Consider the following 57,671-nt stretch of genomic DNA (forward strand, 5'->3'; position numbering starts at 1 on the left):
ATCCGGCGCAGCCCAAGGCTACAGCCCGCCGCTCGAACCGGACCAGCAATCACGCATCGTCTGGACCGACCACGTGAACAGAACCATGAGCAAGTTCCCGGCCAGTCCGGCCAACAACCGGCAACGGGCTCTGGTGCTGGCAATGCCCCCGGACGAGGCCGTTCCCAGAATCGAGTTACCCTGGCTCACCCCGGAACTAGCCCACCTTTATGCCGGTGCCGGCCCCCGCACGCTCAGCCGGGACATCAACAAACTGGCCAGCGCCGGGCTAATCATCAAGGAAGGTCGAAAATGTCGGCTCAACCATTCCGTCATGTGGTCCTTTATCGCCCCGGCGGCATCCCCCGAACATTAGACAGGGTTCACCGGTGGTCGTGATCCCCGAACCGGCCCCGACACTGACTCACACCACCCCGATCATTAGACAGGGTTCACCGGTGGTCGTGATGGATAGGACTGGCCGAACCGGGGCATAACCTACCTATTGCCACGCTCGGCGGAGGGAGCGAATTACCCGTCACCCGCTGGTGGTAAAAGTGCTCGCCCGGGCCCCCAGGTCGGCTACTTGGCGGCGCAGCAGTTCGGCGGACATGCCGTCAAGCTGCCAGTCGATTCGAACACAATGCTCTGGTCCGGCCAGATCTTCGTTGCTTAGCTGGAGGGCATTGACATAGACGAGCACATCGACCTCGCTGAACACAGCCGCAGAACTCTGGGTTGGGACCAACTCGACAATGGTGCCTCGAAATACCGTACGGATCAGCGCGGCCGTGCGCTCGGCTCCGCTCGGCGTGGGAGCAGCGACGGTCACAACGCGGTCCGTGCTCAACTCGGCGATCTTTCGCAGGGTTCCTGATGAGGCGGTGAAGTTGAGCTCAAGGATCCTGCCCTGGTCGCCAATGGCTTCCAGCACCTCGGCAAAGTGGAACAACGGCGTGACGATCAGATCAAATGATGTCGCCACATCTCGCTCAGCAAGCTCATCGATCAGAACCGGGGTGGTCTGAATCCCGGTTGCATTGGCGATCAACTCGGCCATCCGGGCCAGGTCGGTGGTGTTGCATTCGACAAAGGCAATCTCGGGATCAAGGGTGTCGTTGAACGACTGGTCAATCAGGTCAACCAGGTCGTCTCGAGAAAAACCGATGGCCTGGGCCCGCCGAATCAGGTCTTTGACCTCTTGTTGGAGTCCGGTGCTGAGGACCGGCCAACTGCTTGATCCGGTGACATAGGTTCCCCGCCTCGGTTCAGACCGAACGACTCCCTCTGCGGCCAGCCGCTGGAGCTCCCGGTTAACAGTGTTCGCGTTGCTGCCGAACTCAGATGCGATCTGGCGGCAGGAGGGCAGGCGCTCACCAGCCTTCCAAGCCCCACTGAAGATGCGATGGAGGATCTCGCGGCGGATGTCTTCGCCGTTGATACCCGATCGCCCTGGAGTGCTCACGCCGGCGGCCACCAGACGGCACCACGGTCGGCGCAGGCCCCTCTTTGTCTGTTGCTCCCGGCTCGGACCATGAGCCGATGATAGGAGGTTGGCACCGCGTTCGAAATGTGAAGAGCACACCGCCGCGTTGGGAAAAATCCTCCGCGGCTCCAGGCACTTGCCGCACCGACCCAAAAACTGTATTGTGAGCGCGATCCACCTGTCACTAACAGAGATACAGAAGGAGATCGCAATGACCAAGAAACTCCTCCAGATGCTCGCAGCGCTCACCGTGTTCACGCTGTTCGCCGCTTCGTGCGGCAACAACGACGACTCATCCAGCGATCCGGCCCCGACCGCCGCGGAAGAGTCCACGCCGGCTGACGACTCATCCAGCGATCCGGCCCCACCCGCCGAGGAAAAGTCCACGCCGGCTGAGGAGGATGGCGATGGCCTGCGGGTTGCCCTCATCCTGCCGGGATCGGCAAACGACAAGGGCTTCAACCAACTCGCATTCGAAGCGCTCCCCATCCTGGAATCGCGATTCGGGGCTGAAACGGCATACACCGAGATGATGCCGGTGAACGAGTTCGTCAAAGCCTTCGAAGACTTCGCGTCCGAAGGCTACGACATAGTGATCGGCCAGGGTTTCGAGTTCGGTGAGATTGCCGAGGAGGTGGCCCCCGAGTTCCCCGACACCATTTTTCTCGTCACCAATCACCCTGATCTGTCAGGACCGAATATGCAAGGACTCCAACCGGCTTCGCAGGACGCGGCCTTCCTCGCCGGGATCGTGGCCGGGATGACCACTGAGAACAAGAAGATTGGTGGGATCGCCGGCTTTGCATTCCCGATCATCGTGGCGCAAATGGAGGCGTTTGCCGCCGGTGCCAAGTCGATCGATCCCGAGATCGAGGCCACCCTCACGTATATCGGAACCTTCGACGACGTGGAAGCAGGTAAGGAAACAGCCCGAGCGATGATCTCCAGCGGTGTAGATGTCGTCTACCACATCGCCGATGCCGCCGGCCTCGGTGTGATCCAAGCCGCCCGGGAGGAAGGCGTGCTCGCGGTAGGTTGGGGAGGCGATCAGACCGAGGTTGCCCCCGACACCCTGGTCACATCGCAGATCGTCGATCAGACCCTGCTGGTCGTCGAAGCGGTGCAAGCGGTGTATGACGGCAGCTTCGACGGGCAACAGCGCTTCTTCAGCCTGACCTCTCCTGTCCTCGGTATCGCCCCGGTGCGAGCTGTCGACAACGCGGCTGAGATCGAAGCCAAGGTCGCAGAGGTCGAGGCCGGGATTCTGGACGGCAGCGTCGAGGTTCCCCTAATCCTCGAACCCCAGTAGCAGATCCCTCCAAAAAGCGTGCAGACGGGATCCGAAACGCTGCCTGCGTCCGGATCCTGCCTGCTCGCGCTTCGCGGCATCTGGAAACGTTATGACTCCACTGTTGCACTGAAGAACGCTTCGCTGGAAGTGGGGCGAAGCGAGATTCATGCGCTACTGGGAGAGAACGGAGCAGGCAAGACCACGTTGATGAACGTCCTCAACGGCATCACCCAGCCCGATTCGGGCTCGGTGGCATGGGAAGGGCAGGAGGTGACCATCGACTCGCCGAGGGCGGCATCGAACCTGGGGATGGGCATGGTCCATCAACATGACCGTCTTGTGCCTGCGCTGACCGTATGGGAGAACTTCGCCCTGGCCCTCGGCACCTCGTTTTTGGTCTCCAAAGAGGAAACCGCCGCAAGGCTGTTCGAGCTCACGGCGCGATATGGCGGTGTGATCGACCCCGAGGCAGTTGTCAGAGATCTGTCAGTGGGCGAGCGCCAATGGGTGAGCCTGCTCCGGGCCCTCGCCGGTGACATCACCCTGCTGGTGTTGGACGAACCTACGGCTACTCTGACCCCCTTCGAGCGGGATCGGCTCTTCGCCGCGCTCCAGCAGTACCGGGCCGCGGGGTTGAGCGTGATCTTCATCACCCACAAGCTCGACGAAGTCTTCGCGCTCTGTGACCGGGTCACGGTCATGCGGGATGGCCAAATGGTGGCCACCGTGGATGTGGCGGCAACCTCTCACGAAGAGCTGGTGAAGCTGATGGTTGGACGCGAGGTGGAATCCGGGTTCCAGCGTGAACACTGCGGGACCGGCCCGACCCTTCTCCGGGTCGATGCGCTATCGGTGAAAAGCGACCGGCAGGCCATTGCCGATATAAGCCTGAACGTGGACGGTGGCGAGATCGTCGGCCTCGCTGGAGTTGACGGAAACGGGCAACGCGAGCTGATCGAAGTGGTGTGCGGGATTCGTGAGGCGGACGCGGGAACGGTTTGGTTCGGCGATGACCACCCGGGCTGGCACCGCGGCCGATCCAAAACGGTGGCGCGCATCCCCGAGGATCGCCACCGCCACGGCCTGGCCCTCGGACTTGCGCTGTGGGTGAACATCCACTTGGGGCGCATGCACCACCGCGGGCTGGTCAGAGGCCCCTTTTTGAACCGCCGCGGTGCTCGCACCGCCGCGCAGGCATTGCTGAGCGATTTCGATGTACGCACCAGCGGACCCGACCAACCCTCGGGCGAGCTCTCGGGAGGAAACCAGCAAAAGGCCGTTCTGGCCCGCGAGCTGTACGATAAACCGGACTTGGTCGTCGCCATGAACCCGTGCCGGGGTTTGGACATCGGGGCCGCCCGTTTCGTCCTCGATCAACTTGTCTCAGTCCGCTCCCAGGGCGGTGGAGTGCTTTTTGTCTCCTATGACCTCGATGAGATTCTCTCCATCTCCGACCGCGTGCTGGTAATGGCATCGGGCCGGATCACCGGAGAGATTACCCCCAGGCCCGACGTGTTCGAAGAGATCGGGCTGTTGATGGGCGGGGTTGACATCAGCCAGGAGGCTCTGTGAAAACCAGGCAGAGCTCGCTGGGAATGGTCCTGTTGGGCAGCGAGACCTTGGTGGTCATCGCGGTTATGGTCCTCGGGTTGCTGCTGTCGCTGGCTTTTCTAGCGGCCACCGGTGCCGATCTGGGTGAAGCCATACCGGCGTTGCTGAATGGTGCTTTCGGCGATGCTCGGGCTTTCGAGGAGACGCTGAGCCAGACCATCCCGATCATGTTCGTCGGCTTGGGCATCGCGATCGGCCTGAGAGCTGGCCTGTTCAACATCGGAGGCGAAGGCCAGCTCTATGTCGCCGCGCTGACCGCCGCCGTCGTGTCCCAAGCCCTGCCGGTGGACATCTCGTTCTTGGCAATCGCCATGATCCTGGTTATCGGCATCGCCGCGGGCGGCTTATGGGGGGCGGTCGCCGGCTGGATGCGGGCCTACCTGAACATGGACGAGGTGATCACCACCATCCTGCTCAACGGGATCGGCTACCTGCTGGCGAGCTGGGCCGTGCATGGACCCCTGCGCGACCGGGACGGCGGCGGGTATCCCTGGTCGGAGAAGATCGGCGAGGCATTCCGGCTGCCCATCCTCGACTTCGGACCCATCACCGTGCCGGCGGGATTCCTCGCCGGCCTCGTCACCGCGGGGATCGTCTGGATGTTCTTGGACAAGACGCTGATGGGCGTCGAGCTTTCAACGCTGGGCGACAACCGGGACGCGGCTGCCTACGCGGGCGCGCCGATTCGGACCCTGGTAATCGTCGCAATGTTCTGTGCCGGCGCTCTCGCCGGCATCGGCGGTGTGGTCGAGCTGTCCGGCACGCAAGAGCGCATAAGCGACTTTTTCTCCCCCGGATACGGGTTCACAGCCATCGCGGTTGCGCTTGTCGGCAACGCCCGGGCTGGCGGCGTGGTGCTGGCGGCGCTGTTCTTCGGAGCGCTGACTGCGGGCGCGGCATCCATGGAGCGCTTGGCCCAGGTGCCCTCCGCCACCAGCTTGGTGGCCCAGGCAATCATCGTGGCGCTACTGGTTCTGGCCCGCTCCGAGCGGCTGGGACGCTGGATTCGAGCTCGACGGCAGCTCGGCGAAGTCCTCGATCAGGGCGAAAATCTCGATCAGGGCGAAAATCTCGATCAAACGGTCGCCTGACATGGATACCCTCGTCGACCTGTTCATCTCCACCGCTTTCATCGCCAGCGCGATGCGGCTTGCGGTTCCCCTCATTCTGGCCGCAACCGGAGAAGTCATCTCAGAACGGGCTGGAATCCTCAACATCGGCCTCGAGGGCATGATGCTCATGGGCGCATTCACCGCGGTGCTGGCCGCGGACTTCACCGGAAATCCATGGATCGGGGCGCTGGGCGGGGCGCTGGGCGGGGTCGCACTGGCCTCGATCCACGGGGTCATCGTCATCAATTGGGGAGGCAACCAGGTGGTAAGCGGTCTAGCGCTCAACCTGGGAGCGCTCGGCCTGACAACCTACCTGTCCCGCAAGATCCTCGGTACCGAGCAGGCCGAGGTGGCCCACTTCGAGCCGATCCACATCCCGGGGCTTTCCGATATCCCGTTCCTCGGCCCGGTCCTGTTCGCCCAGTCACCGTTTTTCTATTTCGCGCTGGCTGCCGCCGGAGTGCTGAGCCTGGTTTTGTTCCGCTCGCGTCCCGGCCTGGCGTGGAGAGCGGCCGGCGAGGATCCCGACGCTCTCGACAGCGTGGGCACATCAATTCCGCTAACTCGGTGGACCGCCTTGCTGGTATGCGGGGCGATGGCCGGCCTCGGCGGCGCCTCCATCTCGCTCGCGCAGCTCTTCACGTTCATCGAGAACATGACCGGGGGTCGGGGCTTCATCGCCCTGGCCCTGGTGATCGTCACCCGGTGGCGACCAACATGGGCGGTGGGCATTGCCGTCTTCTTCGCCACCGCCGACGCGCTGGCCTTGCGGATCCAGGCGCTCGATGTGGCATCGATACCGTATCAGATCTCGCTTATGCTGCCGCTCGTGCTCACCCTGGTGGTCTATGGGTTCGCCGCCCGAGCTGGGAGACCCCCGGCTGCTCTCGGTCGCCCGTGGATCAAGTCCTGATCGGCCCCGCTGTGCTAACCGTCTCATCGAAGAGCCACCGCCTGCACAACCCGGTTGAACCACATATGTTCGATGGGGTACCGCTGCCACCCCGAGAGAATGCGGCTCGGGTCGAGGTCGTTCTCGACGCGTTGCGGGCCGGCGGCCTGGCCGGCGAGCGCGAGCCGACCGCCCTTGACCCGATGCTGCTCGCCCGGGTCCACACCCCTCGATACCTGGAGTTCCTCGAGACCGCCCACGCCCGATGGCGGACCATGACCGGCAACGACCGCACCGGGGAGGCCCGGCCGTTTGTGCGCCCCATGCCGGGAGCGGACTTCACCGTGCCCGAACCCATCTTTGCCCAGATGGGCCGCTACTCAAACGACACCGATCCGATCCTGGCTGGAACTTGGGAGGCGGCCAACGCCGCAGCAGCCTGCGCGGCAACCGCCGCAGGCACGGTTCTCTCCGGCGAGGCTGGGGCCGCCTATGCCCTCATCCGGCCACCGGGCCATCACGCCGGTCCCGAGAACTTCGGCGGCTACTGCTACTTGAACAACGCCGCCATAGCCGCGGAGCTTGTGGCCCGCGAGGGGGCCCGAGCCGCAGTCCTCGATGTGGATGCCCATGCCGGCAACGGCACCCAAGCGGTGTTCTGGCACCGCTGCGACATCCTCACGGTGTCGCTGCACGTCGATCCCGCGGTCGAATACCCTTACTTCCAGGGCCACGCCCATGAGCGGGGCGGTGGCGACGGTGAGGGCTTCAACCTCAACCTGCCCATGGATCCGGGGACGGAGTGGGCCCGGTACGAGCCCGTACTCCACAACGCCTGCCGTCGGGTGGTCGATTTCGGCCCCGACGTGACCATCGTCGCCCTCGGCGTTGACACCGCCACCGAAGACGGAGTGCTCAACTTGGCGGGAGACGACTATCGCCGACTCGGTGCCCGTTTGGCCGAGATCGGCCGGCCTGCCGTGCTTATCCAGGAAGGCGGCTACGACCTCTCCGTACTGGGACAGAACGTCGCCGCGGTGATCGAAGGCTTCGAGCAGACCGTCTAGCAGTCGGGCGGCCGAGTTCCAAAGGCGAGCCGATGCTCTAGGCCATCATTAGCAAGAGTCCATCAAAAGCGAGAGGTTCCCGAGGCCAGCTTGGGCAACGAGGTTTCGGGAGAGTTCGCGAGAGCGGGCTATCACTTCTGCGGCTTCGATGTGCTCCACCGCGCCATCGCGAACCGATCGCCGGCCGGCCACCCAGACGTCTTTAACATCCATGGGGCTCGCGCAATAGGCCACCTTCTGATAGGGGTCGTGAACGCTGGCCAGAGCGGCCGACTCGCCATCGAAGACAACAATGTCGGCCTGCTTGCCCGGTTGGAGCGAGCCGATGTCACCGTCCAGATCGAGGGCGGCAGCCCCCTCAATGGTGGCCATGGCGAACGCGTCACGAGCGCTCAGAGCGGTGGCCTGCAAACGGTTGACCCTTTGCAGGAGAATCGCCGACTTGATGCTCTCCAGGTAGTTCTGGCTGTCGTTGCTGGCCGCGCCGTCAACCCCGATCCCAATGGCAATGCCCGAACGCCGCAGTTCCGGAACCGGGCAGACACCCGATGCCAGGATCATGTTGGATACCGGATTGTGGGCGACCCCAACCTCGTTGCGGGCCAGTATGTCACGGTCGGCCGCGTCGACCCACACGCAGTGGGCCGCCAGAGTCGGGGACTCGAACGCGCCAACCCGCTCGCAGTGGGCGATGGGAGTGACACCGTGGATATTGCGGGTCTCTGTTACCTCCTCCCGCACTTCTTGAAGGTGGATGTGAATCCCGAAGCCACCGGTTGCCGCCAGTTCGGTGCTCTGGGTGAAGAGGGCGTCGCTTTGCGCCCCGAGCGCGGCGACCCCAACCCGGAATCGACAGAGCCGGCTTGCGTGGGCCGCCTCGCGGAGTGCTTCGTGCTCAGCCATAGCCATCTCCGTTGACGCGGGGCCAAGGTCACCAGCGCCGAAGGACACTATGCCCCGCAAGCCGATCTCGTCGAGAGCCCGAACGACCCCGGGGGTGACCGGACCGCTGACCGGCGCGCACACAAACATGTCGTTGACCGTCGTGACCCCGCTGCGGATCATCTGGATTCCCGAGAGCAGCGTTCCCACGTGGGCCATCTCCTGGGTCAAGACGGGATTGATGGCGTGAACTACCGCTTTGATCCATTCCCACAGCGTGAACTGCTCGCCGATTCCCGCCACCAGCGCCTCAGAGAAGTGACCGTGGGTGTTCACGAACCCAGGAGTGACGATATCCAGCGGCCCCCCGGTCACGGCATCGTCAGGAAACTGCACCCTCAAATCTTCCCAATGACCGACGGTGTCGATCACCGAGCCAACGATCCGCACCGCACCGCCCGCTATCTCGGGCGGATCACCCGATGTGAGCACGTGACCTCCCCGGACGAGAGTGCCCGGAGCCTCTGAATCCCTCACCGATCCCCTCCATTGCCGCGGGGGTTGCTCCCCCGGCTGCGAACCCTCTGGGCTTTGGCCGCAGACATGGAGTTGCGAGTCGGCCCGGAATGTTTGCAGGTACCTATGACATAGAATAGTGTCACTTTGAAACTAACAGGTGACATGACCGCGGTAAACGGGAGGCGCGCAATGGGAGACGAGCTACTCGATCTGGCAGTGGTGAATGGAACCGTGGTGCTCGGCCACGGGCAGTATCGCCTGGCCATCGGGGTAAAGGATGGCAAGGTCGCGGTTCTGGCCCCTGAGGAGTTCCTGGCTCCGGCAAGGGAGAGGATCGACGCTCGAGGGCACCACATTCTCCCGGGTATCGTCGACAGCGAGGCTCACCCCGGCTGCTACGTCCCGTTCGAGTACGACATGGACACCGAGTCGCGAGCCGCCGCCTGCGCCGGTGTGACCACATGGGGCATTCAAGCACCGACCACCCGCCTGGGTACCGAGCCGTTCCACGAGGTTGTGTCGGCAGCCGACGTTGTCTCGTTCAACCAGTCCTTTCCCAGCGGGCGTGACGTGATCAACCGCGTCAGCCATGTGGATGCCTACCTCACCTACATGCTGGAAACCGACGAGCAGGCCCACGAGATCCCCCAGTACGCCGAGGAGCACGGTGTCACCTCCTACAAGCTCTACCTCCAGACCCGGGGGATGAAGGGCATGGCCGACCACATCGACACCAACTGGCCGAGTCGCCGCGCCGGCCTCGGCACCGGCATCGACGATGGCACCGTCTTTCTGGTAATGGAAAACGTCGCCTATCTGGGTGATCCCGGCATGGTTCACATTCATCCGGAAAACTGGGAAATCGGCCGGATATTCGAGGATCGCCTCCGGGCGGCGGGTCGAACCGACTTCGGGGCGTGGACCGACCGGAGCCCCGACTTCCTGGAGGCGCAGCACATCCGGGCCTACTCGTATCTCGCCTCGCAAACGCCAGGAAAAGTCCGCCTCTACCTCCAGCACTGCACCACCAAACTCTCATTCGACGAGGTGGTCAAGGCCCGTGCTGAGGGAGTCGAAGTATTCGCCCAAACCGGCCCGGCTTGGCTGTGGGCGGAACCCGAGTACGGCTGGCGCATCAACGTCCCGCTCAGAAGGCGCGACAACATAGAGGCTCTATGGGTTGCGCTGGCCGAGGGCATCGTGGACGTTGTCGGCTCCGACCACGTGGTGGGGTGGGAACCATCATCTTATGAGGAGATGTACAACCCCAACATCTGGGATTGCCGTACCGGGTTCAGCCGGGTCGAGCTGTTCCTGCCCGTTCTGCTCTCCGAAGGTGTGAACCAGGGACGCATCCCCCTTGAACGGGTGGTTCAGGTGGCATGCGAGAACCCGGCCCGAACGGCGGGGCTCTGGGGCACGAAGGGCTCGCTGTTCCCGGGCTTCGATGCCGACATGGTCATCGTCGAAGTAGGACGCGACGTGGTGGTCGGCAAGGAGCACATCAATACCCGGTCGGGCTGGTCGATCATGGAGGGCCACGAGTTCACCGGTTGGCCGGTCAAAACGATCCTGCGCGGGCAGGTCACCGCGGAGTGGGCCGACGACTCGCCGGGGATGCGGCCGGTGGGCGAGCCCCGGGGCCGGTACCTGCCCCGAACCCCGGGGGCCAAGAGCCCCAACCCCGAAATCACCAGCATGGCCCGCATCGCCAAGGGAAACCGCTGGCTGCGCGAAGACTGGACTCGCCCCGGCTTCTGCCCGGAAACGCTCAAGTACACCGGACCCCGGCAGGTATAGCCCATGACGATGCCCTGGGACGATGTGATCTCCGACTCGGATCGGGAGATTTTCGAGACCGCCGGGTGGGGAAGGCGAGCCGGGTTCGGTGCCCGCCCTGCTCTTTTGGTGATCGATGTCAACTACAACTTCTGCGGGGACAGGGAAGAGCCCGTTCTGGAATCGATCAAGAAATGGCGCTACGCCTGCGGACCTCAGGCCTGGCGTACTGGAATCCCCGCCATCCAGCGCGTGCTCGCCGCCGGGCGGTCCAAGCGACTACCGGTGATCTACACCACCAACCCCCGCCGAGACGACGGCTTCGACCTGGGCATCTGGACTCTCAAGAGCTTCCGAGCCGACGACGCAGTTGATATCTCCGGGCACAAGGGCAATCAGATCGTGGAGGAGGTCAGACCCGCCGCCGGCGACTTGTTCATCGAGAAGTGCAAGCCGTCCGCATTCTTCGGTACGACGCTCATGAGCCATCTGAACAACCTCAAGGCCGATTCGCTGATTGTGATGGGAACCACCACCAGCGGCTGTGTCAGAGCAACCGCGGTCGATGCGCTGTCCTACGACATCCTGGTGACGATTCCCCACGAGACCACCTTCGACCGCTCCGAGCTGTCCCACAAAGTGGCGCTGCTCGACCTGCACATGAAGTACGTCGATGTAACCGGCACCGATGAGGTGGTCGAATACCTGGAAGGGCTGGAACCCGGCATTTTCGACGAGGTTTGGCCGCCTGCGGCCAAGAAAGCAAGGGAGACCAGGGAGACAGGATGACAAACTTCACCATCCGCGGCTGGCGCACTCAGGTAACCGAGGAGGTCGTTTCCGAGGGGATCGTCGCCGACGTTCCCCTGCGTAAAGTCACCGTTGCCGCGGTGATTCAGAATCCGTTCTTGGGCGACTACGTAGAGGATCTTTCCGAGGCGGTGGAGTGGTCGGTGGGATTCGGGGCCGAGATCAGCCGTCGAGCCATCGAAGCGCTCGCAGAGCCGGTTCAGGCTTACGGCAAGGGCGGGATCGCGGGGGTAAACGGAGCCCAGGAGCATGTGATCGCATTTGTGACCACACCGTTCGGCAATGAGCTGCGCAAGGCCTCGGGCGGCGGGGCTGCCTGGATCTCCTCTGCGTCTATCGTGGGGGCCGCGGGCACCCCGCTCACCCTTCCCCTCGCTCACAAGGACGCCCTCTATGTCCGGGACAACTACGATGCCGTCACGCTGTACCCCGGCGACGCTCCCCGCCCCAACGAGATCGTTGTTGCTATCGCCGTAGCCAACCGGGGGCGGCTCAACAGCCGACTCGGTGGCATCTCCGCCGGCGAGGTAATCGGCAAGGACGGATTGCGCTAGCAACCATCATGGGCACCGCGAAGAAGAAGGATCGGTTCGCCGACTCGGCGGCAAAGATCAAGCCCCCCTTCGAGATCGATCCGACAATGCTCTTCTACTCTCCTCAGGAGAACGTCGACGCGTTCGAGCACCCGCGCATTGCGCCCTACCTCCGGTGGATCGCGCAGAAATGGCAACCGCCGACCGATGGACCCCGCCTGGCCCTCATCATCCCCTGCACCAAATCGAAGCCGTATCCCACCAGCCGGGAACACCGGAGCATCAACCGTGCGCTGCTTCGAGCGGGGTGGGTTCCCGACGGTACGGGAAAACCCCCTGAAGCGCTGTACAGCACGCTCGATTCCGGCGACGACCCCCGGTTGCTGGACTCGGGGGCCATGTTCCGAAACGGTATAGCTCTGGACCGTATCGTGATCTCCGAACCGCTGGCACTGGTTCCCTACACCCACGTCTACACCTGGCAGAACGGTCCCAGCCCGGCCTCGGCATATGACGACCCCGGTTTGTTCGAATCACGGGGCACCTCGGTCTCACCCTGGCGTGACGACCACACCGCCACCCAGAACGCCTCGGGAAAATGGACTTGGGGCCCCGCCGAGCGCGAGGCCTACGTCCAGGCCCACAACACCCTCGTCGGTTTCATCCATGAAACCCTGGCCCGCGTCTCCCACCACTACACCGCCATCGGAGCCTGGACCTCGCCCGGCCTCACCCACCGGAGCTTCCTGATCAACTCGGCCCAGCGAAGGGCAGAAGGGCTGCCGATGAGCCGCAGGGGGGCATCCGGTCCCGTGACCTTGCGCGGTGTCTGCGACCTCGCTCCGGGAATCGTGGACATCATGCCCACGGTGGGACAGCTTGAGCAAGCCCGATCCGACCTGGCCATCCGGCTCGAGCACGAGGGCCGCAAGCACTCGGCGGGCACGGTGAGGGCGGTGTACGCACGAGGCGACGGCCACGACACCCCCCTGGGCCTGCCCGAGTTGCTCGACCACCTGACGGCTTGGCTCGATAAGCAATCCAGGCTCGATAAGCAGTCCAAGCTCGATAAGCAATCCACGAGCGTCGGATGAACGGCGGTGAGCAGGCGGGGCCGCCCGTTACCGCCATCATCAACATCGGAACGCTGCTGACCGGAGACGTGGTGGATCCGTATGGTACAGCCACCTCGATGCTCATCGAGAACGGCGTCATCACCAGGTTGGGCGATACTACGGCCACCGACGGCGAGCAGGTGATCGACGCAGGCGGCGCTACGGTGGGCCCCGGCCTGATCGACTCCCACTGCCATGTCGTACTGGGCGACTACACCCCACGCCAGCGAGCAATCGGCTTTCTCGAGTCGTACGTCCACGGGGGCATCACCTCATGCATCTCACCCGGCGAGATCCACCTCCCCGGGCGCCCGCATGATGCCGAGGGAGTCAAGGCGCTCGCGGTGCTCGCCCACCGATCGTGGTCCGGCTACCGACCCAACGGGATGAAGGTGAGCGGCGGGGCGATCATCCTCGAACCGGTCCTCACCGCGGCCGACCTCCAGGAGGTGGCATCTCAAGGAGTGGGGCTGGCGAAATTCGGGTTCGGCCTCTACGAAGACCCCGCTGATGGACTTCCTCAAGTGCGCGACGCCCAGGCCGCCGGCATCAAGGTCATGGCTCACAGCGGGGGGGCATCGATCCCCGGCTCGAAACCGATCTCGGCCGAGCACCTGATGCTGCTCAAACCCGACGTGTGCGGTCATGTGAACGGCGGCCCCACATCCCTCGACGACACCAAGCTGGACCGCCTCGTGCGCGAGACCGACCTTACCCTCCAGCTCGTGCAGGCCGGCAACCTCCGCTCCTCCCTCCGGGTAGTCGAAGCCGTGCGCGACATCGGCGGCGAGCGGCGGGTGATTATAGGCTCCGACACCCCCACGGGAACCGGTGTGATGCCTCTCGGGGTGATCAAGACGATGGCCGAGCTGTCATCCCTGGGCGATGTGGATCCCGGAGTAGTCTGGGCGTGGGCTTCGGGATCGGTCGCAGATGTCTACAACCTGAGCGCGGGCAAGATCCAGGTCGGCCGCCCGGCGGACATCGTGATCGCCGACGCTCCATGGGGCTCTCATGGCCAGGGAGCTGTCGGCGCGCTGGCCCGGGGGGACATTCCCGGGATCAGCGCTGTTTTGATCGATGGGGAAATCCGTGCTCTCACCAGCCGCAACACCCCGGCGACATCCACACCGGCAGTGGTCGTTCCCCCCATCAATGATCCATGCGGATCAGAGCACGTTTGCTGATCACGCCAACCTGAAACGGGAGTGAGGATGACAAGCATCATCGAGGAAGTGCTGGTTCCGGCTTCGCAGGGCCGGGGCATCAGGGTGGGTAGGGGGCAATTACTCGACATCATCGATGTCGAGGGGCACCAGGTCGGAGACCTCGTCGCTTTCCTGGAAGCCGATCCGACCGAATACCTCTCGCCAACCCACACCGTGTCATGCAATGCATCGGTGAAGCTCAAGACCGGTTCGCAGGTCTTCTCCAACCGTCGGAACCCGATCTTCACCATCGTGAGGGACGATGTGGAGAAACACGACATCATCGTCCCCTGCTGCGATTACCAGCGGTATTTTCGCGACTACGGCTTGACCGATCACCGCCATTGCCTCGGCAACCTCGAGCAGGCTCGGGGTTTGCTGGGCGTGGAGTACGAACTCCACGGTGAGCAGGCTTGGAACGTCTTCATGCACAATCGGGTGATCGAGAACGGCGCGGTCGTGACCGACCCCGCGGCCCACGGGGCCGGTGCCACCATAAGCCTGGAGGCCCATTTTGATCTCGTCGTGCTGCTGTCAGCCTGTCCCCAGGATCTGACGCCCTGCAACAATTTCGACTGCACACCCATGCTCATGCGCGTGAGAGACCAGTGACCGGGTCCGGGCAACCTCATCGCCGTCCTGAGCGGGCGTAGCCAGTGACCGGTTACGGGCTAAAGCATGCGACGGCCGGCACGGCGCGGATGCTGGCTGCCTCGAAGCTGGTAGAGGCGTTCGGCCATGTGTCAGCACGACTCCCCGGCGGGGGTTTCCTCATCACATCGACGAAACCGACGCTGGAAGCCACCGCCGATTCTGTTGTCACCGTGGATGCTGACGGCACAGTCGTCGAGGACCCCTCGGGGGCAGCGCCACTTGAGATCCCCATGCACGCCGGGATCTACCGGTCACGGCCCGATGTGGCAGCCATATGCCGGGGCCACGGGCCAGCCATGGTCGCTTGGGGCGTGGCCGCCGAGGATGTGCCCCTGCTGCACGGCCTCGGTGCCATCGCCGGAGCCGTGGTCCCCGTGCATCCCGATCTCAACCTCATCACCACCCAGGAATCCGGAGATCGCCTGGCGCTGACCCTGGGGCACCACCATTGTGCTCTTCTCCTGTCCAATGGCGGTCTCGCAGTTGGTGCAGACCTGCTTGAAGCCGCCACCCGGCTGTGGTTTCTCGAGGAGCGGGCCAAAGTGGCGCTCGCGGCCCGAAGAACTGAGCCCGCGGCCGGGAACTGGGACCAGAGGATGACCTACACCGATGTCGAGCTGATTCGGGCCAAAGCCTGGTTCAAGGCCCGGTTCGGCCCCGCCGATCCGATCTTTGATCCCGAGTAGCCGCCATGGTCCTAGAACGCCCCCAGCCTGGTCCAACCATGGATCCCGACGAAGTGGAGTCCTGCAAGGACGGATTCTTCCAGCATCTCGCTCAGACTGTCCCCGGACGCAAGGAACTGGTTGTCACCGAAGCCCGCGGCTGCACGATCAAAAGCGCTGACGGTCGGTTGTTCCTCGATTTCATATCGGGCATCGCGGTTGCAAACGTGGGCCACAGCCATCCGAAGGTCGTCCAGGCCGTGCAGGACCAGATGGCTCGATACGCGCACGTCAACGTATACGGCCGATTCGCGCTCCCCCCTCAGGTCGAGATCGCCAGCCGCTTGACCCGAGTAGCCCCGGGAGGTCTGAACACGGCCTATCTGACATCAACGGGAACCGAGGCCATCGAGGGATCGCTCAAGCTGGCCCGCAAGTACACCGGCAGGAAGGGGTTCGTCGCGTTTGAGCGGGGTTTCCACGGGCGTACCCTCGGCTCGCTGTCGATTAGCTGGAAGGCGCAGTACCGTGAGCCGTTCGAACCCCTGCTCGAGAATGTGGATTTCGTACCGTTCGGTGATCTCGATGCCGCTGGCGAGGTGGTCAACCACGACACCGCCGCCGTCATCGTGGAGCCCATCCAGGGAGAGGGCGGGGTTCGCGTACCGAACGACGACTTCTTGCCCGGGCTCCGCCAGATCTGCACCGATCGAGGGGCCCTTCTCATCGCCGACGAGGTGCAGGGGGCAATGGGCCGGGCCGGTAAATGGTTTTCATTCGAGCTGTGGGACATTGTCCCCGACATCGTGGTTCTGGCCAAAGCACTGGGCGGCGGCCTGCCCCTCGGCGCGTTCTTGGCGACTGGCGAGATCTTCAGCACATTCCTGGATCCTCCCCTATCTCACCTGACCACTTTCGGGGGAAACCCCGTCTCCTGCGCCGCAGCAGTTGCCGCGTTCGACATCATCGAGGGTGAGGATCTGCTCGCCGCATCCGAGGAGAAGGGTGCCGAGTTGAAACGACGCCTGGAAACCACGATGGCCCAGTTCCCCGAGTACATCAGCGATGTTCGCGGCCAAGGCCTCTGGCTGGCCATCGACCTCCCCCCGGATCTCACCATGCCGATCGTCAAGGAGATGGAACGCCGGGGAGTGATTGTCGGATCAATGCTCAACTCGGATGGTACGGTGCGAATCGCACCGCCGCTGGTCGTCGCTGAAGCCGAGCTGGATGTGTTCATCGGTGTCCTTCGGGCCTCGCTACTCGCCGTCCGATCAGGCAAGCTCTGAGCACAGGTACCGAACGCCGGGCAAACCTATCCACCGAGAACTGTACCCCCAGGTGATCTAGTCTCGCTCGATGGCCGAATCCTCCTCGAACCCGTACCGGTTGCCCCGAACGGTGGTGCCTAAGTGGTACGAGCTGCGGATGGAACCCGATCTGGATGAGTTCTCGTTCGCCGGATCGGTGGGGGTGGACATCGAGGTGCTGGTGCCGGTGGCTGAGATCGTCCTCAACGCCGCCGATCTGGAGATCACCGGGGGCAACCTGGACGGAGTGGCCCTGGGGGGCATCGATTACGACACCGAGCACGAACGAGTGGTGCTGCGGCTGGCCGAGCCTGCCTCGCCGGGAGCGGCCCGTCTGAACCTGCGGTTCGCCGGCACGCTCAACGATCAGCTCCGAGGCTTCTACCGCTCCACCTTCACCGATACCGACGGCAATCAGCGGGTGATAGCCACCACCCAGTTCGAATCCACCAACGCCCGCCGGGCGTTCCCCTGCTGGGACGAGCCCGACCTGAAGGCGGTGTTCGAGGTAACCCTGGTGGTACCCGATGGCCTGATGGCGATTTCCTCGGGGGCAGAGATCGCATCCCAACCCACCGGTGACGACCGCCGGGAGGTGTCGTTCGCCCCCACCATGGCCATGTCCACCTACCTGCTGGCGTTCGTGGTCGGCCCGCTGGAGGCCACCGACCCGGTCGATGTCAACGGCACGCCGCTGCGCGTCGTCCACCCCACCGGCAAGGGCCACCTCACCGAATTCGCCCTGGATGCCGGGTCGTTCACCCTCGACTTCTTCGAGCGCTACTTCGCCATCGACTACCCCGGCGACAAACTCGATCTGGTGGCCATCCCCGACTTCGCCTTCGGGGCCATGGAGAACATGGGATGCGTCACCTTCCGGGAGGTCCTGCTGCTGGTGGATCCCAACACCTCCACCCAGCAGGAGCGGCAGACCGCGGCCGACGTGATCGCCCACGAGCTGGCCCACATGTGGTTCGGCAACCTGGTCACCATGAGGTGGTGGAACGGCATCTGGCTGAAGGAGGCCTTTGCCACCTTCTGCGAGCTGCTGGCGGTGGATGCCTACCGTCCCGATTGGAAACGGTGGCTGTCGTTCGGGCTGTCGCGGGCCGCGGCCTTCGACGTGGATGCCCTGGCCGCCACCAGGACCATCGAGTACCCGGTGGTGTCACCCGCCGACGCCGAGGGCATGTACGACCTGCTCACCTACGAGAAGGGAGCAGCAGTGGTGCGGATGCTGGAGCAGTACCTGGGTGCCGATGCCTTTCGCGACGGGGTCCGCCAATACCTGCGGCGTCACTCCTACGCCAACACCGAAACCCACGATCTTTGGGATGCCCTGGCGGAGGCTACCGGCGAACCCGTCCGCCCCGTCATGGACTCATGGATATTCCAGGGCGGCCACCCGGTGGTGACGGTGACCCCGGATGAACACGGTGCGATCACCGACACCCCTAAAGGCCACGCCGACCGTGAGCAGGTAGCCGCAAGCGACCACGGCGCGATCACCCTGAGCCAGAGGCGGTTCCGGTACGACGGCCAACCCGACGAAACCCGCTGGCAGGTGCCGGTGGTGGCCACGGTGGGCTCCACCAGGGCCGCGCACACCAGGAAACTTCAAGATCACGATGCCACGCGAGGCACAGCCCAAACGATGAGTCCCCCCGCCGCGCCCGCCAGGAAACTTCAAGATCACGATGCCACGCGAGGCACAGCCCAAACGATGAGTCCCCCCGCCGAGCACACCGAGAAGCTGGTGTTGGAGGATCAGGCCCGGATCGAGATCGGCAGCGGGTGGGTGATGGTCAACCCCGATGCCGACGGGTTCTACCGGGTGGCCTACGATGACGCTCTGCTGAACCGGCTGCTGGACAGCGGCCCCGAGCTTGCCCCGCTCCAGCGGTACGTGCTGGCCGACGACCAGTGGGCGCTGACGGTGGCCGGGCACCTGGATGTGACCGGCTACCTGGGGTTCGCCGAGCGCATCGCCGCGACCGAGGATGATCTGGCGGTGTGGCGGAAGCTGGCCTCAACGCTGACCACTCTGGACCACCTGGTGCCGGCCAGCGGACGCACCGGCCTTCAGGTCCGGGTCAGGGATATGGTCGAACCGGCCTGGAGCCGGCTGGGGTGGGCGCCGGTGGGCACCGAGGACGACCGCACCCGGGAACTGAGAGGGGTACTGGTCCGCATCATGGCCCTGGAAGGCAACGACACTGGGGTGACCGAACGGTGCCGAAAGCTGATGGCGGCCGAGAACATCGACCCCGCACTGGCCGCCATCCCCGAACAAGCACCTTCGCCCAGGCTACCGCTGATGGCGGCCGAGAACATCGACCCCGCACTGGCCGCGGCCGCGGTGGCAGTGGTGGCCGCCACCGGCGACCGAACCGACTACGAGGAGCTCCGCAAGCGTTTCCGGAACGCCCCCACCCCGCAGCTCGAACTGCGCTACCTGACAGCACTCACTGCCTTCGGTGACCCGGTGCTCATGGACCGTACCCTGGCCGCCACCCTCGACGGCACCGTGCGCAGCCAGGACGCCGGCTTCGTGATACGGGGCTGCCTGGAGAACCGGGAGCTCGGCCCGCAGGCCTGGGCGTTCACCACCGAGCACTGGGACGAGATCAACCGGCGGCTCCCCTCGGCCATCATCCCCCGGATGCTGGGCGGCATCTGCGCCCTGTCCACCCCCGGGATGGCTCAGTCGGTACGGTCGTTCCTCGACGACCACCCCGTACCCCAGGGATCGATGATCGTCGCCCAGCACCTCGAACGCCTGCACATAAACGTGGGGCTGAGAAACCGGGTGGAACAAGAACTCGGCTAGCCTTCAGCTCTTGGTTGCCCATGTTGCGCCGTCCCCGCTGAGAAACCGGGTGGAACAAGAACTCGGCTAGCCAGCCGGAACCCACCTGTTCACGGGCCCATCGGTTAGCCCAGTCAGGCCGGGGAAACAGGAGCTCGGCTGGCTAACCGGAACCCACCGCCGCCCGGATGGACTCCCGGAGGGACTTCATGGTGGCGAAAACCGCAGTGGGTTCGTAGCCGCAGTGGGCCATGCAGTTCGCACACCGGGGATCCCGACCCCGGCCGTAGCTGTCCCAATCGGTGGTCTCGATCAGCTCCCGGTAAGTGCCGGTATAGCCGTCGGACATCAGGTAGCAGGGGCGCTGCCAGCCGAACACCGAGTAGCTGGGGATGCCCCAGGCGGTGCATTCGTAATCCACCCTGCCCTCCAGAAAGTCCAGGAACAGGGGGGTGTGGTTCAGCCGCCACTTCTTGCGCCTACCGCCGGAGAAGGCATCCCGGAAGAGTTGCCTGGTCTGCTCCACCGGTAGGAAGTTCTCCTGGTCGGGAGCCTTCTCGTAGGCGTAGCCCGGTGAGATCATCATGGAGTCCACTTCGAGGTCGTCGTTCAGAAAATCCAGCACGCTGCGCACGTCGTCGGGGCTATCGGTGCTGAAGAAGGTGCTGTTGGTGGTAACCCGGAACCCATTCTTCTTGGCCTCGGCGATGGCTTCCACGATCTCATCGAACACCCCGTCGCGGGCCACGGCCAGGTCATGGCGTTCCCGGAGCCCGTCCACATGAACCACGAACGAGAAATAGGGCGACGGTTTGAACAGGTGCATCTTGCGCCTCAGCAGAACCGCGTTGGTACACAGGTAAACGAACCGCTTGCGCTTGATGAGCTCGGTGACCATCTCGCCGATCTGGGGATGCAGCAGCGGCTCGCCCCCGGCGATGGACACCATCGGGGCCCCGCACTCCTCCATGGCCCCGACCGCCTCGTCCACGCTGACCCGCCGGCGCAGCACCTCTGTGGGGTACTGGATCTTGCCGCAGCCGGGACACTCCAGGTTGCAGGCGAACAGAGGCTCCAGTTCCACGATCAGCGGGAACTTCTGGCGGCGGCGCAGCTTGTTCTTGAATACGTAGGCCCCAACCCTCACCGCCTGGCGAACCGGTATGGGCATATCAGCAAACCTCCCTTATCAGCACCGGCATCAGCCGGCGAATGGTTCTCAGTGCTCTCATCACTCTCGCCGGGACCGCCGGCGACCGTAGTTCATGCCTCGGGGTGTCCGTCACCACCCTAACCACCGTCGCGGGGCCACGATGGTTCTCCAGCAGCCAGGCCGACTCCATGTCTACCACCACCGCCCCCCGATCAGCCAGCTCCCGCCGTTGCCGGCCGGTAGCCACCGTGGGCACGCTGATCACCGGGCCGGCATGGACCGCAAACCCGGCATTTCGCAGGCGGCCGGCCACCAGCGCCGCTCCGGGCAAGGGGATCGGGGAGACATCGAAGGCCGACACCTGGGTGGCCACCACCACCTCACCGGGCTGGATGCCGCCGACCACGGCCCCACCCATTCCCACGACCGCCACCGGCCCCAACGGCCCCACCGGCGGTGCGGCCCGGCGGCTGCGCTCCGGCCCCATGCCGGTGCATATCACAGTGGCATCCCCCCCGGGTCGGGCTCGGCGGATGCCGGCCCGGGCCGCCCTGGCCTCCATTCGCAACGGGCAAAGCACCACCAGGCTCACCTACCGTTTCCTACGGCTCGCAGCCAGCGGCCCAGGGCCATCACCGGGAACACCAGGCGATACAGGTGGTACCTGATGTAGAAATCCCCCGGAAAACCGGTGCCGGTGTACCAGGGCTCGTCCCAGCTCCCGTCGTCGCGCTGGTTGCCCACCAGCCAAGCCACCCCGCGCCGGGCGGCCTCGCCCGAAGCCCGACCCCCCGCAACCAACGCCAGCAACGCCCAGGCGGTTTGCGAGGGGGTGGACATCCCCCGTCCCCGCCAGGCCGGGTCGTCGTAGGAGCGCAGATCCTCCCCCCACCCCCCGTCGCGATTCTGCACCGACTCCAGCCAGCGGCAAGCCGCCACCACCCGATCATCGTCGGTCGGCACTCCGGCGCTGACCAGCGCAGGAACCGCGGCCCCGGTGCCGTAGAGATGATTGGCCCCCCATCGCCCGAACCACGACCCATCGGGTTCCTGGGCCGCGCTCAACCAGGCCACCCCGCGGGCCACCACCTGATGATCCACTGCGGAACCGAACCCGTCGGCATCCAACTCGCACAGCATCTCGATCACATGAGCGGTCACGTCGGCCGACGGCGGATCGGTCACCTCCCCGAAGTCGCAGAAGGGAAGCTCGGCCACCAGCCGGGAGCAGTTGTCGGCATCGAACGCGGCCCAGCCCCCGTCGGAGCACTGCATACCGTTGGTCCAGGTCACCGCCCGGTCCAGGGCATCTTGAACCCGCCCGGAATCGGGAACGCGAATGCGGCGCAGGGCCAGGGCCACCTCGGCGGTGTCGTCCAGGTCGGGATAGTTGTCGTTCTCGAACTCGAAGGCCCACCCGCCCGGGGGCAGATTCGGGCGGCGCTCGGCCCAGTCCCCGACCACCCGGACCTCCTCGTCCAGCAGCCAGCGGGCACCGGCCACCAACTGGGGGTCGGCGGGGTCCACACCGGCGTCGGCCAGAGCCACCAGCGCCAGGCAGGTGTCCCACACCGGCGACTGGCAGCATTCCAGCCGGCGCATGTCGCCCTCGACGATGGTCCAGGTGTCGAACCCGGCCAGACCCCGAGCCAGGATCGGATGGTTGAGGGGATAGCCCCGCAGGTGCAGCGCCAGCAGTGAGTACACCCACGGTGGCTGGATGCCCCCCCAGCAGCCGTCGGCCTCCTGGCGGCTGATGATCCAGCGCTCGGCCCGGCGCAGGGCCCGCTCCCTCAGCCACCGGGAGGGGCGACGCTCGTAGAGATGCAGAGCCCGGTCCAGACGCTGGAATCGCCGGGCCCAGGTTCCGGCTGGCGCGGGTTCCCTCTCCGGGGGAACAACCCCGGTGTTGATCTCGTCCAGGTCCAGACCCATGGGACGCACCGGGCGATGGGCCCCCACCACGGTCAGGGCGACCACGGTCTGGCGGGCCCAGCAGGCGAAGTCATAGATGTTCAAAGGCAGCCGCTTGGGCAAGAGAATCACCTCGGGGGGAAGGGCGGGCAGGTCTTCCCACCGCCAGAGCCCGAACAACGCCATCCACAGCCGGGTGAACACTCGGCTGCACTCCACTCCCCCCTCGTCACGGATGTAGGCGGCCGCCTTGGCCATGTGATCGGCATCGGCGGGGTCGCCGGCGTAACGCAGGGCCCAGTAGGCCTCAACGGTTACCGAAAGATCGGGGGGACCCTCGTAGTACGTGGCCCAGGTACCGTCGGCCCGCTGGCAGTGGCGGATCCAGTTGGCCGTTTGGCGAGTGACCTCGGGGTCGGCAATGCCCAAGAACTCTCGCAGGAACAGGTCCTCGGCCTCTATGGACACGTTGGTCTCCAGCTCGGCCTTCCACCATCCCTCGATGTCCTGATGGCTCAAGAGCCGGTCCCGCGCCCGACCCAGACACCGCTGAACCTCCATCAGAAAATCCTTGCCCATGAGCTGAACCTCCATCAGAAATCCCTGCCCATGATGAAATCGGCCACCAGCCGCAGCTCCTCGGCCGCTCCGGCCACCACCACCCCACGATCCTCCAGCAAATCAATGGCCCCCACCGCCAGGTTGTGGTGGGTTCGGGCCAGCGCCTCGGTGCCCTCCCGGCCGCCGCCCGACTCCACCAGGGCCCGGGCGGCATCCACATCGCCGGCATCCAGATGGGGACGGGCGTAGAGGGCGGCCAGATCGGCGGCCGCGGGGGTACCGCTGTTGAGGGCGATCACCACCGGCACCGATCGTTTGCGCTCCCGCAGGTCCGACCCGGAGGGCTTGCCGGTGCGCTCGGGATCGCCCCAGATACCCAGCAGGTCGTCCACCGCCTGGAACGCCACCCCCAGGTTCATCCCGTAGCCGGCCAGGCCCTCGACAACGGTGTCATCGGCCCCGGCCAGCACCGCCCCCACCGATGAGGCGTAAGCCAGCAGCGCACCGGTCTTGCCCCGTTCCATGGCCAGGCACTGCTCGAGGGTGGTGCAGGATCGCTGCTCGGTGGCCATGTCCAGGCTCTGACCGGTAATCATGGCAGAAACCGCCCCGGTCAGAGCCTTGGACGCTCTGACCCTCTCGGGGGTGGGATCGGCCAGCAGAACCTCGAACGCCAGCGCGTGCAGAGCGTCGCCCACCAGGACACCGACCCCGTTACCGAACTTGGCCCACACCGTGGCCCGGTGCCGGCGCTCGGTATCGCCGTCGATGATGTCGTCATGGATCAGCGAGAAATCATGGATCAGCTCGATGGCCACCGCTCCCGGCACCCCGGTCTCAGCAGGAGCCCCCACTGCTTCGGCCGACAGGATGGCCAGGGCCGGGCGAATCCCCTTGCCCCTGCCCTCGAAGTGGTACCGGGCCGGCTCGCCCAGCTCATCGCCCAGCCCCGCCAGGACATCGGCAATAGCCGGATCAACCATCTCCCTGACCCGCCTCAGGATGCCCTGAACCGGCGACTCCCGGCTCATGCCGTCACCCCCACACCCGAATCCAAAGCCTCCCACAACTCGCAAAACAACCGGCTCACGCCGTCACCCCCAGACCCGAATCCAAAGCCTCCCACGACCCCCGGCTCACGCCGTCACCTTCTGGATCTTTACCGGCGAGGTTGCCGGGGGCACGCGGCGGTAGTGCTCCAGCGCCAGGCGGGCGGCCCGGTGGCCGGAGCGAACCGCTCCCTCCATGGTGGCCGGCCAGCCAGTATCGGTCCACGCCCCGGCCAGGAACAGCCCACTCATGGCGGTGGTGGGGCCGGGCCGCAGCCGGCGGGTGCCGGGTCGGCCGGCAAAGGTGGCCCGATGCTCCCGGGTCACCACCGCGTCCACCACCTCGGCCTCAGCCGCCCGGGGGAAGAGGTCGCAAAGGGCCAAGCGGTAGCGCTCGATCATCTCGTCCGGCCGGTCGCCGATCTCGTCGAACGCCGCCGATTGCGACACCGCCACCACCTGCTCACCGCGAGTCCCGGTAGGTGCAACCCTCTCACCCCGACCGCGAGTCCCGGGAGGTGCATCGGAGCCCTCACCACGATCATCCCGACCGAGAGCATCGGAGCCGTCACCGCCCCAGATGGCTGCCTCGGTGCGGTCGAACACGAACTGGATCGGGGAGTCCAGAGCGGCGGCGAGGGGGATGTCCATGACCGGGCGGTCGAACACGAAATGCACGTTGACAATGGGTGACACACCCAAACCGGCCAAACCGGCCTGGCCGGGCACGGTACCGGGGGGCAAAAGGCCGTCCACCGCATCGTGGGGTACGGCCAGGATCACCGCATCGTGGTCAACCCGCTGCCCGCCCACCGTCACCGAGGGACCCTCGCTCACTGCCTCAACCCGGGCCCCGAGTTGGATGCTCCCGCCCCGGGCGGTGATCACCCGGGTGGCGGCATCGCCGTGGAGGGCGGCCAGGGGCACCCGGGTCCAGCCCAGATCGGCGGCATCGGCGGCATCCAGAAGACCGGTGCGGAACACCTTGACCGCCAGGCTCAGCGAAGCGTCATCGGCTCTCAGGTTCACGGTGGGCAAGCAGATCAGGTCCCACAACCCGCCAACGGCTTGATCGGACTCGCCCCGGGATCGGAGCCATTCCCCGAAGCTCAAACCGTCGGTGTCGGGGTGGTCGGGATCCAGCCGGCGCAGGGCCAGCGCGGTGCGAACCGCCCGCAGCCGGTCGGCAACAGATAGAGGTTTGTAACCCATCAACGACCGGGCCAGGTGCAGGGGGGCCGGAGCGCCGGTGCGGAAGATTCGAGCCGGTCGGCACCCGGGACCGATCACCGGCACCGACAGCCGGCGCTGCTGCACCACCAGGTCGTCCACCCCCAGGCGACCCAGAAAGGCCCGGTACTCGGTGCAGCACCGCATGAACACGTGCTGGCCGTTGTCGAACCAGCGACCGTTGCGCCGGAACGACCAGGTGGCTCCCCCCAGGCGGGGGGCCCGCTCGTACAAGGTCACCGCCGCTCCGCCGTCGGCCACGGCCACCGCGGCGGCCAGCCCGGCCAACCCCCCTCCAACCACCGCAACCCGAGGCCCCGGCGACCCCTCGCCCTGCGGCCCGCCCCCGGTAAAGCTCATGCCGGCACCCCCACCAAGCTGCGGCCCGCCACCGGTAAAGCTCATGCCGGCACCCCCACCAAGCTGCGGACGGCCACCGGTAAAGCTCATGCCGGCACCCCCACCAGGCTGCGGACGGCCACCGGTAAAGCTCATGCCGGCACCCCCACCAGGCTGCGGACGGCCACCCAGGCTTTCTGGCGGGTGGGCACCGACAGCCGTCCCTCCAGCACCGCGGTGGGTCGGGCGGCGATACGACCCAGCAGGCGGCGGTAGATCCCGGCCATCGCACCGGTGCAGGCCCGGCTGCGATGATCCAGGCGGTCCAGCAACCCGAGCCCCTCGGCGAAATACCGCTCCGCTCGCTCCGCCTCATACGCCACCAGCGCCCCCACCGCGGCGGGCGGGCCGATGAGATCGGGGGCGCAGCCGAACCGCTCGATGTCAGCAGCGGGCAGGTACACCCGGCCCATATTCCGATCCTCCACGATGTCGCGCAGAATGTTGGTGAGCTGAAGAGCCACCCCCAGAACATCGGCCAGCCCGGCCGCCTCGCCGGGATCACCGGAGGAACCGAATACCCCCAGCGACAGGCGCCCCACCGACCCGGCCACCAGCCGGCAGTAGTGCTCGGTGTCCTCGATGGTGGAGTAGGTCACGCCGGCGGCATCCTGCTCGCATCCGGTGACTATCTCGTTCAGCGCCGCCGCCGGGATGGGAAACCGATCAATGGCATGGCGCAAACCCACCAGTACCGGATCATCCGGGTTGCTGAGCCCGCCCCCGGCCAGAGCGTCGATGTCGGTTCGCAGCTCGGCCAGCCGGGCCAGCTTGCCGTCCGGAGGCAGCGGGCCGTCGCCCACGTCGTCGATGCGGCGGGCCATGGCATACAGGGCGGACATGGCTCGGCGCTTGGGCCCGGGCAGTAACCGGATGCCGTAGAAGAAGTTGCGGGCCTCAGCCCGGGTGATCTCCTCGCACCGCTGGTAGGCAAGCGCTACCTCCATCTTGGCCTCCAGCCGGCAGTCAACCGGGGCCCGGCCACCAGCCGAACCGCATGAACCGCGGTGCGACCCCTCGACGGGGTCCGCAGCTTGCCCAGCACCTCGTGGTCGGCTGCGGCTATGGCATCCAGCGTGGCCAAACCGCCGGCGACATAACCGGCCACCGTAACCCTGGCCCACCCGTTGAGGGAGGCCACCAGCGGCTCGCCCCGGTTCAGCAACCCCCGAGCGCTGTCGCACTGATGGGCAACCAGCCGCCGGAGCTGCGACGAGGCCCGAGCCGCCCCCAGGTCACCCTCATCCACCGCGAAGCGGGCCATCTCGTCGGCGGGGAAATAGATACGACCCTTTTCGGTGTAGTCCTCACCGATGTCCTGGAGGTGCTCCACCAGTTGCAGGCCGGTGCACACCGCGTCGCTGAGGGCAATGCGCTCGGGCGTGGCCGCGCCGAAGACCGCCAGAACCAGTTGACCCACCGGGTTGGCCGACAGCGCGCAGTACTGGGCCAGCTCGGCCTGGGTTCGGTAGCGGTGCCGGCGTTGATCGATCCGATTGGCCTCGATCAGCGCCAGGAACGGCTCGTCCCCGATGGCGAACTCCGCAAGCAGAGGGGTGAGCCGGGCCATGGCCGGGTGAGTGGCCTCGCCGGTGCGGGCCCGGGCGAGTTCGGCCTCCACCCAATCCAGTGCGGCCGAACGGTCGCCGCCGTACTCGTCGCCGATGTCGTCCACCAGGCGGGCGAACCCGTAGATGGCCAGCAGGTGAGACCGGGGGCGCGCCGGTACGACTCTCAGCACAACAGGAAAGTTCTCACTTCCCCTCTGGGTCATGATCGAGTTCAGATCGAACCCGACTTCGGTATGCACAACGCCCCCCGCTGTGGCTCAATTCCTAGTCTCGGACCCGCCCGCCGTTGGACCGGCCCGAGCAGCATTATAAAAAGTCTCGCTGACATCCCCCGATCGCGAACAATCGGGTGACCATTGAGTCACCTTCAGCTCGCTGATGGGAAACTCGGCGGGAGCGCCCATGCGCCCACTCCTACCCTTCCCGGGCGGCTACCGCCAGCGCCTCCTCGAAGCCGGCACCCCGGGCAACGAGTTGGCGGTACTTCATCACGTGGCGGGGCCGGTTGAAGCCGAGCACGCCGACGAGGCGGCCGGCCCGGCCGTACAGGGCGGCGAACCGGCGTTCGGTGGTGGATCCGGTGACGATGCGCACCTCGTCGTCGGGCCGAACCCTGCCGGCCAACTGGATCTTGCGGTCGTACTGGTCGCTCCAGAACCACGGAACCGGGGCATAGGGCTGGGCCTTGCCATCGGCGGTCAGCAGGCGGCGCACCGCTTGCTGGCCCTGCTCGATGGCGTTGTCCCAATGCTCCACCCGCATGGTCTCGCCGAACAGGCGGTTGGGCCAGCGGGCCACATCGCCGGCGGCTGCGATGCCGGGGGCAGCCAGGCAGGTCTCGTCGCACACCACCCCATCGTTCAACTCCAACCCCGAGCCCTCCAACCAGCCGGTGTTGGGAATCACCCCGATACCCACCACCACCACATCGGCATCCACCGAGGTGCCGTCACCGAGGTTCACCCGCTCCACCCGACCGTGCCCCTCGAAACCGTCCACCCCCACGCCGAGGCGCAGATCCACCCCGTGATCCCGGTGGACCTCGGCGCATACCGTGCCGATCTCGGGACCCAGCACACGGCCCAGCGGTACCGGCAGGGCCTCGACCACGGTGACCTCCAGTCCCCGGCCCCGGGCGGTGGCCGCCACCTCGGCACCGATGAACCCGGCACCCACCACCACCACCCGCCGGGGAGTGGCCTCCAGCTCTGCCCGTATCGCCAGGCAGTCGTCCAAGCCCCTCAGGGTGTGGATACCGTCCAGGCCGCCGGTGGGCAGCTCACGGCAGCGGGCCCCGGTGGCGATGAGGATACCGTCGGCGGTAACCGGCGAACCGCTGTCGAGGGTGACGGTGCGGGTGGCCACGTCGAGCCCGACAGCCCGGTGACCCAGCCGCCACCCGACATCCAGATCCCCGAGCGCGGCACCGTCGGACAGGAGGATGCGATCCGGTTGCCACTCCCCGGCCAGAACCTGCTTGGACAGGGGAGGCCGATCGTAGGGTTGGTGGGGCTCATCACCAATGATGGTGATGGCTCCGTCGAACCCGTCTCGCCGCAGCGTTTCGGCCGCCCTGGTACCGGCCAGCGACGCTCCGACGATGGCGATGGAGCGCAGAGGCTGCTACTCCTCGGCGACGGAGATGGCCTGCTTGGGGCAGCGCTGGACTGCCTCGTTGACCCTCTCGCGGGCATCATCGCCCGGGGTCTCGTTCAACAGGTACAAGAAGTCGTCGTCACGCACCTCGAAAACGTCAGGAGCAACCTGCATGCAAATGGCGTTGCTCTCACACAAGTCGTAGTCCACGACCACCCGGTATCCCATTGGTTCCTCCCATCTCCCAGAAGACACCCCCGACCCTACCCAACCAGCACCCACCCCGCCACCATCGAACCACCCAACCGGTGGTGGTCACCCCGCCACCCCCGAACCGCCCGGCACCCTGCTGGTGGTCACCCCTATGGGGAGCAGCGTTGCTGGGTGTAGTCACGGATTTCATCGCGGGCCTCGGCAACGGCCTCCTCCAGGGCGAAGGCTCGGCGGAACAGTTCACGGAGGTTCTCGATCTCATCCACCTCCCGGGAGGCGTTGGCCACCGTGGTGACCGCCGGCCGGATGTCGGGTGGTGCGGCATCCTCCAGGGCGGTCAGCCGGGCCAGATCTGCATCATCTTCGGCCGGGTGCATACCCACACCCTCGCGGGCCAGCATGCAGAATGCCTCGATATCCCCCTTGTCATCGCTGCCGCACGCCACCATCGTTGAAGCAAGCAGCAACGCCGCCACAACCGCCCGGGCAGTAAAGCTCACCCCCGCATCTTTTCATCTCAAGATGCAGGTTTACCGGCACCCACAATCCACACATCAAGATGCAGGTTTACCGGCACCCACAATCCACATGGCGAAGTACTGGGCACCACCGCCGTAGGCGTGACCCAAGGCCTTGCGGGCTCCTTGCACCTGATGGTCACCGGCCATGCCCCGTACCTGAAGCGCAGCCTCGGCAAAGCGGATCATCCCCGACGCCCCGATGGGGTTGGACGACAGCACCCCGCCCGAGCAGTTCACCGGCAGATCCCCGCCGTCAAGCTGGGTGGCCCCCTCCTCCACCAGCTTCCAACCCTCACCCATCCCGCAGAACCCCAGGCTCTCCAGCCACATGGGCTCGTACCACGAGAACGGCACATAGATCTCCACCGCATCTATCTCGGCCCGCCGGTCGGTTATGCCCGCCTGGGTGAACACATCGTCGGCGCAGTCCCGGCTGGCCCGGGGATTGACCTCGTCGCGACCGGGGAAGTTGTTGGCCTCGCTGCGCATGGCCGCGCCGTGGACCCAGGCCACCGGCCTGGACGATGCATCCCCGGCCGCCTCGTCCCCCAGCACCAGTGCGCACGCCCCGTCCGACGACGGGCAGGTCTCGGAGAAACGCACCGGTTCCCACAGCATGGGCGACTCCACCACCTGCTCGAAGGTCAGATCCTCCTGTTGCAGATGGGCGTAGGGGTTGCGCAAGGCATGGCGGCGGTCCTTGAACGCCACCATGCAGCCGACCAGCTCGGGAGCACCGCTACGGGCCATGTACTGGCGGATGATGGGCGAGAAGTAGCCACCGGCCCCGGCGTTGATCGACACCGAGAAGGGCTGGGGCAGCGACAGCGCCCAGGTGGCGTTGGACTCCGACTGCTTCTCGAACCCCAGGGTGAGAACCCGGCGGTGGATCCCGGCCTGCACCAGCGACGCGGCCACCAGGGCGGTGGACCCCCCTACCGACCCGGCAGTATGCACCCGCAAAAGCGGCTTGCCCACCGCTCCCAGGGCCTCGGACAAGAACAGCTCGGGCTGCATCACCCCCTCGAAGAAGTCGGGAGCCTTGCCCACCACCACGGCGTCTATGGCATCCCAATCCAGCTCGGCATCCTCCAGCGCCCGGTAGGCGGCCTCCCGCACCAGACCGGGCATGGAAACATCTCCCCGGGTGGTTTGGTACTTGGTCTGCCCCACCCCCAAAACCGCAGTGCGCTCAGCCATCACTCCCCCTCCATCACACACACCAGATTCTGCTGGAGATACAAACCGGAAGCGGCGTGGCCCAGAGCCCGGTCGGCTCGACCGCGGTGGATCCGATCGGCGGCATCCGCGATGCGCATCAGGCCCGCGGCCATCATGGTGTGGCCGGCCAGCGCCCCGCCGCCGCCGTTGATCACGGTGCCGGGCCCGAGCCCCAGCTCCATCTCCAAAATGTGCTCCTGGGTGCTGAACGGAGCGGCCAGCTCGGCAGCGTCCAGGCGGTCGTCGCCCACCCCGGCCCCGACCCCGGCCGCTCGGGCGCTGGGAGCCCGGGTCAGGTCCCGCACCCCCGGCTGGTGGGGGTCGATGCGGTGGTCGATGCCCCTGATCCAGGCCGGGCGCTCGCACAGCTCGCGAGCCCGGTCACCGGCAGCCAGAACCACGGCCACGCCCCCGTCGGCCGAGGCCGCGCAATCGCTGGGGCGCAGCGGATCGGCAATGGGAGCCTCGGCCAGCACGCTGTTCACGGTGGCCGTGGCCGAGGACCGCACCGCCAGCGGGTTGCCGGTGGCACCGTTGAGGCTGCGGACCGCTATCTCGGCCAGCCTCTGCTCGCTGACCGTGCCCGACTCGAGCATGACCCGGGCCTGAAGGGCGGCCATCGCGAAGGCATCGGGCCACAGCGGCCCCAGGTAGTAGGGGTCGAGCTGGGTGGACAGCACATCGCGCAGCGACCCCGGCGACGACTTGCCGTAGCTGTACACCAGCGCGGTGTCCACCTCGCCGATCTGGAGCTTCACCCAAGCCTCGTACAGAGCCCAGGCACCGTCCATCTCCACATGGCTCTCGCTGATGGGGGGAACCGCGCCCACCGCGTCCAGGGTGTGGACGAACGAGAACGCCTGCCCGGCCAAAAAGTCGCTGCTGCCCGAGCAGGTGAAGCCGATGTCGTTCTGGGTCAGCCCCACCGAATCCCGGGCCCGGTTGATGATCGGCACCATCAGCTCCACCTCGGAGGTGTGGGTCAGCGCCTTCTGCTGGTGCTGGGCCACCGCCACCACCGCCACCGCTCTCATCAGCCCTGCTTCTGCGACGGAATCGGATCGCCAACCCCGGCCCGTTCCTGCTCCGGCAACGGAATCGATGCAGCCTGCTTGGCGTGCCAGGCGTTGGTTCCGGCTGCCGACACCGCCACGTCGGGCTCCCCGGTGGGCTCCCAGTAGAGAATGTTCTCCGCGGTGCAACCCAACTGGTCATCGGGCTTCCACACCGCCCGCACCCGCATCCCCATACGAACCTGGGAGGTGTCAATGCCCGCCACCAGACCCAGAAAGCCTATGTCGGCCCCGTCCAGGTGGATCCAGGCGCTGACGTAGGGAATCTCCAGGTCGTCGCGCCCCGGGATGGGCAGGCGGGTCACGCAGAAGCCCCCCACATGGCCGGTGTCGGGCAACTCCACGTATTCGGGGGTGGCCGCACCGTGACGAGGATCAACCCCCCGCGGGGGCACGAACACCGCCCCGTCCACCGGGGACCGCTGACCGAGGATCCTGCGGTCGGCGATGGCGTTCAGATACCCCGACGATGCCTCGCCAGGGATGAAGTCGTACTCCAGGCGAATGGGGGTGCGTACCGACCTCACCGGTTCCACCCCGGCCAACCTTTCGGGCAGGCTCACCTCGCCGGACAGCGCCGCAGGCAGAACGCGGGGATCCACGCTCACGAATCCTGCCCCGGCGACCCAGAGGGTACGAACCCCTCCAAATCCTGCCCCGGCGACCCAGAGGGTACGAACCCCTCCAGGTCGGTGATATGGCCCTGGCGGTTGGCCCGCCACCGGGCCACCACCCTCATCCCCACCACCATGTCGGCGGGGTCGTCCACCAGCACCCCATGAACCATGGTGGTATCGGCCCCGTCCAGGCGGATCAGACCCAAACCGTGGGGCCCGTCCCAGGGGGACTGGGGTCTTGGCGGGCTCACCCAGGTCCAGCTCACCAGCTCGCCCTCCGGTCCCACCTCCACCAGTTCGGTGAGCGGCTCAGAGGTGCAGGGGTCGTATTCGGTGGGAGGGCACAGCACCGTTCCATCGGGGCGGCGGATACCGAGAACGATCCCCTCCCTCAGCCCGGTGAGAAAGGCACCTATAACCGGGCCGGTGGTCCGGGTGAACGGGTACTCCAGCACCAGATCGGCTCGCAGCTTCTCAGCCATCGCCTCGCCAACCCCCGAATTTCAACCCAGAGCCTTCCACCAAGGACGATACCGGCTTCGATTGGTCAGCCATTGGTCCCCTCGTCCCCGGAACCTCCCACCAAGACGGTACCGGCTTCGGTATCGATGACCACGGGGGTTCCGTCGGCCGGCTCATCCCCGTCGAACACCACCCCCATGAGGCAGGGGATACGAAAATCTCGGCTGATGATGGCCAGATGGCTCTCGATGTCGCCCGATCGGCACAGGATCCCGGCCAGGTCGGCCTCGATCGGGGCCAAGAACGTGGCTCCGGCGTCCTTGACCAGAGCCACCGTCTCCGAGACGGACTCATCACCGGCATCGAGCACCGCGATCACATCGTCGGGCGTGTCGAAACGCACCAGCCGTCCCCGACCGGTCACCCCGGAAAACACCGGGCTGCCCCGACCCGAAACGCCACCCATCAAAACCCGACCACCTGGCGCACCACCGGCACCACCATCAAAACTCCACCACCTGGCGCACCACCTCGCCGTTTCTTACCGCTTCGAGAGCCGGGTTGATCTCATCGAGGGTAATGCGGCGGGTGATCATGCGCTCCAGATCCAGCTTGCCGTGCTTCCACAACCGCAGGAGCCGATGGAAGTCGGTGCGCGCATCGGTGCCGCCGTAGTAGGAACCCACCAGGGTTTTCTCGTTGTAGAACAGCTCGAAGGCGTTGAACGACACCATCTCCTCCAAGCGACCCACCCCCACTATGCAGCAGGTGCCGCCCCGGCGGGTCATGTCGTAAGCCGTGCGCATGAGCGCGGGAACCCCGACACACTCCAGGGCATAGTCGAACCCCTCACCCCCGGTGATCTCGTTCTTGGCCCCCTCCAAGTCGTCGGGCCCCACCGCGTGAGTAGCCCCGAAGGCGATGGCCTCGTCCAGCTTGGCCGGGTTCTTGTCCACGGCCACGATCTCGGCCGCCCCGGCGATCCTGGCCCCCTGGATGGCCGCCACGCCCACGCCGCCGGCGCCTATGACCATCACCGACGAACCGGGGGTTATCCTGGCGGTGTTCATGGCGGCCCCGGCCCCGGTCATCACCCCGCAGCCGATCAGGGAAGCCACGTCCAGCGGGATGTCGGGGTCGATCTTGACCACACCCTGGCGAGGCATGAGCATTTTCTCCGCGAAGGTGCCGGCCCCGGCCATGCCCCCGATGTCCTGGCCCCCCTGCCGGAACTTCATCCGGGCCATGGAGCCGAAGGTGATGGCCGAACACAGGTTGGGCTGGTTGCGGCCGGTGCAGTAGACGCAAGCCCCGCACGGCGGCGACCAAACCACGATCACATGGTCCCCCGGGGCCAGATCGTCCACGTTGGAACCCACCTCCTCGATGATTCCTGCCCCCTCATGGCCGAGAACCGCCGGTGGGGCCTGGGGTATGGTCCCGTTCATGGCCGACACGTCGGAGTGGCACACCCCGGTGTGGGTGATCTTGATGGCAACGTCATCAGGGCCCAAATCCAACATCTCCACCTCATCGCAGACATCCAGGGTGTTTCGGCCCACTTCTCGCATAATTGCCGCAAGCATTGGAGGATCGTAGGCCGAACCAAAGCCTCGTGATAATCGACCCCACCCCGGGCCCGGTAACCAAACGGAATGCGCCGCCGCTTCGATGCCTACAGCCCGCCCCCCGCCAATGGCTATCCTGGCCGGGCCCACCTACCAACCCGGCAGAGCAGCAGTAACAGCCCGCCCCCCGCCAATGGCTATCCTGCCCAGCCATGGCCCAAACCATCGCTTTGGATGTGGACGAGCTGAACCTACAGGTGGAGTTCTGGGACATCCTGGTCTCGGAGAACTCCCGCCGGCGCACCGGTCTCACCTCGGGGCTGATCCCGGTGCGGGAGTACACCGGCTATTCGGGGATGGAGGCCTGGCTGCGGTGGCCCGACATTCTGGGCCGCTGCGACGAGGTGATCGAGGCGTCGGAGTTGGGGGCCAGAATGCGGGGGCCGGGCACGCAGACCACCAACGCCCACCCGTTCGCCCTGGCCTGCATCCCCTTCGGTGGCTGGCGGGCGCTGGAGGAGTTCACCAAGATGGGCCTGGCCCCCCAGGTGGACGATGTGCAGGAGCGGGTGCGATTCCTGATCGACTACTGGATCCGCTGGGTGGAGCCCTGGCGGGACGACGGGTTCCGCTCCTGCTGGGACGCGGCCGACACGCTGCGAACCTGCGACCCCGAAACGATCGACACCCTGTACGAGGCGGCCTGGCCGGTGGAGGGCGACACCCAGAACCGGGCCGCCCGCCGGTTCGTCGCCGGCCTCCAGCAGTACCTGTTCCTGCTGTACCTGGACACCCGGCTGGGTACCGGTGACAGCGGGCCGTACCCGTTGCCCAACGGACGCCACATGATCGTTAGGGAGTTCTCGTCGCTGGCCCGAAGCTGGATCCCGTGGAGCCACGTGGCTGCCGATGTCCCCCACCAGAACCTGGTGGTCGGACTGGTGTTCCGCCCCGGGGTCCACAACCGGGTGAACGATCTGTCGTCCACGTTCTCGGTGCCGGCCGACAACCTGGCCTGGTTGGAGGCCATGTCGGTGTTCGACCCCCAACCCGGCGGCAAGCTGCTACCGGTTGACCGGGAGGAACTGCCCGACATCTTGACAGCGGTGAGAAAGGCTCAGGCCGATGCCTACCGGCTGATGAACACCTGGAGCTTCGAGGAGAAGGTCCGAAACGGAACCCACGTCTACTTCCGGGGCCTGATGTGGCCGTTCACCACCATGGCCGGCATCGACCACGAGTTCGACTGGTCGATCCCCCATCCCCACACCGCCGAGACGGTGTGGCCCATCTTCGCCGGCGGCCTCCCCGCTCAAGACGGCACCGATCAAGTGTCCTTCCCGATGTTCCCCCGCCTGGAAACCCCATGAGCCGCACCAGAACACCCCCGCCCGGAAAGCCCATGAGCCGCACCAGAACACCTCTGCATGGAAAGCCCATGAGATTCGACATGGCCCCACCCGAACACCCCGGGAGCAACCCATGAGATTCGACATGGCCCCACCTGGAAACCCCATGAGATTCGACATGGCGTTGTCGGCGGATCTGGGGGAGGTTCGAGCCCAGGCCGAAGCCTACGAGGCCATGGGGGTGGACGGGGTGTTCACCTTCGAGGGCCAGCGGGATGTTTTCTTCCCGCTGGTGGCCGCGGCCGAATACACCGGCATGGACATCTACACCAACGTGGCCATCGCCCTGCCTCGCAGCCCGATGCACCTGGCCTACCAGGCGTTCGACCTGCACCGGCTGTCGGGCGGGAGGTTCGCCCTGGGGTTGGGGTCGCAGATCAAACCCCACATCACCAAGCGCTACAGCGCGGTGTGGGACCGGCCGGTGGCCCAGATGCGAGAGCTGATGGCCGCAACCAAGGCGATATTTGCCTGCTGGCAGGAAGGCCAACGGCTGGACTTCCGGGGCGACTACTACACCTTCACCCTGACCACCCCGATCTTCGAGCCCGACCCGCTGGATTGGGGGGCACCGCCCATCTGGGCCGGAGCGCTGGGACCGAGGATGACCCGGATGGTGGCCGAAACCGCCGACGGCATCCTCATACACCCGTTCTGCTCCGAGCAGTTCCTGCGGTCGGCGACCATGCCCGCTGTAGCAGCAGGCCTGGCCGCCGCCGGTCGCCACCGGGACGACTTCACCTGTGGGGTAGGGGTGATCGTCGGCCTCCACGGCGACGATGCCGGCGAGGCCGAGGTGCGGGCGGTGGATCGGCGCTGCCGGTCGAATCTGGGCTTCTACGGATCCACCCCGGCCTACCGGGTGGTGCTCGACGCCCACGGCTGGGGCGAACTCCAGGACGAGCTGAACCGGCTGACCAAGCAGGGCCGGTGGGATGCCATCGGGGACGTGTGGGACACCGCCATGGTGCGCACCCTCAGCGTCCAGGGCACCCCCGCCGAAGCCGCATCCGAGATCCGCAACCGCTTCGACGGCCTGGCCGACCGCATCCACATCTCCCTCCACAGCACCCCCCAACCCCTTGTGGCCGAGCTGTTCTCCGAACTGAGGGACGGAGCCTGAAAGGGTGAACCCGAAGGGCTGAGCCTCGCCCCCCTGCTCAGCCCGGGGGTTGGATGTGGGCTTCCACCCGGTCGTTGGGTTCGTCGATCCAACCCTTGGTGGCGGCGTAGGCCAGCATGGCCTCGAACCGAGCCTCCCACTCGGTGCCGGCGGCATCGCCGGCCAGCTCCCGCACCAGGGCGATGTCGATCCACAGGTGGTTGTCCCGCTGCGAAGGCCCGGCCCGGCCGTCGAGAGCAGCCACCGCCGCCGCCTCATCACCATCCATCACCACATGGAACTCCCCAAAATTGTTCACATCCTCAAGGGTGACCGGGCCGGCTATGGATATGTACATGTTCTGAGCCTATGTGGTCTAGCTTTCCTCGACAGCCGGGTGGATACTACCGGAACCGCCGATCGTGCAAGACGAGGGAGAACCAACATGAACACAAAGAGCCCGCAGGACGAGGGAGAACCAACATGAACACAAAGAATCCGCAAGGTGCGATCACCGAGGTTCTCGGCGGTGACATCCTGGTGGCCCGAAACGGTGGTGTACTCACCCTCACCCTGAACCGTCCCGATGCCCACAATGCGATAACCCCCGACCAGCGGAACTTCCTGGCCGATGAGTTCGCCCGAGCCGGCGAGGATCTGGCCGTTCGGGCGGTGATCCTCACGGCGGTGGGCAAGGGCTTTTGCACCGGTGCCGATCTCCGGGTGGCCCAGCCCGACCGGGTGAGGCCGCCCGGCGCACCCGACCGGGCCATCATGGAGGTGGCCCGGGGAATCAGCACCGGGGCCCAGAAGCTGGTGGCCGCCATCTTGGACTGCGAGAAACCGGTTATCGCCGCGGTCAACGGCACCGCGGCGGGCATGGGCGTTCACCTGGCGGTGGCCTGCGACCTGGTGATCGCGGCCGAGGGGGTTCGGTTCATCGAGGTTTTCGTGCGCCGGGGCCTGGTACCCGATGCCGGCGGGGTGTACCTGCTACCCCGGCTGATCGGCCCTCAAAAGACCAAGGAGCTGATGTTCTTCGGCGACGACATAGGGGCGAGCGATGCCGCCGCCATGGGGCTGGTTAACCGGGTGGTGCCCCCCGCCGAGCTGATGCCGGTGGCCCGGTCGTGGGCCGAGCGCCTGGCTACGCAACCCACCAAGAGCCTGACCATGAGCAAGATGCTGGTGAACCGCAGTTTCGAGACCAGCCGCCAGACCCTATTCGAGATGGAGGCCTGGGCCCAGGAGATACTGATGGCCGGCGAGGATGCCACCGAGGGGGTCAACGCCTTCAAGGAGCGCCGGCAACCGGACTGGAAGGGCTGGTAGCCACCGGAACCGGATGGGTCAGAGGGCTGGTAGCCACCGGCTGGTAGCCACCGGAACCGGATGGGTCAGAGGGCTGGTAGCCACCGGCTGGTAGCCACCCAGACCGGATGGGTCAGAGGGCGTCGGAGCCTTGCTCGCCGGTGCGGATTCGGGTCAGGCTCTCCACCGAGGATGTCCAGATTTTGCCGTCACCGATCTTGCCGGTGCGGGCTGCGCCGACGATGGCCTCGGTGGCCGCGGCCAGCGAGGAATCGTCCACCACAACCTCGATCCGAGACTTGGGAGTGAACGACACCTTGTACTCGGTACCCCGGTAGGTCTCGGTGTGGCCGCCCTGGCGACCGAAACCCTGAGCCTCGCTCACCGTCATCCCCTGGACCCCGACCTCGGCCAGCGCCTCTTTGATCTCCTCCACCTGATGGGGTTTGACCACCGCAGTTATGAGCTTCATGGTTGCTGTCCTTTCTGGCCGCCAACCTTACATTATCAAGTCAATACAATAAGTCAACCCATTACCAAAAGACAATAAAAAATAAGATTTTTTGACCTATTTTGTGATGATTGAGTCAATACATTAGTACAATGCCGGTGTGCGGATCTGGATAGACACCGGCTCGAGAATCCCCCCCTATGAACAACTGCGGGCCCAGTTGCGGCTGATGGTGTCGTCCGGCCGGCTCAAGCCCGGTGAACGGCTACCGCCCATCCGGGTGCTGGCCCAGGAGCTGAACCTGGCACCGGGCACGGTGGCCCGGGCCTACCGGGAGATGGAATGGGCGGGCATCGTCGAGGGCCGGGGACGGGCGGGCACCTTTGTGGTGGACGAACCACCGGTGGCGTTCTCGGTGCTGGAACGGCAACTGGCCGGTGCCGCCGAAGCGTTCGTCGCCGAAGCCGACCGCCTGGGGGTCGGGCTGCAAGCTGCGATGCTGGCCCTGGAGTCCGCCTTCGCCGCCCGCTCCGACCCCGACCCCGGTAGGGTTGGCACATGACCGGCCGGAAACTGCGGGCCTGCCTGATCATCACTTTGACGCTGATCGCCGGATGCAACGACAACGGCGAGCGCGAACCCGCACCACCCACCGCCGTAGCCGCGGGAACCGAACCGGCCGGGAACACCTCGGCACCCACCCCACCATCGGTACGCAACCCAACATTGACACCCACCCCACCATCGATGTACTACCCGAGACCCCACTTGCAGTGCCCGGGCGGGTCCCTGGACACCGACGATTTCTACATAGGCCTGAAACCACCACCGGCACCAACCGCCCGGCCCACCCCGGTGGACCCTGCTGCCGGGGTGGGCGACCGGTTCTACCCGCTGATGGGCAACCGTGGCTACGACGTCATCCACTACGACATCTCTTTGGATGTTGAACCAACGACCAACACCATCGACGCGGTCACCACCCTGACCGCGGTCGCCACCGAGAACCTGACCCGCTTCAACCTGGACTTCCACGGGTTGGATGTGACCGCGGTGACGGTGGACGGCACCGAGGCCCGGTTCACCCGCGATGGCAACGAGATGACAATCCGGCCGGTTGCCCCCATCACCGCCGGAGCGCGGTTCTCGGCCGCCATCTCCTATTCGGGAACCCCCCAACCCGTGGATGATCCCGGTGTTCCCGCCCCCCTGGGGTGGCAATGGGCCAAAGGAGTGATCTTCACCAGCAGTGAGCCCTCGGGGGCGATGACGTGGTACCCCAGCAACAACCATCCGACCGACAAGGCCACCTTCACATTCAAGATCACCGTCCCCGACGGGGTGACCGCCGCGGCCAGCGGGGTGCTAACCGATGAGACCTCATCGAACGGCCGCACCACCACAACCTGGAAGATGGAGGACCCGATGGCCACGTATTTGGCCGCGATCTACATCGGCGACTTCGAGCGGCACGAGAAGCGGCTGGCAAACGGTCTTTTGATCCGCGATTACGTTCACCCCGACTCCGACACGGTGGTGCTCCACCAGTTGGCGCTTACCCCCAGGGCCGTCAGCTTCCTGGAGGAGATCCTGGGTCCTTACCCGTTCGACGCCTACGGCACGATCGTGATGCCGTTCACCCTGGGCTGGGCCATGGAGAACCAGACGCTGTCGATCCACGGCTGCCTGGATCTGGATCCCTACGTGATCGCCCACGAACTGGCCCACCAGTGGGTGGGTAACTCCTCAACCGTCGACAACTGGGACCAGATCTGGTTGCACGAAGGTTTCGCCCACTATCTGGGGCGGTTGTTCATGGCCGACTACTACGAGTTGGACATAAATGATCTCATGGCCGACGAGCACTACGAACTTGCCCTGGCGGGAACCTCCCCACCCGCGGCCATCGAGATTCACGAGCTGTTCGACTCCCACACCATCTACCAGCGCGGGGCCCAAACGCTGCACGCCCTTCGCGCCTCGGTGGGCAACGAGGTGTTCTTCAGTATCTTGCGAACCCACTACGACCAAACCGCAGGGGGCACCACCAACACCGAGATCTTCCTGGATGTGGTCAACCGCCTAGCCGGACCCGAGGCGGTCAGCCTGGTCAGGTCGTGGCTGTACGATGCCGATATGCCCGATCTGGTGAACCCCGGAAATAACGGGGAAACTGGGGAAGCCGGGGACACCGGGGACGCCCAAACCTGACGAACCCCCGCAGCCGGGGCGGGGTTAGAGTCGGGGAAGTACCCCTTCTCGCAGGTAATCGGGGGTGGCATGCCGGCGGAGAAAGCCGATGGGTTCCCAGGCGCGGGTGAGAGTGTTGGCAGCATAGGTGGGTACTGGGTGGTGGCGCATCGGGGACTCCTCGACGCAGGTAATAGCGTGCTCGATGAGGCCGGCGGCAACCCCGATGTGGTCGGCAGTGTTCTCGGGGGTAATCATCACCCGGAAGGAGTCCGACGAACCGAAGTACGGGCTGAACCTCCAGTTGGTGTGCTTGCCATCCTTCTCAGCCGTATCCAAATCACCGAGCAGGGCTTCCACGAACGACCCCGATGGGGTGAGGCGAAGCTGGTGTGCCATGGCATCGATGTTGTGGTGGTTGTCGAGATACCGCCGCAAGTGGAGCCGACCCAGTGCGAGCAGGCTCCTCTCGATGCTCATGTGGGCTACCTCCAACATCGACTCGCAGGCATCCTGGCGGTCCTCGACCCCCCACTCCCCTTCGGCCACCCATCTGGGAATCGACTTCAGGGTGCGAGCCAGCTCCCGGTTCTTCCTGCCGGCCACTCTCAAATCCGCGATGGCGAGCAGCCAGTCGTCCCTGGCCATGAGACACTCCCCGGCACTTGGTACCGCAGGTGGGCAGGGGCGTTCCCACAGGGTGAGGCCATGAGCCCGCGCTTCCCCGAAAACGGAGGAGCGGGCGTGCTCGGCGACCCATTCCCATTCGCCGATATTGATGAGAAGCACGTCGCATCTGATGCCGCAGGCCGCTTCAGCAGCTTGACGGAGCCCATATCGCGCAGCCTCGTGACCCTCACCGGGAGCAGAAGTCGAGCTGGTGATGGCGACAATGTCAATGTCGGAGTCGTCGTCTTGCGACTGCTTGGCGACCGAGCCGTAGACAACCACCCGCACAATGCCCGGATCAGCCGCCGCAATCGCCTCAGCAGCCCGAGCAGCATCACCAACCGTCGGCGCACCACGAGCAACCAACATCACCATGGGGCAATGCTACCGGCCAGTTCACCCGAACAGCGCCTCCACCGCCAGTGGCCACCCCAGGGCCGGTGATCCCTTCCAAGTGGGGGTGGAGGTAAAGGCCCTCTGCGCCCCCACCACCAGTGGCCACCCCAGGACCGGTGATCCCCAAGCCGGCGAATCACCGGAACCGAGGGGGTTAGAGTCGGGGGATGTCCCACCTGAACCTGAGCGCCGACGAGGTGCTCACCACCACCCGGGCGGTGCGGCGGCGACTGGACACATCCAGGCCGGTGGCACCGGAGCTGATCACCGAATGCCTCAAGATTGCGGTGCAGGCTCCCACCGGGTCGAACCGGCAGAACTGGCGGTTCATGGTGGTTACCGAGCCCGACATCATCGCCGGCCTCGCCGAACTGTACCGGCGGGCCGGCGAGGTGGCCGGCGAGTACCTGGGCATACTGCCCCGGCTGGCCGTGCCCGACCCCGCCCGGCTGGAGGCCGAGAACCAGAGGATGCATGCCTCGGCCGGCCACCTGTTCGAGCACCTGCACGAGGTGCCGGGAATGCTGATCCCGTGCCTGATGGGACGGGTGTGGGATCAACCCCCGGTAACCGTGGCCTCCCACGTGGGGTCGGTGATCCAGGCGGCCTGGTCGTTCATGCTGGCCGCCCGCGAGCGGGGCATCGGAACGGTGTGGACCACCATCCACCTCTGCTACGAGCAGGAGGCAGCCGAGCTTCTGGGCATACCCCACGACGAGGTGATGCAGCTTGCGCTCATCCCCTTCGCCCACACCATCGGCACCGACTTCGGCCCCGCCCGCCGTGAACCCCTGGAAATGGTCACCCGATGGAACCGCTGGTAGACGGATAGGCGGAGGGCCAACAGCAGCCGGTGGGGGGGACCGATGATGAGCCGAGGAATCGAGTACCGCTACGCATGACCCATCCAAAGCCTTGCTCGGCACCGGTTTCGCCGGGAGACCGCAACGGCACCCTTGATGCCATCCGGGGGGTGGCGGTGCTGGGAATCCTGACCATGAACGCGGTTTCCTACGGGCTGGAAACGCCCGCCTACTTCAACCTCGATGCCGGCGGCTCGCGCACCTGGCTGGACTGGGCCATAGGCGGTGCGGGCGAGGTGCTCTTCGACCAAAAGTTCATGGGATTGTTCTCGCTGCTGTTCGGGGCCGGGATCATGATGTTCGCCGACCGGGCATCGGCCAGGAGCCGGCGACCGGTGTGGCTCAGCCTGTGGCGCAACACGCTGCTTCTGGCCATCGGCATCACCCATATGCAGCTCTGGGAAGGCGATGTGCTGGTGCTGTACGCCGCTTGCTCGCCGCTGATAATCGCGGCACGACGGCTGCGTCCGAAGGTTCTGGTGATTATCGGCACCGTTCTCATGCTCTCGGTAGCCGTGGGCTCAGTGGCGATGCAGGCTGTTGTGGATACAGGCCCCTCCGGGGATCTGGCCGGATACTGGTTCGAAGGCGACCAGACATCCAACACGCTCGACCTGTGGATGATGTACGACTTCGCGGCGCGGGCGCTGGGCATGATGCTGATCGGTGTGGCGTTGTACCGCACCGGCGTGGTCACCGGTGAACGCTCCCGCCGCTTCTACGAGAGGATGGCCGGGTGGGGCCTGGGCGTGGGACTGCCGTTGTCGGGGGCTGGTCTGGTGATTGTCGCGGCCAGCGGTTTCTCCGCCGATTGGGCGTTGGCCGGAGCCGCTCCCAATACGCTGGCCACCATCCCCCTATGCCTCGGCTACCTCGGCCTCATCGCCCTGTGGGACAGCCGAGCCGAATCCGGCCTACGGCTCCGGGTGCGGGCCACCGGGCGCATGGCGCTCACCAACTACCTGACCCAGTCCGTGATAGGCATAACCGCGCTGGAAATCATCTTCGACACCCGAACGGCACCCCCGAAATTGTGCACGCGTGGGGTGATAGGCATAACCGCGCTGGAAATCATCTTCGACGACATCGATTTCAGCCGCAGCCAGATCGCCGTGTTCATCCTGGCGGTGTGGGCCGTTCAGCTCTGGTGGTCACCGATCTGGATGCGCTACTTCCGCTTCGGCCCCCTCGAATGGGTATGGCGCTGCGCCACCTACCGCCGATGGCAACCCCTACGAACATCAGCCGGCTAACCCCCACCCACCTTCGGATCCGCACCGACCCCGCTCCCATTTAGAATGTCTCCGTGGATCCTGCTCAGACAGCACCGCCCCGGACTTGGGGAACCGGATACAGCGCTCCCATTTAGAATGTCTCCGTGGATCCTGCTCAGGCTTTGGGCTATATACGGGAGAACACCCACGCTGTTTTGGCCACCAGTCGGCGCGACGGAACCCCTCAGATGTCGCCAGTCACCCTGGCCGTGGTGGACGACACCGTGGTGATGAGCACCCGGGAAACCGCCTACAAGACCAAAAACCTGCGGCGCAACCCCCAAAGCTGGCTATGCGTGTTCCCCCGCGAGTGGTACGGCGACTGGATACAGATCGATTGCCAGGCCGAGATCATCTCCGGAGAGACAGCGCTGGAACCGCTGGTGGACTACTACCGCACACTACGCGGGGAACACCCCAACTGGGACGAGTACCGCCAAGCCATGGTCACCGACCAACGCTGCCTAGTGAAGTTCCACATAACCCGCGCCGGCCCCAACCACTCAGGCTAAGCCGCGTAGTTGTAGCCTTGCACCTTCAATGAAGGGGGGCTCTATTGAACCCCCGAACCGCCCGCACCGCCGCCCGCCTCACCGGGAACACCGGCGCTTCAATGAAGGGGGGCTCTATTGAACCCCCGAACCCGAGCGGTGCTCCGCTACCCCTTGTGGGGATCAGCTGCTTCAATGAAGGGGGGCTCTATTGAACCCCCGAACGTGACTATTCGGGCCGATGAAATCAAGAAAGGGTCGAGCTTCAATGAAGGGGGGCTCTATTGAACCCCCGAACTTTCAGCGATGCCGTCCTGGACGGCACTGACCTGATCGCTTCAATGAAGGGGGGCTCTATTGAACCCCCGAACTTGCCCGATAGATTGCCTGGACTCAACCCAAAGGGTATGCTTCAATGAAGGGGGGCTCTATTGAACCCCCGAACGGTCGATATTGGCCATCATGGTGATGGTCTAAATTGCGCTTCAATGAAGGGGGGCTCTATTGAACCCCCGAACGGTCGATATTGGCCATCATGGTGATGGTCTAAATTGCGCTTCAATGAAGGGGGGCTCTATTGAACCCCCGAACGCAGCCCTACAGCTAATAGCCGATAGGCCAGGTCATTGCTTCAATGAAGGGGGGCTCTATTGAACCCCCGAACCGCCTGGCACGCAACTACGCCGCCGACCGGGAAAATGCTTCAATGAAGGGGGGCTCTATTGAACCCCCGAACACGCCTCCACACCGGGCAACAGCTCGAAACGGGACTGCTTCAATGAAGGGGGGCTCTATTGAACCCCCGAACGTATGAGAGGTTGGGTGGGTCGAGTGTGGGGGTCGAGCTTCAATGAAGGGGGGCTCTATTGAACCCCCGAACTCCCCCGGGAGCGGGCCCCGAAAGTTCGCCGAATCGCTTCAATGAAGGGGGGCTCTATTGAACCCCCGAACTGTGAGCGCCGACGGCAACCGTTTCAGTAGGCGACCCAGCTTCAATGAAGGGGGGCTCTATTGAACCCCCGAACCTGAATAACATAATCCGGGCGCGCTCCGTTAGCAAAGCTTCAATGAAGGGGGGCTCTATTGAACCCCCGAACCAGCCGGGATTGACGAGGCAAAGACCGCCGAGACCCTGCTTCAATGAAGGGGGGCTCTATTGAACCCCCGAACACGGTTGGTAACATCATTTAGGTTTCCTATTTTTCCCGCTTCAATGAAGGGGGGCTCTATTGAACCCCCGAACATTCTGCTGGTGGTTCAGCTAAAGATGCTCGTGATCCGCTTCAATGAAGGGGGGCTCTATTGAACCCCCGAACGACGTGGAGTTGTGGTCACCGGACAAACCCGTTACGCTTCAATGAAGGGGGGCTCTATTGAACCCCCGAACGGGCATAATGATGCTAATGATGTCAATTTTCAGCATGTGCTTCAATGAAGGGGGGCTCTATTGAACCCCCGAACGCAAGGCCCACGCGGCCCAGAAGGGCCTCAGGGGCCTGCTTCAATGAAGGGGGGCTCTATTGAACCCCCGAACCCACCCTCACACCACCCCTCCTCCTCCTAGCCGCTGGCTTCAATGAAGGGGGGCTCTATTGAACCCCCGAACGTTAATGACCCCGACAGAACTAACCGAAGCCGTCGCCGTGCTTCAATGAAGGGGGGCTCTATTGAACCCCCGAACATCAGCCGGGAACCCCGGCCTAACCCAGCAACACGGCTTCAATGAAGGGGGGCTCTATTGAACCCCCGAACCCACATCGAGTTCTGCCGGTTGACGATGATGGGCACTGCTTCAATGAAGGGGGGCTCTATTGAACCCCCGAACCAAGGATGCTATCCAGTGGGTGTTGGACAACGCGGAGCTTCAATGAAGGGGGGCTCTATTGAACCCCCGAACGCTTATGGTGCTGCCAAAGGGCAGCACCACCAACTAGCTTCAATGAAGGGGGGCTCTATTGAACCCCCGAACCCCAATACCTGGAACAAACTGAGTCGAAATGAGGAAGCTTCAATGAAGGGGGGCTCTATTGAACCCCCGAACTGATCGCCGGAAAATGGGTGACAAACTGGATGATATGCTTCAATGAAGGGGGGCTCTATTGAACCCCCGAACTCTTTCGGAGGTTGTCGTAGCTGAGTTGAGTGGTGCGCTTCAATGAAGGGGGGCTCTATTGAACCCCCGAACATCGTAATCGTCGATGAGGCACATCATGCCCGCGCTGCTTCAATGAAGGGGGGCTCTATTGAACCCCCGAACGTAGCACGGAGAAAGGTTACCCCTGCCTATGCCGCAGGCTTCAATGAAGGGGGGCTCTATTGAACCCCCGAACCACCGGATCGAACGGGAACGCCGGGAAAATCTATACGCTTCAATGAAGGGGGGCTCTATTGAACCCCCGAACGATGATGCTGGCTTTCATGGTGTTTCTCCTTCTACTAGTGCTTCAATGAAGGGGGGCTCTATTGAACCCCCGAACCTCCAAGCGTGAGCGAGCGAGCAACGGCTTCAAGCCGCTTCAATGAAGGGGGGCTCTATTGAACCCCCGAACTCCAGTGTGGATAGCCGCCCAATTCGTAACGCTAATGCTTCAATGAAGGGGGGCTCTATTGAACCCCCGAACGTAACCAAGTCCACTAGTTGGGGGCGTGGTATAGAGGCTTCAATGAAGGGGGGCTCTATTGAACCCCCGAACCTACAACGCCGTGGAAGACGCGCTGATAACAGCATGGCTTCAATGAAGGGGGGCTCTATTGAACCCCCGAACGAATACGCCGCGTGGAACATCAAATACTGCGAAGAAGCTTCAATGAAGGGGGGCTCTATTGAACCCCCGAACTGCCGACCGGCAACTTCAGCACCCTGGAAATCAGCGAGCTTCAATGAAGGGGGGCTCTATTGAACCCCCGAACCCGTTATTACTGGATCAAAGAGACAGCTGTGTCGGAGCTTCAATGAAGGGGGGCTCTATTGAACCCCCGAACCCACCCTGCGCAGCCCCGCCCAGCCCCGCTCACCGGGCTTCAATGAAGGGGGGCTCTATTGAACCCCCGAACGTGTCACCTGGTGCTGGTAAATCTGCCCACACGTCAAGCTTCAATGAAGGGGGGCTCTATTGAACCCCCGAACCCGGTGACCCCGAAGTGGATGCAGTGTACCGCAGGTAGCTTCAATGAAGGGGGGCTCTATTGAACCCCCGAACTCCAGCTTTATTTTCTCATAAGGCACCCCAGCATTGTTGCTTCAATGAAGGGGGGCTCTATTGAACCCCCGAACCCCCCGACCCCACCGAACCACCACCCGAACCCCCCGAGCTTCAATGAAGGGGGGCTCTATTGAACCCCCGAACGGGCCGCATCCCCAACCCCATTGAACGCGTTTCTAATGCTTCAATGAAGGGGGGCTCTATTGAACCCCCGAACGCAGAGCCCCCGAACACAGGGGGTCCGAGGATCGTGCTTCAATGAAGGGGGGCTCTATTGAACCCCCGAACCAGTTGTATTCGCCCATCCTCGGCGCGCGCGGTCACCGCTTCAATGAAGGGGGGCTCTATTGAACCCCCGAACCGGTACGCCACATCCCCCATCCCAACACCCTCCAAAGCTTCAATGAAGGGGGGCTCTATTGAACCCCCGAACTACTTGATCCGAAGCACCGGTGAACTTGCCTAAATCGCTTCAATGAAGGGGGGCTCTATTGAACCCCCGAACCAGCACACCACCCCCGAACACAACCGACTAACCGACGCTTCAATGAAGGGGGGCTCTATTGAACCCCCGAACCTAATGATGGGAGGTTGTCCACCACCACCTCCGCCCCGCTTCAATGAAGGGGGGCTCTATTGAACCCCCGAACCTCTATCACACTCCACCACCGCAGTGGTGGAACTGATGCTTCAATGAAGGGGGGCTCTATTGAACCCCCGAACCCGACCGGCAATTTCAGCACCCTGGAAATATCGGAGCTTCAATGAAGGGGGGCTCTATTGAACCCCCGAACCACAAAATAACCACCGGTTATATCTGGTATCTCTACGCTTCAATGAAGGGGGGCTCTATTGAACCCCCGAACTGGAGCACATCTTCCCCGCTGAACACGTGGACAGGGTGCGCTTCAATGAAGGGGGGCTCTATTGAACCCCCGAACGCCCGGTGGGAAGCCGAAGCCCTGGAAATCGCTAAGCTTCAATGAAGGGGGGCTCTATTGAACCCCCGAACTAGAAATCCCACGCCGAGTTATCCCCAATTTCGATCTGCTTCAATGAAGGGGGGCTCTATTGAACCCCCGAACCAAGGTTCAACGAATACGACGAACCAGGATCGAACAGCTTCAATGAAGGGGGGCTCTATTGAACCCCCGAACGAAAATTGAAGCGGCAAGTAAAGCGCAGCGTGACTACGCTTCAATGAAGGGGGGCTCTATTGAACCCCCGAACTAATACACACCTCACCGGCAGATGCAAACTTATTTGGCTTCAATGAAGGGGGGCTCTATTGAACCCCCGAACCGAAGGCCTCCGAGTCCTGGAGCGCCTCCAGGATCAGCTTCAATGAAGGGGGGCTCTATTGAACCCCCGAACCACCCAATTCCCACGCCGCCCCTGATACTCGCACCCGCTTCAATGAAGGGGGGCTCTATTGAACCCCCGAACTCCGGGTAGGCGGGGAAAGCCACCGGCGAAATCTCGTGGCTTCAATGAAGGGGGGCTCTATTGAACCCCCGAACGCAGAACGATGGTGGATTTGGTGGACGATTACGCGTGCTTCAATGAAGGGGGGCTCTATTGAACCCCCGAACCGTGTCCGGGCCGATGGGTATAATCCTAGCCGACATGCTTCAATGAAGGGGGGCTCTATTGAACCCCCGAACCAAAGGGTACCCCGCGAAAGGCGGGTACGGTGTGCACGCTTCAATGAAGGGGGGCTCTATTGAACCCCCGAACCTTTGAACACACCAATAACTTTGTCGCGGTACTTGATGCTTCAATGAAGGGGGGCTCTATTGAACCCCCGAACTCGTTCAAGTACGATCAATGATAGTTAGTCTCCATCGCTTCAATGAAGGGGGGCTCTATTGAACCCCCGAACCTCACGACTTGTTGTCCGACGAAAAGTACGCGGTGGCTTCAATGAAGGGGGGCTCTATTGAACCCCCGAACTTACAGGGGCTGACGAAGCCGCTGTGGACACTGTAGCTGCTTCAATGAAGGGGGGCTCTATTGAACCCCCGAACCACCTCCCGAACCCATCCCAATCCGGTCCCACTCCGGTGCTTCAATGAAGGGGGGCTCTATTGAACCCCCGAACGTGAGCGCTCACTCCATGATATAACTAACGGCTCGCGCTTCAATGAAGGGGGGCTCTATTGAACCCCCGAACATACGTGATACCAGGCAACGACCTCGGCGTGCGCCCGCTTCAATGAAGGGGGGCTCTATTGAACCCCCGAACCGCTCGCTCAAAATACTTATTCTGACCTGAAGCTTAGAGAGCATTTGCGAGCGGTTGTGGAAAGGAAGCATTTTATTGAGTAACTTCAGTTGTCAAAGAGCAGCAAAACCCTTGGACTGCTGCGGTTTCGAGCGCTTCTAAGCATTTAAGGGCTTACCTCAGCGCTCGAATCTACAGAATGACAGGGCCACTAGTCGGTAGAGGGACTGACACTCCCATAAATTGGAAGCAGTTCTTACCTCTCTGATTAGGATCACCAATGTCTATCATAGCTATAGAGTCTTCATTATGATGAATTATATCTCCTAAATCACTTTTCACGGAAATTAATTCCATAGCATCAAGATCACATATAAAGACGCTGTACTGCATCGACCAACCATAGCCAAGTAATGTTTTGTGGACTTTGCGAAGCCGTTTCGGATCACAAATGTCGTAGGCAATCAAGTATCTCTTGCGTCCTTTAGACATATATCACCTCGTCATAAATGGTACATATTCTGGAATTTCACTCAGTAGATATGCGCCTAACATACGGGCTTGAACTTCTAATACACGTCGATAGGTAATTTTATAACCATAAACTGGGTGAGTGACTTCATGATCTAGTCTCCGTTCATAGGCAGAAATAAACGAGCGCCTAGCTTCTTTATTCAATGCTACGCCTTGTGCTCTTATGGTAAAACCACTTTTTTGAACTTCGCCATTATTTATAACATTGATCACAACAGAGTCAGCAATAAGAGGACGGAACTCTTCTGCAAGGTCAAGGGCTAATGCAGGCCTTCCAAATCGAGGTTTATGAAACACGCCTAAGTAGGGATCAAAACCTATAGCTAAAGTGGTAGATGTCAAATCTTTTATGAGTAAAGAGTAAGCATAAGATAACAAGCAATTGATTGGATCTCTAGGTGGTCGTCTATTTCTTCCTTTAAATTCAAAGACTCCTAAACTATCATCTTTCAACATAGTAGAGAAGTTTGAAAAGTATAGTCGCGCAGCAGTACCTTCAATACCAAGTAGTGACTCTATCGTACCTACTTCACTTGTCTGTAGCGCAGCTGCTTTCAATTGAGCTAAAATAGGCTTTACATTTTGTTTGGAATTTCGTCGTAATAATGTTCTTGAATTCAAAATTTTGCCTTCAATCATTTTTTTAGCGATAGGTAAACCTGCTTGAAGTGCTATTGCGACTTGACGCCTCCGGAGGTCAACATACTTAGAGGGAAGTCCATGAGCTATACCTTGAAACCATCCACCATAAGAAAACCAAGATACTGGAATCTGCTTTTGAAACATAGCTCTCATTGCCTGAGAGCTAATTTGTATATTTCCATATACTGAAACCTGCGATACATCAATCAATCTGACTTCCTGTAAAACCTCCTTTTGCATGGATATGGTAACTCTCCCTTTCCTTATCCCAATCCTAGCACCTTGTTCTGTTACATAAAGAGGACGTGCAGCAGAGTCTCTAGGGGTGAGCCGTCGAGGCGATGTATCAGAACGATTGATAAGATAGTTTGTTTCATCTGGCAAGCAAATACCTACTAGAGAACATCGAGGGCACTTTGGGCTATCGACTAGGGGTGGTGGAGGGTCAGGAGCTTCAGCTACTACTCGTAGTTGAGTCAATAAATTTAGAGTTTGTGACACTAGCTTTTCATCAAAGGGAACTTTAACTCGTTCCTTGGATTCAGCAAAAAATATCTGGCCTTCTGAGCAATCATATCCATTATCTTTAAGTACAAGACCGATCGAACAAAGTTGCACAAGTTCCGGAGACCAAGCCGGACCATGCTTTGGAGGTCGTCCACGTTTCACTTCTATTGGAGTAACTTGACTTCCTTTACCTTCAATAATATCTGCTTTAGCTATAATTCCGAGACGTTCAGAACTAATAGTAACGGAGCGAGCTTTGCGTACTGGACTATCTTCTTCTGGACTACCTATTCTACCACCTCCTATATCCACATTTCGATGCACATACCGCCCTTCAACGGTATCAGGATTATCCTCAAACCTTGACTGAACCCATTCCAAATAGAAAAGGCGTGGGCAATACTCAAACTCATTGATCATACGAGCCGGGACTAAATCAGGTATATTAGTCACAAGACCAAACTACTTTCGGAGGCCCAAATGTTCCATACCCACCTTGGTCACTACGTTTAATCGATGACTGCATAACCCTGGTTACCCCCCAGGAGGGGTAATAAACTGATCTTCTATGTAACTCTTCTGTAAAACCAGTTACATGAGCTAACAAAGAAGAAACAACTCTAAATGAAGCATGTTCAGACCAAATAGGCCAAGTAAAAAACCCATCCTTCCAAGTCCCAAAAGCCCCTTGGGTTAAGGTACGATTCAAACTACCAAACACAGGGTACCTACTAATCCCTAGAATAGCTAGAGCTTCTGGGCCAGGATTTGTAAGTTTTTTATCTTTTGATGGATCACTTGCAGCTAAAGCATAATTTCTATCATCTCCCACATCCCACATTAAGGAACTCAAATGGCTATCATAAGACCAGGGGCCAATTAATCCAACCGTTAGATCTTGAGTAGTAACCCCAGAAAATATATCTTCCACAATTTTTAGAAATTTCTGTTGTCCAGCAGTAAAATAAAAATCAGTTGGCTTTGCAGCTCCTTTGTTATCAAAACTACCCTCGGCAACTAAACAAGAAGCAAAGGAAGAATCATATCCAGCATTGGCTAAGTAAGTCCTAATATTGCTCTTATTAAACTTTACATCACCAACAGGATCAAGACCTGTAGCTATTGAATTACTATTGAGCCAAACAGAAAATATGGCCTTGGCTCGGTCAACAATTTCTTCAATAGAAACAGACTCTTCTACTATCGCGTATGGAACTGCATCATCACTCCACCAGAGACATGATGCACTCCCTGACTCTTCCAAAGCAACCTGAACTCCTAATGCTGCAAAAAACCCAAGAGGGTTAGTTCCTTCAAGACCTGTGAGGTGTGTATTAGTCACTTTTGAGCTTCCCAGGCACTCTGCTGATGATCTGCTAGTCGTAGAATAGTTTCTAACCACGCGAGGCCGTGATAACCGTACCGATCTATAAGAACCCAAAACCGATCAGCCATATCCATCGCAAGAGAACTATATACAACGTCAGTGCTTGCTTCCATATATATACCTTTGTGATCAAATTGAAGTATTTCAGGAGAAAGATCTTCACAAATTGGTGGCAAGGGTCGAGCATATCCATGGTGAGTACCAACTAAGTATAGAACAAGGTCATGATCATGAGCATCAGCAAGAACTTTGGGATTAGACTGTGCCATAGCTACACTCATTACTTCATGTCTGACTGGAGGCCATTTGCCATGAGAAGGGGTTGCTTTTGGAAGTGACTTAGCTAAAGGCTCATCAAACATTGCTTGTTGAACGTCATCATCTCCCACCATTTGCTTTTGGAAGCGTGAATCAACCTTCCCCAAGTCATGGAGCTGAGCTGCTAGCTTGAGGTCAGATTGAATCTCCTGACTCATACCTAATCTACAAGCAAAGCTAAATGCTTGTTCACCTACTCCTTTGAGGTGGTCACGTAGCGTCACACCCGAACCTGTAAAAGAAACTGACTGATCGGAGCTGTCTAAGATAGAAGGGTCAAACTTCTTGGAAGCTAATACATAGTAAGTACCTACAGATTTAATATCATATCTACTCTTTTGCAGTTCTGTAATAGCTTGATCTTGCCAATTCAATAGATTAGGCAAAACAGCAACTTTGTTAAACCATTGATTTATACGATCACGAAGAGGTTCTAAAGCGTCAGTTTCATCTTTTGGAAACGGTGGAGCTGGCCAAGCCTCAGGCATTAGTCTAGGGTCAAGTCTGAAAGTGAACCTTTGTCCGTAAGCAGCCTGAGCTTCATCACCCAAATCCTCTATAGGGTCAGATGAAGTTGGATCCCAAGTCCCGCCTGACAAACCACCCCGTTGTGGTTCTATAATAATAATGTCGCCAGGTTTTATGTCTTGTACAGAAATCATTTCAGGTTCTTCATCATACCCTCTCCAACGCTTCCAATCATTACCTTTATCTATGTTAAGATTATCAATCTCTTCGTACTCTCTATTGACATCAGCAACTGCTACTTCTTTTGGTGATCCTCCTAACCAGGCCTTGGCTGCATCAATAGGGACTTCTAGGTATTCGGCTGGACGTAACCGAATTTCCTTTAGAGTATCTAGAGAACTATCTTTGCGCCATACAAGGCTGATATCTGTCACTTTCTTATTACTCTCGATACCATGCAAAAACCAATCGACACTCGGCTGTACAACTGGTTCAGGGCTTGTTTGTACCCAGGCATCTATATAGGTTTTAAGAAGCAAAGGTGGCTGAGTAGGAGGGGCATAGCATTCTTTTGGAAAGTTATGAGAGTTTTCAGGAAGTGGGCTAATATCTATGGATCCAAAACCTTCAAGTTTTTGTAGTTCTTCCCAGGTAAATCGAGTTGAACTCCCATAGATTGGATCAGGTTTTTGGGTATTAAAAGAAGATTTTATGCCGATGATCCAGGCTCTTGCTGGTTTTCCAGTCTGTTCTGCAAGGGTACCTCTGCGGTCCAAGCGACCAAATCTCTGCTGCAAACTATCTATTGGGGCTATTTCGGTAATTAGTGCGTCAAAACTGAAGTCCGCTCCAACTTCAATAGCTTGAGTAGCAACAACCACAGTTAACCTTTCAATCTCAGCTGGTTTATCAGGGTCAACTAACCCAGAGATCCTCTCAAGTGACCGAACTTTGTCAAGCGGACGCATACGGCCAGTTATCAAGTGCGCCGAATAGCCAGCTTTTAGAAGGGCACGATATGTTTCTCGAGCTGTGCGTACTCTATTAACAATAACCCCTACACTGCTAACTGATTTATCTAGTTCAGACTTCAAAATTTTTTTTACTGCTAATGGAACTGCTACCTCTGCATGTTTACTTCCAGCATCATATAATGTGGCTAATTTTTTTGCTTTGGTTCGCCTCCGAAGTTCAGGTGATTGTTCCAAATCAGCTTTAGTTAGGTGAAAGCGATTACCACTAGAGTTTGTGGGTGTAGCTGACATTTCAACAATATGAAATCTGTTAGGGAGGACACTTTTATTGCCAAAATATTTTACCGCTCGTAATGTTTCAGCAAAAGCTCGGCTCAGATGAACTTCATCTAATATTACTAAGCAATCATTTCCTGCTAAACCTGCATGAATTGGTCGCATCCTTTGAGTAACTCCATAACCACGAAACAAAAGTCGAGACCCAAATTGGTCTAATGTAGATACCATAACCCACGGTTCATCGGGTCTACGTGCCCACTCTTTGTCAATGGGGATCCCACCTCGTAGTGCTACCACCCCTAGTGGTGAACCTCCACCTATATTGTCTAAACATTTTTTTATATTTTTCAGAACTTGAGTTGACCCTTCTCGTATTTTTTCTTCGATCTGCTTAGCTCTACTAACTACTTGATCAACTACAATACGCCGGTCTATAACAAAAACCACTCGACGCGGGAAAACCTCAGGTCGGACTGCCAGTGCAAATATTGCTGTATCCAAAATTGCGGTTTTGCCAGTTCCTGTAGGAAGGTCTATTATATCAGGCCATTTACCTTCGTCTAGTACTTGTCCGGTAAGGCGTTCTTGCCATGGAAATGGGTCATAATTGTGAACTGCATGAAAGTAGTCAGCAAAGTCTCCTGCATTCAGTTCATTCATTGTCATCAACCTTGTGACTAATCGGTGCTAGTCCAATGATTGGCCGCATTAGACCAAGTCCCATAAAACGACCGGCTCCGAGCATCAACGGGCCTTCGACTTTTTGATCGAAAGTTAAAGAGGCGTGCAAGAGTCGACGAGCTACTGGCTTGCCATCTTGCCCTCGCTGCCGAAATGGTGGAAAATCTGCAGCTGGTCTAGCACCCAAGACGAAAGGATCAAGCGAGATCTCCACTTGATTAGGCTCAGGCAATCCAACATGACGGCAAGAGGCAATCACAGCTTGTTCGGCTCGCTCCCAAGCTCTGGATCGAGCCCCAGCACTCCCTTTGCTCAGTGGCCCCGGATGAGTTGGCAGAGCAATCGGAGTTGCCGAGGCCCAATGCCTAGAGGATTTTTGCCACAGATCTTGCCTGATTGTGATTAGATCAACCGGCCCTACTCGACGTTGAAGATGAATTATACCCCCACGGCCGAGAGTAAGAGTTAGACCATCTACTGGGTCAGCCTGCTGCTCCCAATGACCTATAGCCCGCAAAACTGCTCGTCGAGATGCATCATTCAAAGATATCGGTAACGATACTGCGAGTCCCATGATCCGGCCATCGGAATGTTCAAATCCTACATAGGGCAAAGGCAAGAATGCAACGTGGGGTTCTAGTGACGGAGCACCAGACATTTGGTGGCCGCTCAGTCCCTCGGGAATTGGATCTTCTGCATAAGACATAACCGCTGCCCGCATGGTAGAAGCAATCTCTACTGATCGAGAGGATGGAAACCGTCGTGATCGTGATTGCAAGAGAAATTCGAATACTACCCAATCACCCATAGTATCAGATAATAAGGGGTCTGAAAACTCGGAATCATTATCATTTTTATTGTAACGTACTGCTGAAAACGGTAACGATCTAGGTTTGATGGCCTGGTGATATTGAAATCTTTTTATTAACGCTTCCAACTGCCCAGGGCCTGGACAACGAAGTACTTGGCTACCTGAACCCGGATGCCAGTTGGGTGTAGGTGGGTTATCAATAATGCGACAAGATACGAGTGAAGATGAATGCCCCAAGCGGGTTACTTTTTCTAGTAAACTGTCAAACGATGCCCTCATAGGTTCTGATATAGTTGCATCTAACCATATAAAAGTGATTCGCGGTTCATTAGGAGTAACTGATGGAAAGCAACGCTCTTGCTTTACTCGTCCATAAGGCAAGAGCTCTAGTGCAGATTCAACCGCGGTTGTCCCAGTTGATGATACCTGATTATCCACATTTGACTCTTTTTTTATCTTGTCTTGTATTTGCTTAACTTTTTTAGTCAATTCACCATCAGACCGCTTAAGTTCAGAATCAAGCTTATACTCTAGGTCGCTGAGGTTGCGGCTACGGCGTTCGTACCACGCCCCACCTATAACCCTGGAATCATTAACTGGTACGTAGTAACTCACAA

General features: G+C 62.0%; 49 protein-coding genes and 1 CRISPR repeat array (1 of these 50 cut by a window edge). Of the genes, 23 read left to right on the forward strand and 26 right to left on the reverse strand.

All coding sequences use genetic code 11. The features are described from left to right. Positions 1-85 precede the first annotated feature (85 nt). Complete coding sequence (locus tag ACOGXC_RS09940; RefSeq protein ID WP_419918039.1) at positions 86-355, forward strand: hypothetical protein; 270 nt, start codon at positions 86-88, stop codon at positions 353-355. 162 nt (positions 356-517) lie between these two features. Here the strand turns inward: ACOGXC_RS09940 and ACOGXC_RS09945 are convergent, their stop codons facing one another. Next, entirely contained in the window at positions 518-1,444 is a 927-nt protein-coding gene (locus ACOGXC_RS09945; RefSeq protein ID WP_419918040.1) for a GntR family transcriptional regulator, read from the reverse strand. 232 nt (positions 1,445-1,676) lie between these two features. Between ACOGXC_RS09945 and ACOGXC_RS09950 the strand changes: the two genes are divergently transcribed. The 5 genes from ACOGXC_RS09950 to ACOGXC_RS09970 are packed head-to-tail and all read left to right on the forward strand — an operon-like array spanning position 1,677 to position 7,438. Beyond that, positions 1,677-2,774 carry a BMP family ABC transporter substrate-binding protein gene (locus ACOGXC_RS09950; protein WP_419918041.1) on the forward strand — a complete coding sequence of 366 codons (1,098 nt, stop codon included), beginning with the start codon at positions 1,677-1,679 and terminating at the stop codon, positions 2,772-2,774. An 18-nt stretch (positions 2,775-2,792) separates the two neighbouring features. Beyond that, positions 2,793-4,328, forward strand: coding sequence for an ABC transporter ATP-binding protein (locus tag ACOGXC_RS09955; RefSeq protein ID WP_419918042.1), 1,536 nt, complete (start codon positions 2,793-2,795; stop codon positions 4,326-4,328). After that, on the forward strand, positions 4,325-5,458 hold the full coding sequence (locus ACOGXC_RS09960; RefSeq protein WP_419918043.1) for an ABC transporter permease: 1,134 nt from the start codon (positions 4,325-4,327) through the stop codon (positions 5,456-5,458). Before ACOGXC_RS09955 ends, ACOGXC_RS09960 begins: the two co-directional genes overlap by 4 nt. 1 nt (position 5,459) lies before the next feature. Further along, the gene (locus ACOGXC_RS09965) at positions 5,460-6,392 is read left to right on the forward strand and encodes an ABC transporter permease (RefSeq protein WP_419918044.1); all 933 of its coding nucleotides are present in this window, start codon (positions 5,460-5,462) and stop codon (positions 6,390-6,392) included. Then, entirely contained in the window at positions 6,377-7,438 is a 1,062-nt protein-coding gene (locus ACOGXC_RS09970; RefSeq protein ID WP_419918045.1) for a histone deacetylase family protein, read from the forward strand. The genes ACOGXC_RS09965 and ACOGXC_RS09970 overlap by 16 nt, the downstream gene beginning before the upstream one ends. Before the next feature lie 48 nt (positions 7,439-7,486). Here the strand turns inward: ACOGXC_RS09970 and ACOGXC_RS09975 are convergent, their stop codons facing one another. Further along, the gene (locus ACOGXC_RS09975; RefSeq protein ID WP_419918046.1) at positions 7,487-8,857 is read right to left on the reverse strand and encodes an amidohydrolase family protein; all 1,371 of its coding nucleotides are present in this window, start codon (positions 8,855-8,857) and stop codon (positions 7,487-7,489) included. 171 nt (positions 8,858-9,028) lie between these two features. Here ACOGXC_RS09975 and ACOGXC_RS09980 point away from each other — a divergent pair, with 171 nt between their 5' ends. The 9 genes from ACOGXC_RS09980 to ACOGXC_RS10020 all read left to right on the forward strand — a co-directional run bounded on the left by ACOGXC_RS09980 (position 9,029) and on the right by ACOGXC_RS10020 (position 19,743). Then, a complete protein-coding gene (locus ACOGXC_RS09980; RefSeq protein ID WP_419918047.1) occupies positions 9,029-10,639 on the forward strand; it encodes a dihydroorotase in 1,611 nt (536 codons plus the stop codon). Positions 10,640-10,642: 3 nt separating this feature from the next. After that, the gene (locus tag ACOGXC_RS09985; protein ID WP_419918048.1) at positions 10,643-11,407 is read left to right on the forward strand and encodes an isochorismatase family protein; all 765 of its coding nucleotides are present in this window, start codon (positions 10,643-10,645) and stop codon (positions 11,405-11,407) included. Beyond that, positions 11,404-11,982: an amino acid synthesis family protein gene (locus ACOGXC_RS09990; protein WP_419918049.1), complete on the forward strand. Its 579-nt coding sequence runs from the start codon at positions 11,404-11,406 to the stop codon at positions 11,980-11,982. The genes ACOGXC_RS09985 and ACOGXC_RS09990 overlap by 4 nt, the downstream gene beginning before the upstream one ends. 8 nt (positions 11,983-11,990) lie before the next feature. Continuing rightward, positions 11,991-13,055: a hypothetical protein gene (locus ACOGXC_RS09995; RefSeq protein ID WP_419918050.1), complete on the forward strand. Its 1,065-nt coding sequence runs from the start codon at positions 11,991-11,993 to the stop codon at positions 13,053-13,055. Further along, on the forward strand, positions 13,052-14,263 hold the full coding sequence (locus ACOGXC_RS10000) for an amidohydrolase family protein (protein WP_419918051.1): 1,212 nt from the start codon (positions 13,052-13,054) through the stop codon (positions 14,261-14,263). Before ACOGXC_RS09995 ends, ACOGXC_RS10000 begins: the two co-directional genes overlap by 4 nt. Positions 14,264-14,290: 27 nt before the next feature. Continuing rightward, positions 14,291-14,896 (forward strand): DUF1989 domain-containing protein, encoded by a 606-nt coding sequence (locus ACOGXC_RS10005; RefSeq protein WP_419918052.1) that lies wholly within the window; start codon positions 14,291-14,293, stop codon positions 14,894-14,896. A 44-nt stretch (positions 14,897-14,940) separates the two neighbouring features. Further along, positions 14,941-15,624 carry a class II aldolase/adducin family protein gene (locus ACOGXC_RS10010; protein WP_419918053.1) on the forward strand — a complete coding sequence of 228 codons (684 nt, stop codon included), beginning with the start codon at positions 14,941-14,943 and terminating at the stop codon, positions 15,622-15,624. Between the two features lie 38 nt (positions 15,625-15,662). Next, positions 15,663-16,892 (forward strand): aspartate aminotransferase family protein, encoded by a 1,230-nt coding sequence (locus tag ACOGXC_RS10015; RefSeq protein WP_419918054.1) that lies wholly within the window; start codon positions 15,663-15,665, stop codon positions 16,890-16,892. 70 nt (positions 16,893-16,962) lie between these two features. Further along, positions 16,963-19,743: a M1 family metallopeptidase gene (locus ACOGXC_RS10020; RefSeq protein WP_419918055.1), complete on the forward strand. Its 2,781-nt coding sequence runs from the start codon at positions 16,963-16,965 to the stop codon at positions 19,741-19,743. Positions 19,744-19,885: 142 nt separating this feature from the next. Here the strand turns inward: ACOGXC_RS10020 and hpnH are convergent, their stop codons facing one another. From hpnH to ACOGXC_RS10100, 16 genes are all read right to left on the reverse strand, one after another. Next, positions 19,886-20,893 (reverse strand): adenosyl-hopene transferase HpnH, encoded by a 1,008-nt coding sequence (gene hpnH, locus ACOGXC_RS10025; protein WP_419918056.1) that lies wholly within the window; start codon positions 20,891-20,893, stop codon positions 19,886-19,888. Position 20,894: 1 nt separating this feature from the next. Beyond that, complete coding sequence (locus ACOGXC_RS10030; RefSeq protein ID WP_419918057.1) at positions 20,895-21,467, reverse strand: hypothetical protein; 573 nt, start codon at positions 21,465-21,467, stop codon at positions 20,895-20,897. Continuing rightward, entirely contained in the window at positions 21,464-23,383 is a 1,920-nt protein-coding gene (shc, locus tag ACOGXC_RS10035) for a squalene--hopene cyclase (RefSeq protein WP_419918058.1), read from the reverse strand. Before shc ends, ACOGXC_RS10030 begins: the two co-directional genes overlap by 4 nt. Then, the gene (locus ACOGXC_RS10040; RefSeq protein ID WP_419918059.1) at positions 23,383-24,381 is read right to left on the reverse strand and encodes a polyprenyl synthetase family protein; all 999 of its coding nucleotides are present in this window, start codon (positions 24,379-24,381) and stop codon (positions 23,383-23,385) included. The genes shc and ACOGXC_RS10040 overlap by 1 nt, the downstream gene beginning before the upstream one ends. A 105-nt stretch (positions 24,382-24,486) precedes the next feature. Further along, positions 24,487-26,124, reverse strand: coding sequence for a hydroxysqualene dehydroxylase (locus tag ACOGXC_RS10045; RefSeq protein ID WP_419918060.1), 1,638 nt, complete (start codon positions 26,122-26,124; stop codon positions 24,487-24,489). After that, positions 26,121-26,975 (reverse strand): phytoene/squalene synthase family protein, encoded by an 855-nt coding sequence (locus ACOGXC_RS10050; RefSeq protein WP_419918061.1) that lies wholly within the window; start codon positions 26,973-26,975, stop codon positions 26,121-26,123. The genes ACOGXC_RS10045 and ACOGXC_RS10050 overlap by 4 nt, the downstream gene beginning before the upstream one ends. After that, positions 26,966-27,802 carry a squalene synthase HpnC gene (gene hpnC, locus ACOGXC_RS10055; protein ID WP_419918062.1) on the reverse strand — a complete coding sequence of 279 codons (837 nt, stop codon included), beginning with the start codon at positions 27,800-27,802 and terminating at the stop codon, positions 26,966-26,968. The genes ACOGXC_RS10050 and hpnC overlap by 10 nt, the downstream gene beginning before the upstream one ends. Positions 27,803-28,013: 211 nt before the next feature. Then, positions 28,014-29,216 carry an NAD(P)/FAD-dependent oxidoreductase gene (locus ACOGXC_RS10060; protein ID WP_419920057.1) on the reverse strand — a complete coding sequence of 401 codons (1,203 nt, stop codon included), beginning with the start codon at positions 29,214-29,216 and terminating at the stop codon, positions 28,014-28,016. 6 nt (positions 29,217-29,222) lie between these two features. Then, positions 29,223-29,423, reverse strand: coding sequence for a ferredoxin (locus ACOGXC_RS10065; RefSeq protein ID WP_419918063.1), 201 nt, complete (start codon positions 29,421-29,423; stop codon positions 29,223-29,225). A 134-nt stretch (positions 29,424-29,557) separates the two neighbouring features. Next, positions 29,558-29,908 (reverse strand): hypothetical protein, encoded by a 351-nt coding sequence (locus ACOGXC_RS10070; protein ID WP_419918064.1) that lies wholly within the window; start codon positions 29,906-29,908, stop codon positions 29,558-29,560. Positions 29,909-29,962: 54 nt separating this feature from the next. Next, a complete protein-coding gene (locus ACOGXC_RS10075) occupies positions 29,963-31,129 on the reverse strand; it encodes a thiolase domain-containing protein (RefSeq protein WP_419918065.1) in 1,167 nt (388 codons plus the stop codon). Further along, positions 31,129-32,184 (reverse strand): lipid-transfer protein, encoded by a 1,056-nt coding sequence (locus tag ACOGXC_RS10080; protein WP_419918066.1) that lies wholly within the window; start codon positions 32,182-32,184, stop codon positions 31,129-31,131. Before ACOGXC_RS10080 ends, ACOGXC_RS10075 begins: the two co-directional genes overlap by 1 nt. Continuing rightward, positions 32,184-32,825 carry a Zn-ribbon domain-containing OB-fold protein gene (locus tag ACOGXC_RS10085; protein ID WP_419918067.1) on the reverse strand — a complete coding sequence of 214 codons (642 nt, stop codon included), beginning with the start codon at positions 32,823-32,825 and terminating at the stop codon, positions 32,184-32,186. Before ACOGXC_RS10085 ends, ACOGXC_RS10080 begins: the two co-directional genes overlap by 1 nt. A gap of 2 nt (positions 32,826-32,827) precedes the next feature. Beyond that, on the reverse strand, positions 32,828-33,322 hold the full coding sequence (locus ACOGXC_RS10090) for a Zn-ribbon domain-containing OB-fold protein (protein ID WP_419918068.1): 495 nt from the start codon (positions 33,320-33,322) through the stop codon (positions 32,828-32,830). A 65-nt stretch (positions 33,323-33,387) separates the two neighbouring features. After that, positions 33,388-33,768 (reverse strand): PEP-utilizing enzyme, encoded by a 381-nt coding sequence (locus ACOGXC_RS10095; RefSeq protein ID WP_419918069.1) that lies wholly within the window; start codon positions 33,766-33,768, stop codon positions 33,388-33,390. Between the two features lie 37 nt (positions 33,769-33,805). Beyond that, positions 33,806-34,888, reverse strand: coding sequence for a Zn-dependent alcohol dehydrogenase (locus tag ACOGXC_RS10100; RefSeq protein WP_419918070.1), 1,083 nt, complete (start codon positions 34,886-34,888; stop codon positions 33,806-33,808). Between the two features lie 194 nt (positions 34,889-35,082). On the opposite strand from ACOGXC_RS10100, the gene ACOGXC_RS10105 reads away from it, so the two are divergent. Both ACOGXC_RS10105 and ACOGXC_RS10110 read left to right on the forward strand, forming a co-directional pair. Continuing rightward, positions 35,083-36,240 carry a hypothetical protein gene (locus tag ACOGXC_RS10105; protein WP_419918071.1) on the forward strand — a complete coding sequence of 386 codons (1,158 nt, stop codon included), beginning with the start codon at positions 35,083-35,085 and terminating at the stop codon, positions 36,238-36,240. A gap of 145 nt (positions 36,241-36,385) precedes the next feature. Then, positions 36,386-37,402 (forward strand): TIGR03617 family F420-dependent LLM class oxidoreductase, encoded by a 1,017-nt coding sequence (locus tag ACOGXC_RS10110; RefSeq protein ID WP_419918072.1) that lies wholly within the window; start codon positions 36,386-36,388, stop codon positions 37,400-37,402. A gap of 37 nt (positions 37,403-37,439) precedes the next feature. Here the strand turns inward: ACOGXC_RS10110 and ACOGXC_RS10115 are convergent, their stop codons facing one another. After that, a complete protein-coding gene (locus ACOGXC_RS10115; protein ID WP_419918073.1) occupies positions 37,440-37,739 on the reverse strand; it encodes a hypothetical protein in 300 nt (99 codons plus the stop codon). A 125-nt stretch (positions 37,740-37,864) separates the two neighbouring features. Here ACOGXC_RS10115 and ACOGXC_RS10120 point away from each other — a divergent pair, with 125 nt between their 5' ends. After that, entirely contained in the window at positions 37,865-38,713 is an 849-nt protein-coding gene (locus ACOGXC_RS10120) for an enoyl-CoA hydratase/isomerase family protein (protein ID WP_419918074.1), read from the forward strand. 112 nt (positions 38,714-38,825) lie between these two features. Here the strand turns inward: ACOGXC_RS10120 and ACOGXC_RS10125 are convergent, their stop codons facing one another. Next, the gene (locus tag ACOGXC_RS10125) at positions 38,826-39,164 is read right to left on the reverse strand and encodes a P-II family nitrogen regulator (protein ID WP_419918075.1); all 339 of its coding nucleotides are present in this window, start codon (positions 39,162-39,164) and stop codon (positions 38,826-38,828) included. Positions 39,165-39,303: 139 nt separating this feature from the next. Between ACOGXC_RS10125 and ACOGXC_RS10130 the strand changes: the two genes are divergently transcribed. Both ACOGXC_RS10130 and ACOGXC_RS10135 read left to right on the forward strand, forming a co-directional pair. After that, positions 39,304-39,705 carry a GntR family transcriptional regulator gene (locus ACOGXC_RS10130; RefSeq protein ID WP_419918076.1) on the forward strand — a complete coding sequence of 134 codons (402 nt, stop codon included), beginning with the start codon at positions 39,304-39,306 and terminating at the stop codon, positions 39,703-39,705. Next, the gene (locus tag ACOGXC_RS10135) at positions 39,702-41,354 is read left to right on the forward strand and encodes a M1 family metallopeptidase (RefSeq protein WP_419918077.1); all 1,653 of its coding nucleotides are present in this window, start codon (positions 39,702-39,704) and stop codon (positions 41,352-41,354) included. Before ACOGXC_RS10130 ends, ACOGXC_RS10135 begins: the two co-directional genes overlap by 4 nt. A gap of 24 nt (positions 41,355-41,378) precedes the next feature. Here ACOGXC_RS10135 and ACOGXC_RS10140 read toward each other — a convergent pair whose 3' ends face one another. After that, positions 41,379-42,377, reverse strand: a complete 999-nt coding sequence (locus ACOGXC_RS10140; RefSeq protein WP_419918078.1) for a nucleotidyltransferase domain-containing protein — start codon at positions 42,375-42,377, stop codon at positions 41,379-41,381. Positions 42,378-42,565: 188 nt separating this feature from the next. Between ACOGXC_RS10140 and ACOGXC_RS10145 the strand changes: the two genes are divergently transcribed. From ACOGXC_RS10145 to ACOGXC_RS10155, 3 genes are all read left to right on the forward strand, one after another. Then, entirely contained in the window at positions 42,566-43,222 is a 657-nt protein-coding gene (locus ACOGXC_RS10145) for a nitroreductase family protein (protein ID WP_419918079.1), read from the forward strand. Positions 43,223-43,296: 74 nt separating this feature from the next. Continuing rightward, the gene (locus ACOGXC_RS10150) at positions 43,297-44,514 is read left to right on the forward strand and encodes a DUF418 domain-containing protein (protein WP_419918080.1); all 1,218 of its coding nucleotides are present in this window, start codon (positions 43,297-43,299) and stop codon (positions 44,512-44,514) included. 125 nt (positions 44,515-44,639) lie between these two features. Next, the gene (locus tag ACOGXC_RS10155) at positions 44,640-45,047 is read left to right on the forward strand and encodes a PPOX class F420-dependent oxidoreductase (protein WP_419918081.1); all 408 of its coding nucleotides are present in this window, start codon (positions 44,640-44,642) and stop codon (positions 45,045-45,047) included. 22 nt (positions 45,048-45,069) lie between these two features. After that, positions 45,070-50,474: a CRISPR direct-repeat array (repeat unit 36 nt; unit sequence GCTTCAATGAAGGGGGGCTCTATTGAACCCCCGAAC). 171 nt (positions 50,475-50,645) lie between these two features. On the opposite strand, the gene cas2 is transcribed toward ACOGXC_RS10155, so the two are convergent. The 5 genes in view from cas2 to csb2 are tightly spaced (at most 3 nt apart) and all read right to left on the reverse strand, a layout consistent with a single transcriptional unit that may run on beyond the window. Next, positions 50,646-50,945 (reverse strand): CRISPR-associated endonuclease Cas2, encoded by a 300-nt coding sequence (cas2, locus tag ACOGXC_RS10160; RefSeq protein WP_419918082.1) that lies wholly within the window; start codon positions 50,943-50,945, stop codon positions 50,646-50,648. Positions 50,946-50,948: 3 nt separating this feature from the next. Beyond that, positions 50,949-52,589: a CRISPR-associated endonuclease Cas1 gene (cas1, locus tag ACOGXC_RS10165; protein WP_419918083.1), complete on the reverse strand. Its 1,641-nt coding sequence runs from the start codon at positions 52,587-52,589 to the stop codon at positions 50,949-50,951. After that, positions 52,582-53,478: a hypothetical protein gene (locus ACOGXC_RS10170; RefSeq protein ID WP_419918084.1), complete on the reverse strand. Its 897-nt coding sequence runs from the start codon at positions 53,476-53,478 to the stop codon at positions 52,582-52,584. The genes cas1 and ACOGXC_RS10170 overlap by 8 nt, the downstream gene beginning before the upstream one ends. Beyond that, positions 53,475-56,228, reverse strand: coding sequence for a type I-U CRISPR-associated helicase/endonuclease Cas3 (gene cas3u / locus ACOGXC_RS10175; protein ID WP_419918085.1), 2,754 nt, complete (start codon positions 56,226-56,228; stop codon positions 53,475-53,477). The genes ACOGXC_RS10170 and cas3u overlap by 4 nt, the downstream gene beginning before the upstream one ends. Next, positions 56,215-57,671, reverse strand: the 3' portion of a protein-coding gene (csb2, locus tag ACOGXC_RS10180; protein ID WP_419918086.1) for a type I-U CRISPR-associated protein Csb2. It continues 223 nt past the right edge of the window; the window shows 1,457 of its 1,680 coding nt (coding positions 224-1,680); its start codon lies beyond the right edge, outside the window — the gene reads right to left on this strand; the stop codon is at positions 56,215-56,217. The genes cas3u and csb2 overlap by 14 nt, the downstream gene beginning before the upstream one ends.

Source organism: Candidatus Poriferisocius sp. (assembly GCF_965202595.1).
GTDB lineage: Bacteria > Actinomycetota > Acidimicrobiia > Acidimicrobiales > Bin134 > Poriferisocius.

Excerpts from the sequence above, each read along its gene's own strand:
- ACOGXC_RS09940 (WP_419918039.1), top strand. The coding sequence starts at position 86 with ATGAGCAAGTTCCCGGCCAGTCCGGCCAACAACCGGCAACGGGCTCTG.
- ACOGXC_RS09950 (WP_419918041.1), top strand. The coding sequence starts at position 1,677 with ATGACCAAGAAACTCCTCCAGATGCTCGCAGCGCTCACCGTGTTCACG.
- ACOGXC_RS09965 (WP_419918044.1), top strand. The coding sequence starts at position 5,460 with ATGGATACCCTCGTCGACCTGTTCATCTCCACCGCTTTCATCGCCAGC.
- ACOGXC_RS09980 (WP_419918047.1), top strand. The coding sequence starts at position 9,029 with ATGGGAGACGAGCTACTCGATCTGGCAGTGGTGAATGGAACCGTGGTG.
- ACOGXC_RS09985 (WP_419918048.1), top strand. The coding sequence starts at position 10,643 with ATGACGATGCCCTGGGACGATGTGATCTCCGACTCGGATCGGGAGATT.
- ACOGXC_RS09990 (WP_419918049.1), top strand. The coding sequence starts at position 11,404 with ATGACAAACTTCACCATCCGCGGCTGGCGCACTCAGGTAACCGAGGAG.
- ACOGXC_RS09995 (WP_419918050.1), top strand. The coding sequence starts at position 11,991 with ATGGGCACCGCGAAGAAGAAGGATCGGTTCGCCGACTCGGCGGCAAAG.
- ACOGXC_RS10000 (WP_419918051.1), top strand. The coding sequence starts at position 13,052 with ATGAACGGCGGTGAGCAGGCGGGGCCGCCCGTTACCGCCATCATCAAC.
- ACOGXC_RS10005 (WP_419918052.1), top strand. The coding sequence starts at position 14,291 with ATGACAAGCATCATCGAGGAAGTGCTGGTTCCGGCTTCGCAGGGCCGG.
- ACOGXC_RS10015 (WP_419918054.1), top strand. The coding sequence starts at position 15,663 with ATGGATCCCGACGAAGTGGAGTCCTGCAAGGACGGATTCTTCCAGCAT.
- ACOGXC_RS10020 (WP_419918055.1), top strand. The coding sequence starts at position 16,963 with ATGGCCGAATCCTCCTCGAACCCGTACCGGTTGCCCCGAACGGTGGTG.
- hpnH (WP_419918056.1), bottom strand. The coding sequence starts at position 20,893 with ATGCCCATACCGGTTCGCCAGGCGGTGAGGGTTGGGGCCTACGTATTC.
- shc (WP_419918058.1), bottom strand. The coding sequence starts at position 23,383 with ATGGAGGTTCAGCTCATGGGCAAGGATTTTCTGATGGAGGTTCAGCGG.
- ACOGXC_RS10040 (WP_419918059.1), bottom strand. The coding sequence starts at position 24,381 with ATGAGCCGGGAGTCGCCGGTTCAGGGCATCCTGAGGCGGGTCAGGGAG.
- ACOGXC_RS10045 (WP_419918060.1), bottom strand. The coding sequence starts at position 26,124 with ATGAGCTTTACCGGTGGCCGTCCGCAGCCTGGTGGGGGTGCCGGCATG.
- ACOGXC_RS10050 (WP_419918061.1), bottom strand. The coding sequence starts at position 26,975 with ATGGAGGTAGCGCTTGCCTACCAGCGGTGCGAGGAGATCACCCGGGCT.
- hpnC (WP_419918062.1), bottom strand. The coding sequence starts at position 27,802 with ATGACCCAGAGGGGAAGTGAGAACTTTCCTGTTGTGCTGAGAGTCGTA.
- ACOGXC_RS10065 (WP_419918063.1), bottom strand. The coding sequence starts at position 29,423 with ATGGGATACCGGGTGGTCGTGGACTACGACTTGTGTGAGAGCAACGCC.
- ACOGXC_RS10075 (WP_419918065.1), bottom strand. The coding sequence starts at position 31,129 with ATGGCTGAGCGCACTGCGGTTTTGGGGGTGGGGCAGACCAAGTACCAA.
- ACOGXC_RS10080 (WP_419918066.1), bottom strand. The coding sequence starts at position 32,184 with ATGAGAGCGGTGGCGGTGGTGGCGGTGGCCCAGCACCAGCAGAAGGCG.
- ACOGXC_RS10090 (WP_419918068.1), bottom strand. The coding sequence starts at position 33,322 with ATGGCTGAGAAGCTGCGAGCCGATCTGGTGCTGGAGTACCCGTTCACC.
- ACOGXC_RS10095 (WP_419918069.1), bottom strand. The coding sequence starts at position 33,768 with ATGGGTGGCGTTTCGGGTCGGGGCAGCCCGGTGTTTTCCGGGGTGACC.
- ACOGXC_RS10100 (WP_419918070.1), bottom strand. The coding sequence starts at position 34,888 with ATGCTTGCGGCAATTATGCGAGAAGTGGGCCGAAACACCCTGGATGTC.
- ACOGXC_RS10105 (WP_419918071.1), top strand. The coding sequence starts at position 35,083 with ATGGCCCAAACCATCGCTTTGGATGTGGACGAGCTGAACCTACAGGTG.
- ACOGXC_RS10110 (WP_419918072.1), top strand. The coding sequence starts at position 36,386 with ATGAGATTCGACATGGCGTTGTCGGCGGATCTGGGGGAGGTTCGAGCC.
- ACOGXC_RS10115 (WP_419918073.1), bottom strand. The coding sequence starts at position 37,739 with ATGTACATATCCATAGCCGGCCCGGTCACCCTTGAGGATGTGAACAAT.
- ACOGXC_RS10120 (WP_419918074.1), top strand. The coding sequence starts at position 37,865 with ATGAACACAAAGAATCCGCAAGGTGCGATCACCGAGGTTCTCGGCGGT.
- ACOGXC_RS10125 (WP_419918075.1), bottom strand. The coding sequence starts at position 39,164 with ATGAAGCTCATAACTGCGGTGGTCAAACCCCATCAGGTGGAGGAGATC.
- ACOGXC_RS10135 (WP_419918077.1), top strand. The coding sequence starts at position 39,702 with ATGACCGGCCGGAAACTGCGGGCCTGCCTGATCATCACTTTGACGCTG.
- ACOGXC_RS10140 (WP_419918078.1), bottom strand. The coding sequence starts at position 42,377 with ATGGTGATGTTGGTTGCTCGTGGTGCGCCGACGGTTGGTGATGCTGCT.
- ACOGXC_RS10145 (WP_419918079.1), top strand. The coding sequence starts at position 42,566 with ATGTCCCACCTGAACCTGAGCGCCGACGAGGTGCTCACCACCACCCGG.
- ACOGXC_RS10150 (WP_419918080.1), top strand. The coding sequence starts at position 43,297 with ATGACCCATCCAAAGCCTTGCTCGGCACCGGTTTCGCCGGGAGACCGC.
- cas2 (WP_419918082.1), bottom strand. The coding sequence starts at position 50,945 with ATGTCTAAAGGACGCAAGAGATACTTGATTGCCTACGACATTTGTGAT.
- cas3u (WP_419918085.1), bottom strand. The coding sequence starts at position 56,228 with ATGACAATGAATGAACTGAATGCAGGAGACTTTGCTGACTACTTTCAT.